The organism is Clostridium sp. Marseille-P3244, from assembly GCF_900120155.1.
Classification (GTDB): domain Bacteria; phylum Bacillota; class Clostridia; order Lachnospirales; family Lachnospiraceae; genus Mediterraneibacter.
Genome location: NZ_LT635549.1, coordinates 1,035,515 through 1,093,185 on the forward strand (window position 1 = coordinate 1,035,515; position 57,671 = coordinate 1,093,185).

Annotated in this window: 54 protein-coding genes and 1 pseudogene (2 of these 55 running past the window's edge); 54 read left to right on the forward strand and 1 reads right to left on the reverse strand. The window is 43.4% G+C overall.

The genetic code is table 11. The features are described 5' to 3' along the window. From BQ7367_RS06660 to BQ7367_RS06910, 51 genes and pseudogenes are all read left to right on the forward strand, one after another. Positions 1 to 423: the 3' portion of a CpsB/CapC family capsule biosynthesis tyrosine phosphatase gene (locus BQ7367_RS06660; RefSeq protein WP_072524732.1), read on the forward strand. 312 nt of this gene lie to the left of the window's left edge; 423 of the gene's 735 nt are visible here — the last part of the coding sequence; its start codon lies off the left edge, out of view; the stop codon is at positions 421 to 423. Then, on the forward strand, positions 420 to 1,196 hold the full coding sequence (locus BQ7367_RS06665; protein ID WP_072524733.1) for a YveK family protein: 777 nt from the start codon (positions 420 to 422) through the stop codon (positions 1,194 to 1,196). The genes BQ7367_RS06660 and BQ7367_RS06665 overlap by 4 nt, the downstream gene beginning before the upstream one ends. A gap of 12 nt (positions 1,197 to 1,208) precedes the next feature. Next, entirely contained in the window at positions 1,209 to 1,883 is a 675-nt protein-coding gene (locus BQ7367_RS06670; RefSeq protein WP_072524734.1) for a polysaccharide biosynthesis tyrosine autokinase, read from the forward strand. A gap of 24 nt (positions 1,884 to 1,907) precedes the next feature. Further along, complete coding sequence (locus BQ7367_RS06675; protein WP_083588895.1) at positions 1,908 to 3,383, forward strand: LCP family glycopolymer transferase; 1,476 nt, start codon at positions 1,908 to 1,910, stop codon at positions 3,381 to 3,383. A 156-nt stretch (positions 3,384 to 3,539) separates the two neighbouring features. Continuing rightward, positions 3,540 to 5,417 carry a polysaccharide biosynthesis protein gene (locus BQ7367_RS06680; RefSeq protein ID WP_072524735.1) on the forward strand — a complete coding sequence of 626 codons (1,878 nt, stop codon included), beginning with the start codon at positions 3,540 to 3,542 and terminating at the stop codon, positions 5,415 to 5,417. Positions 5,418 to 5,478: 61 nt separating this feature from the next. After that, entirely contained in the window at positions 5,479 to 6,564 is a 1,086-nt protein-coding gene (locus tag BQ7367_RS06685) for an NAD-dependent epimerase/dehydratase family protein (RefSeq protein ID WP_072524736.1), read from the forward strand. Between the two features lie 75 nt (positions 6,565 to 6,639). Beyond that, complete coding sequence (locus BQ7367_RS06690; protein ID WP_072524737.1) at positions 6,640 to 7,878, forward strand: nucleotide sugar dehydrogenase; 1,239 nt, start codon at positions 6,640 to 6,642, stop codon at positions 7,876 to 7,878. A 74-nt stretch (positions 7,879 to 7,952) separates the two neighbouring features. Continuing rightward, entirely contained in the window at positions 7,953 to 9,305 is a 1,353-nt protein-coding gene (locus tag BQ7367_RS06695) for a DegT/DnrJ/EryC1/StrS family aminotransferase (RefSeq protein WP_072524738.1), read from the forward strand. Further along, positions 9,302 to 9,556, forward strand: coding sequence for a hypothetical protein (locus BQ7367_RS14790; RefSeq protein WP_072524739.1), 255 nt, complete (start codon positions 9,302 to 9,304; stop codon positions 9,554 to 9,556). The genes BQ7367_RS06695 and BQ7367_RS14790 overlap by 4 nt, the downstream gene beginning before the upstream one ends. A gap of 15 nt (positions 9,557 to 9,571) precedes the next feature. Then, positions 9,572 to 9,784, forward strand: a complete 213-nt coding sequence (locus BQ7367_RS14795) for a DegT/DnrJ/EryC1/StrS family aminotransferase (RefSeq protein WP_268874781.1) — start codon at positions 9,572 to 9,574, stop codon at positions 9,782 to 9,784. 17 nt (positions 9,785 to 9,801) lie between these two features. Then, positions 9,802 to 10,500: a sugar transferase gene (locus tag BQ7367_RS06710; protein WP_072524740.1), complete on the forward strand. Its 699-nt coding sequence runs from the start codon at positions 9,802 to 9,804 to the stop codon at positions 10,498 to 10,500. A 95-nt stretch (positions 10,501 to 10,595) separates the two neighbouring features. Further along, positions 10,596 to 11,834, forward strand: coding sequence for a glycosyltransferase family 4 protein (locus BQ7367_RS06715; RefSeq protein ID WP_072524741.1), 1,239 nt, complete (start codon positions 10,596 to 10,598; stop codon positions 11,832 to 11,834). 34 nt (positions 11,835 to 11,868) lie between these two features. After that, positions 11,869 to 12,936, forward strand: coding sequence for a hypothetical protein (locus BQ7367_RS06720; protein ID WP_143142969.1), 1,068 nt, complete (start codon positions 11,869 to 11,871; stop codon positions 12,934 to 12,936). A 96-nt stretch (positions 12,937 to 13,032) separates the two neighbouring features. Next, positions 13,033 to 14,571 (forward strand): lipopolysaccharide biosynthesis protein, encoded by a 1,539-nt coding sequence (locus BQ7367_RS06725; RefSeq protein ID WP_072524743.1) that lies wholly within the window; start codon positions 13,033 to 13,035, stop codon positions 14,569 to 14,571. Between the two features lie 10 nt (positions 14,572 to 14,581). Further along, positions 14,582 to 15,802 carry a polysaccharide biosynthesis protein gene (locus BQ7367_RS06730; RefSeq protein WP_235837563.1) on the forward strand — a complete coding sequence of 407 codons (1,221 nt, stop codon included), beginning with the start codon at positions 14,582 to 14,584 and terminating at the stop codon, positions 15,800 to 15,802. Positions 15,803 to 15,840: 38 nt separating this feature from the next. Beyond that, positions 15,841 to 17,019 (forward strand): LegC family aminotransferase, encoded by a 1,179-nt coding sequence (locus BQ7367_RS06735; RefSeq protein ID WP_072524745.1) that lies wholly within the window; start codon positions 15,841 to 15,843, stop codon positions 17,017 to 17,019. Between the two features lie 136 nt (positions 17,020 to 17,155). Then, positions 17,156 to 18,577 carry an O-antigen polysaccharide polymerase Wzy gene (gene wzy, locus BQ7367_RS06740; protein WP_072524746.1) on the forward strand — a complete coding sequence of 474 codons (1,422 nt, stop codon included), beginning with the start codon at positions 17,156 to 17,158 and terminating at the stop codon, positions 18,575 to 18,577. A 100-nt stretch (positions 18,578 to 18,677) separates the two neighbouring features. Then, the gene (locus BQ7367_RS06745) at positions 18,678 to 19,895 is read left to right on the forward strand and encodes a glycosyltransferase family 4 protein (protein ID WP_072524747.1); all 1,218 of its coding nucleotides are present in this window, start codon (positions 18,678 to 18,680) and stop codon (positions 19,893 to 19,895) included. Positions 19,896 to 19,980: 85 nt separating this feature from the next. Then, positions 19,981 to 21,027 (forward strand): sugar phosphate nucleotidyltransferase, encoded by a 1,047-nt coding sequence (locus BQ7367_RS06750; protein WP_072526119.1) that lies wholly within the window; start codon positions 19,981 to 19,983, stop codon positions 21,025 to 21,027. 5 nt (positions 21,028 to 21,032) lie between these two features. Next, on the forward strand, positions 21,033 to 21,671 hold the full coding sequence (locus BQ7367_RS06755; protein WP_072524748.1) for an acetyltransferase: 639 nt from the start codon (positions 21,033 to 21,035) through the stop codon (positions 21,669 to 21,671). Further along, positions 21,672 to 22,664 carry an N-acetylneuraminate synthase gene (gene neuB / locus BQ7367_RS06760; RefSeq protein ID WP_072524749.1) on the forward strand — a complete coding sequence of 331 codons (993 nt, stop codon included), beginning with the start codon at positions 21,672 to 21,674 and terminating at the stop codon, positions 22,662 to 22,664. It begins immediately after the preceding gene. Next, a complete protein-coding gene (neuC, locus tag BQ7367_RS06765) occupies positions 22,661 to 23,812 on the forward strand; it encodes a UDP-N-acetylglucosamine 2-epimerase (protein ID WP_072524750.1) in 1,152 nt (383 codons plus the stop codon). Before neuB ends, neuC begins: the two co-directional genes overlap by 4 nt. 6 nt (positions 23,813 to 23,818) lie before the next feature. After that, on the forward strand, positions 23,819 to 24,589 hold the full coding sequence (locus tag BQ7367_RS06770) for an acylneuraminate cytidylyltransferase family protein (protein WP_072524751.1): 771 nt from the start codon (positions 23,819 to 23,821) through the stop codon (positions 24,587 to 24,589). Next, positions 24,586 to 25,554, forward strand: a complete 969-nt coding sequence (locus BQ7367_RS06775) for a Gfo/Idh/MocA family protein (RefSeq protein WP_072524752.1) — start codon at positions 24,586 to 24,588, stop codon at positions 25,552 to 25,554. The genes BQ7367_RS06770 and BQ7367_RS06775 overlap by 4 nt, the downstream gene beginning before the upstream one ends. A 1-nt stretch (position 25,555) precedes the next feature. Next, positions 25,556 to 26,494 carry a Gfo/Idh/MocA family protein gene (locus BQ7367_RS06780; RefSeq protein WP_072524753.1) on the forward strand — a complete coding sequence of 313 codons (939 nt, stop codon included), beginning with the start codon at positions 25,556 to 25,558 and terminating at the stop codon, positions 26,492 to 26,494. After that, positions 26,491 to 27,930 (forward strand): cytidylyltransferase domain-containing protein, encoded by a 1,440-nt coding sequence (locus BQ7367_RS14235; protein ID WP_083588897.1) that lies wholly within the window; start codon positions 26,491 to 26,493, stop codon positions 27,928 to 27,930. Before BQ7367_RS06780 ends, BQ7367_RS14235 begins: the two co-directional genes overlap by 4 nt. Before the next feature lie 73 nt (positions 27,931 to 28,003). Continuing rightward, positions 28,004 to 29,068, forward strand: coding sequence for a polysaccharide biosynthesis protein (locus BQ7367_RS06795; protein WP_072524754.1), 1,065 nt, complete (start codon positions 28,004 to 28,006; stop codon positions 29,066 to 29,068). Positions 29,069 to 29,129: 61 nt separating this feature from the next. Continuing rightward, the gene (gene wecB / locus BQ7367_RS06800; protein ID WP_072524755.1) at positions 29,130 to 30,305 is read left to right on the forward strand and encodes a non-hydrolyzing UDP-N-acetylglucosamine 2-epimerase; all 1,176 of its coding nucleotides are present in this window, start codon (positions 29,130 to 29,132) and stop codon (positions 30,303 to 30,305) included. 11 nt (positions 30,306 to 30,316) lie between these two features. Further along, the gene (locus tag BQ7367_RS06805) at positions 30,317 to 31,513 is read left to right on the forward strand and encodes a polysaccharide biosynthesis C-terminal domain-containing protein (protein ID WP_072524756.1); all 1,197 of its coding nucleotides are present in this window, start codon (positions 30,317 to 30,319) and stop codon (positions 31,511 to 31,513) included. A 94-nt stretch (positions 31,514 to 31,607) separates the two neighbouring features. Next, entirely contained in the window at positions 31,608 to 31,772 is a 165-nt protein-coding gene (locus tag BQ7367_RS14440) for a hypothetical protein (protein ID WP_159431632.1), read from the forward strand. Positions 31,773 to 31,809: 37 nt separating this feature from the next. Further along, positions 31,810 to 31,947: pseudogene (locus tag BQ7367_RS14330) on the forward strand (helix-turn-helix domain-containing protein); the annotation flags it as partial. A gap of 143 nt (positions 31,948 to 32,090) precedes the next feature. Further along, on the forward strand, positions 32,091 to 32,372 hold the full coding sequence (locus tag BQ7367_RS06815; protein ID WP_072524757.1) for a type II toxin-antitoxin system RelE/ParE family toxin: 282 nt from the start codon (positions 32,091 to 32,093) through the stop codon (positions 32,370 to 32,372). Between the two features lie 59 nt (positions 32,373 to 32,431). After that, positions 32,432 to 32,764 carry a HigA family addiction module antitoxin gene (locus tag BQ7367_RS06820; protein ID WP_072524758.1) on the forward strand — a complete coding sequence of 111 codons (333 nt, stop codon included), beginning with the start codon at positions 32,432 to 32,434 and terminating at the stop codon, positions 32,762 to 32,764. Positions 32,765 to 33,049: 285 nt separating this feature from the next. Continuing rightward, positions 33,050 to 33,655 (forward strand): type IV toxin-antitoxin system AbiEi family antitoxin domain-containing protein, encoded by a 606-nt coding sequence (locus BQ7367_RS06825; RefSeq protein WP_072524759.1) that lies wholly within the window; start codon positions 33,050 to 33,052, stop codon positions 33,653 to 33,655. Next, positions 33,648 to 34,550, forward strand: coding sequence for a nucleotidyl transferase AbiEii/AbiGii toxin family protein (locus tag BQ7367_RS06830; protein ID WP_072524760.1), 903 nt, complete (start codon positions 33,648 to 33,650; stop codon positions 34,548 to 34,550). The genes BQ7367_RS06825 and BQ7367_RS06830 overlap by 8 nt, the downstream gene beginning before the upstream one ends. Beyond that, complete coding sequence (locus BQ7367_RS06835) at positions 34,550 to 34,831, forward strand: DUF6429 family protein (RefSeq protein ID WP_072524761.1); 282 nt, start codon at positions 34,550 to 34,552, stop codon at positions 34,829 to 34,831. Before BQ7367_RS06830 ends, BQ7367_RS06835 begins: the two co-directional genes overlap by 1 nt. A 402-nt stretch (positions 34,832 to 35,233) precedes the next feature. Next, on the forward strand, positions 35,234 to 36,628 hold the full coding sequence (locus tag BQ7367_RS06840) for an ATP-binding protein (protein WP_072524762.1): 1,395 nt from the start codon (positions 35,234 to 35,236) through the stop codon (positions 36,626 to 36,628). Positions 36,629 to 36,769: 141 nt separating this feature from the next. Beyond that, entirely contained in the window at positions 36,770 to 37,666 is an 897-nt protein-coding gene (locus BQ7367_RS06845) for a MurR/RpiR family transcriptional regulator (protein WP_072524763.1), read from the forward strand. Between the two features lie 255 nt (positions 37,667 to 37,921). Next, positions 37,922 to 38,692 carry an ABC transporter ATP-binding protein gene (locus tag BQ7367_RS06850; protein ID WP_072524764.1) on the forward strand — a complete coding sequence of 257 codons (771 nt, stop codon included), beginning with the start codon at positions 37,922 to 37,924 and terminating at the stop codon, positions 38,690 to 38,692. Positions 38,693 to 38,705: 13 nt separating this feature from the next. After that, on the forward strand, positions 38,706 to 40,367 hold the full coding sequence (locus BQ7367_RS06855; RefSeq protein WP_072524765.1) for an ABC transporter permease subunit: 1,662 nt from the start codon (positions 38,706 to 38,708) through the stop codon (positions 40,365 to 40,367). A 25-nt stretch (positions 40,368 to 40,392) separates the two neighbouring features. Continuing rightward, complete coding sequence (locus tag BQ7367_RS06860) at positions 40,393 to 41,415, forward strand: extracellular solute-binding protein (protein WP_235837564.1); 1,023 nt, start codon at positions 40,393 to 40,395, stop codon at positions 41,413 to 41,415. A 69-nt stretch (positions 41,416 to 41,484) separates the two neighbouring features. Continuing rightward, positions 41,485 to 42,591, forward strand: coding sequence for a 2-aminoethylphosphonate--pyruvate transaminase (locus tag BQ7367_RS06865; protein WP_072524766.1), 1,107 nt, complete (start codon positions 41,485 to 41,487; stop codon positions 42,589 to 42,591). Beyond that, positions 42,578 to 43,351, forward strand: coding sequence for a phosphonoacetaldehyde hydrolase (gene phnX, locus BQ7367_RS06870; RefSeq protein WP_200786712.1), 774 nt, complete (start codon positions 42,578 to 42,580; stop codon positions 43,349 to 43,351). The genes BQ7367_RS06865 and phnX overlap by 14 nt, the downstream gene beginning before the upstream one ends. A 290-nt stretch (positions 43,352 to 43,641) precedes the next feature. After that, positions 43,642 to 44,556, forward strand: a complete 915-nt coding sequence (locus BQ7367_RS06875; protein ID WP_072524768.1) for a substrate-binding domain-containing protein — start codon at positions 43,642 to 43,644, stop codon at positions 44,554 to 44,556. 131 nt (positions 44,557 to 44,687) lie between these two features. Next, a complete protein-coding gene (pstC, locus tag BQ7367_RS06880) occupies positions 44,688 to 45,581 on the forward strand; it encodes a phosphate ABC transporter permease subunit PstC (protein WP_072524769.1) in 894 nt (297 codons plus the stop codon). Beyond that, positions 45,574 to 46,434 (forward strand): phosphate ABC transporter permease PstA, encoded by an 861-nt coding sequence (gene pstA / locus BQ7367_RS06885; RefSeq protein ID WP_072524770.1) that lies wholly within the window; start codon positions 45,574 to 45,576, stop codon positions 46,432 to 46,434. Before pstC ends, pstA begins: the two co-directional genes overlap by 8 nt. A gap of 96 nt (positions 46,435 to 46,530) precedes the next feature. Further along, positions 46,531 to 47,280 carry a phosphate ABC transporter ATP-binding protein PstB gene (gene pstB / locus BQ7367_RS06890; protein WP_072524771.1) on the forward strand — a complete coding sequence of 250 codons (750 nt, stop codon included), beginning with the start codon at positions 46,531 to 46,533 and terminating at the stop codon, positions 47,278 to 47,280. A 3-nt stretch (positions 47,281 to 47,283) separates the two neighbouring features. Then, complete coding sequence (phoU, locus tag BQ7367_RS06895; protein ID WP_072524772.1) at positions 47,284 to 47,952, forward strand: phosphate signaling complex protein PhoU; 669 nt, start codon at positions 47,284 to 47,286, stop codon at positions 47,950 to 47,952. Positions 47,953 to 48,051: 99 nt separating this feature from the next. Next, a complete protein-coding gene (locus BQ7367_RS06900) occupies positions 48,052 to 48,726 on the forward strand; it encodes a winged helix-turn-helix domain-containing protein (protein WP_072524773.1) in 675 nt (224 codons plus the stop codon). A 54-nt stretch (positions 48,727 to 48,780) separates the two neighbouring features. Then, a complete protein-coding gene (locus BQ7367_RS06905) occupies positions 48,781 to 50,181 on the forward strand; it encodes a sensor histidine kinase (protein ID WP_442855366.1) in 1,401 nt (466 codons plus the stop codon). A gap of 46 nt (positions 50,182 to 50,227) precedes the next feature. Further along, complete coding sequence (locus BQ7367_RS06910) at positions 50,228 to 50,746, forward strand: peptidylprolyl isomerase (RefSeq protein ID WP_072524774.1); 519 nt, start codon at positions 50,228 to 50,230, stop codon at positions 50,744 to 50,746. Between the two features lie 119 nt (positions 50,747 to 50,865). Here the strand turns inward: BQ7367_RS06910 and BQ7367_RS06915 are convergent, their stop codons facing one another. Further along, positions 50,866 to 51,372, reverse strand: a complete 507-nt coding sequence (locus BQ7367_RS06915; RefSeq protein ID WP_072524775.1) for a GNAT family N-acetyltransferase — start codon at positions 51,370 to 51,372, stop codon at positions 50,866 to 50,868. 192 nt (positions 51,373 to 51,564) lie between these two features. Between BQ7367_RS06915 and htpG the strand changes: the two genes are divergently transcribed. The 3 genes from htpG to BQ7367_RS06930 form a co-directional block, all read left to right on the forward strand. Beyond that, complete coding sequence (gene htpG / locus BQ7367_RS06920) at positions 51,565 to 53,637, forward strand: molecular chaperone HtpG (protein WP_072524776.1); 2,073 nt, start codon at positions 51,565 to 51,567, stop codon at positions 53,635 to 53,637. Positions 53,638 to 53,857: 220 nt separating this feature from the next. Then, positions 53,858 to 54,727, forward strand: coding sequence for a polysaccharide deacetylase family protein (locus BQ7367_RS06925; RefSeq protein ID WP_235837565.1), 870 nt, complete (start codon positions 53,858 to 53,860; stop codon positions 54,725 to 54,727). A 197-nt stretch (positions 54,728 to 54,924) separates the two neighbouring features. Next, positions 54,925 to 57,671, forward strand: the 5' portion of a protein-coding gene (locus tag BQ7367_RS06930; RefSeq protein WP_072524777.1) for a translation factor GTPase family protein. Its footprint extends 67 nt past the window's final position; only the first 2,747 of its 2,814 coding nucleotides appear in the window; its start codon is at positions 54,925 to 54,927; its stop codon lies beyond the right edge, outside the window.

Genomic DNA, 57,671 nt, shown 5'->3' on the forward strand with positions numbered 1-57,671 from the left:
ACTCAGTATATACTGGTGGAATTTTCCCCTATGGACACATTTGATCATATCTGCCAGGGAATCCAGCAGTTGCAGATGAAAGGATATGAAGTGATACTGGCCCATGTCGAGAGATACCGCTATGTGACCGAGAGTATCGAACATGCAGAACATCTGGCGGATATGGGTGTCAGAATACAGGTAAACGCGGACAGTATTACAGGGAAAAACGGCCGCAGGATCAAAAAATATATTAAAGAGCTTATGGAACGCCGGCTGGTGTTCTGCGTCGGGACGGATGCCCACAATGCGGGCAGCAGATCCCCGCATATGAAAAAAGCGGCAGAATATGTGAAAAAGAAATATGGCGAAGATTATATGAGGAGGATATTTTTCAGTAATGCCATGACAATGCTGAGGAAGAAGAGGAAAGAAGAGAAATGAATCAGGACAGATTAACCCATGAAATTGAAAATGAGGAAATGACGATTGATCTGGCAGAGTTGTTCAGTGTACTGTGGAGCAGGATACATCTGATCATTCTGGCAGGTCTTTTAGTAGCTCTGGCGGCTTTCGCGGGGACGAAGCTGCTGATCACGCCGAAGTATACATCATCTACCAGCATGTATATGTTGACCAGATCAGACAGCGGAGCCGGAGTGACGAGCAGCGATCTGCAGACAGGCACCCAGCTGACTCAGGATTATATGGAACTTGTACAGAGCCGTTCCGTGCTGGAACAGGTTATTTCTGTGCTGAACCTGGACATGTCGGTGGAAGAACTGTCAGAGTCCATTACCACGGAGAATAAGACCAACACCCGTATCCTGACGATCTATGTTGAAAACGAGGATCCGGAGCAGGCGCAGGAAATCGCTGACGCGGTCCGGGAATCTGTCAGCATTAAGATACAGGAAATCATGGAGATCGATGCTGTGAATACCATTGAGGAGGCAAATCTGCCCACAGCGCCATCTTCCCCGAATGTGATAAAAAATACGGCTATCGGAGGAATCCTTGGCATTCTTCTGGCCATCGCCATCATCGTGCTTATCTACATTTTCGATGATACGATTAAGACACCGGATGACGTGGAATATCATCTTGGGCTGAATGTCCTTACTTCTATTCCGATCCAGGAGGGCGAAAAAAGGACCAAATCCAGGAAAACGAAAAGGCGTGGTTCGCGCAGGGCAGAAAAGCGGGGCAAACGGTAGGAGGAAGAGAAGATGCAGGAAGTCGTATTAAAGAATATATATAAAGATTACCGAAGCAGTGAGGCATATAAGACGCTGCGTACCAATATTGAGTTCTCCGGCGCGGAAAACCGGACTATCGTCCTTACCAGCAGTACGCCGGACGAAGGGAAGAGTACCGTATCTCTGGGCCTGGCCATGGCCCTGTGCGAGAGCGGGAAAAAGGTGCTGTTTATAGACGCCGATCTCCGGAAATCGGTCCTTGTGGGAAGACACCGGGTGACGGAAGAGCTGAAAGGACTGAGCCATTATCTGTCCGGTCAGGCGGAGATGACAGAGATCGTCTGTAAGACACAGGAACCGAACCTGTTCGTGGTCTTCGCGGGAGTGGTGCCGCCCAATCCCTCCGAGCTGCTCGGGCAGGAGAGGTTTGAAACCCTGCTGAAACGGTCAAAAGATGCCTATGATTATATCATTATCGACGCGCCTCCGCTGGGGAGTGTAATCGACGCCGCGGTGATCGCGCGGGTGTGCGACGCCTCTGTCCTGGTGGTGGCAGCAAATACCGTGAGTTATAAGTTTGTGCGCACAGTAAAGGATCAGCTGGAGAAGACGGGGTGTCCGATCCTGGGCGTGGTTCTTAACAAAGTAGATATGAAGAAAAACAAATATTACGGGAAATATTACGGAAATTACGGGGAAAAATAGTCAGGATAAAGGAGACGGGATCCAATGAGTACACACGGACATTCCCGGCATGGAAAATCAGGGAATCATTCACACAGTCACAGAAAAAGTAAAACGAAAAATCTGGCCGGAAAGCTGATCGTTCTTGTCCAGCTTCTGATGACCGTGGTATTTATCGCGGTGGTCTGGAACAGTGGGATGGTGCCGGGTAAATATCTGGCAGCGCTGTCGGTGGTGTTGCTGGTTCTGTTCGGGATCCTGTTCGGCATGCAGTTCATTAAAAAGAAGATCTATATTCTGGGGATCGTGATCAGTGTACTCATCAGTATCGCGCTGGCCGCCGGCAGTTATTATATGCGGAAGGCAGACCGTATGCTGGCGGACGTGGGAGGAGCTACCTACAAGACAGACAACATGATCGTGGTAGTCCGCGAGGATGACAAGGCCGAAAATATTCTCGACGCGAAAAATTACAAATATGGGATCCAGACGACAGCAGATCAGGAAAATAACCAGAAGATGCTGGATGATATAGAAAAAGTGCTGGGGATGGCACCGGATCTGACAGAGTATGAGACCGTGCAGGAAGAGGCGCAGGCTCTTCTGGACGGAGAAGTCGGCGCGGCTATTTATAATGAAGCGTTTACCGGGCTCATCGAGGACTCTATCGAAGGCTACTCCGACCAGGTACGGATTCTTTACCAGTACGGGATCGATACCGTGATCGAACAGGATGAGGAAAAGTCGGTGGAGGAACCGTTTAATATCTATATCAGCGGTATCGACGTTTCCGGACCGATCACGACCAACAGCCGGAGTGATGTGAATATTATCATGACAGTGAATCCTAATACGCATAAGATCCTGCTGACGACTACGCCCAGAGATTATTATGTGACTCTCCCCGGCGTGTCGGGAGAATCCAGAGATAAACTGACCCATGCGGGGATTTATGGTGTAGACGTTTCCATGAGCACGCTGGAGAATCTGTATGGGATCGATATCACGTACTATGCGAGAGTGAATTTTACCTCACTTATCACGATCGTGGACGCGCTGGGCGGTGTGGATGTAAATTCAGAGTATGCCTTCTCCAGTGGAGGATATCAGTTCCAGCAGGGGATCAACCATCTGGACGGAGCGGCGGCCCTGGCATTTTCAAGAGAAAGATACAGCTTTGAGAGCGGGGACAATCAGAGGGGAAAGAATCAGGAAGCGGTCCTGACCGCGATCCTGCAGAAGGCCATGTCACCGGCACTTCTTACCAGGGCGAGCGAGATCATCACCAGTGTCAGCGACAGTGTGGAGACGAATATGACACGGACAGAGATGGCCGGATTTATCAACCAGCAGCTGGCGGACGGAACAGACTGGACGATCGAATCTGTTGCCGCGACCGGAAGCGGAGATCAGCAGGCCTGCTTCTCCTCGGGATCTCAGCTGTTGTATGTGATGTGGCCGGATGAAGCGTCCGTGGCGGAAATCAGCGCAAAGATGCAGCAGATACTGAATGGTGAGTAACAAGGAGGATATGTGAAATGCATGTGGATCAGACGATGGCGATTGTATGTACAGTGGCGGCGCTGCTGGCCGGAGTTATTATCTTTGCGAAAAGGAACTGGATACACAGCCATAATACAAAATAAGTAACGATTGAGGAAAAGGAATTCAGGGGAAATGGAAGAACGGCAGAAAAAGAAGAGCGACACTGTATGGCTCAGACGGGCATTTACATTGTTGTTCCTGGATGTTTTGTCTATATTTGTCTCATATCTGGCAGCGCTGGTGATGAGGTTTGACTTTATATTTTCACATATTCCAAGAGTTTATCTGATCGGATATATGTGGTCAATGCCTTTCTGGGCGGCTATAACTATAGTGGTATTCTACGGATTCCGTCTGTATCACAGCATCTGGAGGTTCGCCGGGTTTGACGAGGCGAAGAGAATCGTACAGGCATATATCCTTCTGCCGTTTCTCTATGCGGCAGGAGCACTGGTTATGGAGCTGCGGATGCCCAGATCCTACTATCTGATGGGATATATATTGAGCCTGGCAATGACTACGGGGTTGAGATTTTCCTACCGGCTGATCCGGTCATATCTCAGAAAAAATGACGCTGACAGGGATAAGACCAGAGAACGGGTGATGGTCATCGGCGCGGGGGAAGCAGGGCGTACCCTGCTCCGGGAAATGCAGAATAATACGCATCTGCATCCTGAGGTCTGTTGTATTATTGATGACAATCCCAATAAGAAAGGGCGGCTGCTGGAAGGAGTACCAATCGTAGGGGATCGGTACGATATCGAGGAAAAAGTGAAAGATTACGGGATCACCCGTATTATATATGCCATTCCAGCGACGACCGGAGAAAACAGGAAGGCGATTCTGAATATCTGTAAAAACACAGGATGTAAGCTGCAGACGGTCCCTGGTATCTATCAGATCCTGAATGAGGAAGTCAGTGTTACAAAGCTGAGAGATGTGGAGATCACGGATCTTCTGGGCCGCGCGCAGGTAAAGGTAAATAGCGCGGAGATCCTGCATACCTTAAAGGATAAGGTCATCATGGTGACCGGGGGCGGCGGATCTATCGGAAGCGAACTGTGCCGTCAGATCGCCAGGTCAAAGCCAAAGCAGCTGATCATATTTGATATATATGAAAACAATGCTTATTCGATTCAACAGGAGTTGAAACGGCGCCATCCGGATTTGGATGTGGAGACTCTGATCGGATCTGTCCGGAATACGCGGCGGATTGATACAGTGATTGAAAAATACCGTCCGGACATTATTTTCCATGCGGCAGCGCATAAGCATGTACCGCTGATGGAAGAAAGCCCCAACGAGGCAATCAAAAATAATGTGGAAGGAACCTATAAGACTGCTCAGGCAGCGGCAAAATGGGGCGTAAAGAAGTTTGTTCTGATCTCAACGGATAAGGCGGTCAATCCGACCAATATCATGGGAGCTTCCAAGCGTTTGTGCGAGATGATCGTGCAGATGATGAACCGCCAGTCTGAGACAGACTTTGTGGCAGTGCGTTTCGGAAACGTACTGGGGAGCAACGGAAGCGTGATCCCGCTCTTTAAGAAGCAGATCGAAGAGGGCGGACCGGTGACAGTGACCGATAAAAGGATCATCCGCTATTTTATGACGATAACAGAGGCAGTGTCTCTGGTGCTTCAGGCGTCTTATTACGCCCATGGCGGCGAGATCTTTGTGCTGGATATGGGAGAGCCTGTGAAGATTGATGACATGGCGAGGAACCTGATCCGTCTGTCGGGATATGTGCCGGATGAAGACATCAAGATCGTGTATACGGGATTACGTCCCGGGGAAAAATTATACGAGGAGCTTTTGATGGATGAAGAAGGAATGACCGAGACGGAAAATGAGCTGATCTTTATCGGCAAGCCAATAGAGATGGATGATGAGGACTTTAAAAAGAAGCTGGATCTATTAGACAGAGAAAGCAGGAATGAGTCGGATAAGATCAAGGAGATTGTAGCGGAAATCGTGCCGACGTATCATCCGGATATCGTCCGGAAGTAATGGAAAGATAATTTTTCATGAAGGCATGGAGATAGCAGACAAACATAGAGGTGGCTAAAATATGCAACATATCAGTTTGGAAAACAAGAAAATACTGATTACCGGGGCAGCAGGATTCATCGGTTCCTATCTGGCAAAAGAAATAATGGAAACAGTTTCTCCCGTTACGGTGATCGGCATCGATAATATGAACGACTACTATGATGTTTCGATCAAGGAGTATCGTTTGAAGGAAATCGAAAAAAAAGCAGCTGAACATCCAGAATCTTCCTGGATGTTTATCAAAGCGGATATTTCTGATAAGTCTGTGATTAGTGTTCTGTTCCAGATTTACAAACCAGAAATCGTGGTGAACATGGCAGCACAGGCAGGTGTACGTTACAGTATTACAAATCCAGATGTTTATGTCAGTTCTAATTTGAATGGATTCTATAACATTCTGGAGGCCTGCCGTCATTCCTATGATGGTGGGGCAAAAGGAGTGGAGCATCTGGTGTATGCTTCATCTTCCTCTGTGTATGGAGGGAATAAAAAGGTTCCCTTTTCTACAAATGATAAAGTAGATCATCCTGTCAGTCTTTACGCTGCCACCAAGAAAAGTAATGAATTACTGGCTCATGCTTACAGCAAACTCTATAATATTCCTTCCACGGGCCTCCGCTTTTTTACGGTCTATGGCCCTGCTGGCAGGCCGGATATGGCTTATTTTGGTTTCACCAACAAATTACTGAAAGGTGAGAAAATCCAGATTTTTAATTATGGAAACTGTAAACGTGATTTTACTTATGTAGAAGATATTGTGCATGGCGTGAAATTAGTGATGCAGGCTCCCCCAGAGAAGAAAGTAGGAGAAGATGGGCTTCCTGTTCCTCCATATGCTCTGTACAACATTGGAAATAGTAACCCCGAAAATCTGTTGGATTTTGTAGACATTCTTCAACAGGAATTGATCCGGGCGAAAGTGTTGCCGGAGGATTATGACTTTGAAGCGCGCAAGGAATTAGTTCCTATGCAGGCCGGAGATGTTCCAGTTACTTATGCGGATACTAGTCCACTTGAGAAAGATTTCGGCTATAAACCAGATACCAGACTGCGGGAAGGACTGCGACGTTTCGCAGAGTGGTATAAAGAGTTTTATCGAATATAAGTTATAGAAATTTTGGTGTAAAAATCAGTGGATGGCAAGAATATCGGGATTGGGCAATATGGAGGTAGTAGCGCTATGGACAGAAGGATTGCAGTCGCCGGAACGGGATATGTCGGTTTGTCGTTAGCGGTGCTGCTGGCACAGCACAACAAAGTGACCGCAGTTGACATTGTTACGGAGAAGGTGGAACTGCTTAATAATAAAAAGTCTCCCATACAGGATGATTATATTGAAAAATATCTGGCAGAGAAGAAGCTGAATTTAACTGCGACATTGGATGCAGAAGAGGCGTACAGGGATGCTGAATATGTGATTATTGCTGCTCCAACAAACTATGATGGCAAGAAAAATTATTTTGATACTTCAGCGGTAGAATCAGTAATCGATTTGGTGATGCGTTCAAATCCAGATGCAATTATGGTCATAAAGTCTACCATTCCTGTGGGGTATACAGAAAGTATCCGAAAAAAGACAGGAAGCAAAAATATCCTGTTTAGCCCAGAATTTCTTCGGGAATCTAAGGCTCTTTACGATAATTTATATCCCAGCAGGATTATTGTAGGAGTGGATCAGGGAGATTCACGCCTTGTAGAAGCGGCACGTGAATTTGCTGCGTTATTGCAGGAAGGAGCGATCAAAGAGAATATTGATACGCTTTTTATGGGCTTTACTGAGGCAGAGGCCGTGAAGTTGTTTGCCAACACATATCTGGCTCTTCGTGTCAGTTACTTTAATGAGCTGGATACCTATGCAGAAATGAAAGGGCTGGATACACGGCAGATCATCAATGGAGTATGTCTCGATCCAAGGATCGGCAGTCACTATAATAATCCTTCTTTTGGTTATGGAGGTTATTGTCTGCCGAAGGATACGAAACAGCTTTTGGCCAACTATGCCGACGTACCGGAAAATTTAATTCAGGCGATTGTGGAAAGCAATCGGACAAGAAAGGACTTTATCGCGGATCGGGTGTTGGAAATGGCTGGAGCTTATGAAGCTAATGACAGTTGGAATGCGGATAAAGAGAAAGAAGTAATCGTCGGCGTATACCGTCTTACCATGAAGAGCAACTCTGACAACTTCCGCCAAAGTAGTATCCAAGGTGTTATGAAACGTATCAAAGCAAAAGGCGCTACGGTGATTATTTATGAGCCGACACTAGAGGATGGAAGCACCTTTTTTGGCAGCAGAGTTGTTAATGATCTGAATAAATTTAAAAAACAGAGCAAAGCGATCATCGCAAACAGATATGATAACTGCTTGGAGGACGTGATTGAGAAAGTCTATACTCGGGATGTGTACCGGCGGGATTGATTTTGTAGATGAGAGTTAGATGTTTATTTCTGTGGGAAATCATATAGAGAGAATTAAAGAAAAAGGGAATAATTATGAAAAAGAGAACTATCAGTTTTAGTCCACCCGATATTTCTGAACTAGAGATTGCAGAAGTTGCAGAGGTACTCCGCTCCGGTTGGATAACAACCGGTCCGCGTACGAAGATGTTAGAGCGTCGCCTTGCTGCCTATATAGAGACTGGAAAGACCGATGTCGATTGCAGGACAAAAGATGCGGTTACCAAGTATAGCCAAAGGGTAGTGTGCTTAAATTCAGCAACGGCAGCAGAGGAACTAAATTTGCGCATCCTCGGTATTGGCCCGGGTGATGAAGTGATTGTTCCGGCATATTCCTACTCAGCCTCCGCATCTGCTGTTATCCATTGTGGGGCCACAGTGAAGTTTGTAGACATCCAGAAGGACGGGGATGTGAGGTCGCATTGCCCGGAGATGGATTACGATGCTATGGAGAAAGCTATTGGCCCGAAGACCAAGGCAATTATTACAGTTGATCTCGGCGGTATTGTTTGTGACTATGACCGAATATTTGAAATTGTGGAGAAAAAGAGAGCTCTATTTCAACCTCTGGATGACCACAGCAATCCTTTGGCAGATCTTGGATCCCGTATCCAGCATACACTAGGTCGTATAGCAATTGTGGCTGATTGTGCCCACAGTTTGGGCGCTTCCCGTATTGTTTCTTATACAGGAGCAGGACAAGTTGAAAGGAAGAGAAGATATTGTGGAGCTATTGCTGATATGAGCAGCTTCAGCTTTCATGCGGTAAAAAATTTTACGACTGCAGAAGGAGGTGCTTCAACATGGCTGCCATTGGAGGGAATTGAGAATGATGAAATCTATAAAATGTATCAGCTCCTGTCTCTCCATGGGCAGAATAAGGACGCATTGAGCAAGACGAAACTGGGGGCTTGGGATTATGACATCATTGGACCGTGGTATAAATACAATATGACGGACATTATGGCAGCGATTGGTCTTCGGCAGCTTGACAGGTATACTACTCTTCTTAACCGCCGTGCAGAAATAATGAAAGCGTATAATTCTATTTGTGAAGAATTAGGTATTAGTTATCTTATGCACCACATAAAGGGGATGGATTCTTCAAATCATCTTTATTTAATTCGCATACCGGGCATTAATATCGAGCAGCGCAATGAAATCATAGAAAAGATGGCAGAGAAAGGCGTGGCAACGAATGTTCATTATAAACCGATGCCTATGATGACGGCATATAAAGAACTCGGATGGGATATTAAAGACTTCCCTAACGCATATGATTATTATCAAAACTTGATCTCTCTTCCGTTCCATACATTGTTAAGTGATACTGATGTTGAATATGTATGTGAAGTGTTAAAAGAGATTGTTAGAGCGTATGAAACATGATGTTAAAGAAATTGGAAGACCTGCCGGAATTTATGCGGGTGGACGAAATTCGGCCGTACTGGGAAATACTGAATAGAAAAAAGGGGACAACTGTTACTGAAAAGAGTATTTTATTTATTCCAATGGTAGCTATATCAGTATGCGTAAAAATGGAGAGTGTGGGTCCGGCTTTCTATAGACAAGAACGGATTACGATTTGCGGGCATCTCTATCTCACAAGAATTCCGGGGGCTACTGATGAAGTTAAATGAGAAATCGTTGTTAAGCTGGCTGAGCGTGGTGAGAATACGAATGTACACTATAAGCCACTTCCGATGATGACTGAATATAAAGAGATGGGATGGGATATTAAAGATTTCCCGAATGCCTATGACTACTATGTGAACTTTATTATGCTACCGTTACATACGAAGCTTACGGATGAAGATGTAGATTACATCATCACCAATTTTAGGGAAGTGGTCAGCAAATATATTTGAGGAAGGACACCGCAAGAATGAGACTTCGGAAATGGGAGGACTTGCCTGCATTCATGCAATGCGAAGAAGTCAGAGAATATTATGACATCCTTGCTAAGAAAAAAGGCGTTCTTGGCCTGAAGAGAGGATTTGACGTGGTTGTGGCCACAATCATGTTGGCGATTCTGGCAATCCCGATGCTGATCATAGCCATTATGATTAAGCTGGATTCTCCTGGCCCGGTATTTTACCGTCAGGAGAGAGTGACTTCATATGGAAAGAAATTCCGGATCCATAAATTCAGAACTATGGTGAACAATGCGGATAAGATTGGATCTGTCGTTACCGTGGATGGTGATGCGAGAATTACTAAGGTAGGCAGTAAACTCCGAAACCTGCGCATCGATGAGATTCCGCAGCTCATTGATGTTCTGACTGGTGATATGAGCTTTGTGGGCACAAGACCGGAAGCAATAAAATATGTGAAGAAATACAGTAAAGAAATGTGTGCTACGTTGCTGCTTCCGGCAGGTATCACATCGGAAGCAAGTATCCGGTATAAGGATGAAGCCGCACTCTTGGATGCTGCGGATAATGTGGATAGGGTGTATGTGAAAGAGGTGCTTCCGGGAAAGATGAAGTATAACCTTCAGAGTATTCGTAAATTTGGCTTTTGGAGTGAAATTACAACAATGATAAGGACAGTCTTTGCTGTTCTTGGGAAAAAATATAACTGATAGTAACTATAAGGCGGTTCTGATTTTAATCCTGTTCCGCCAGGTGGTTCCTTTATTTGAAAAGTAAATAGGAAAAAGAACAAGAGGAAGATATAATGCATGTACTTTTTTTAGCTGCGTACTATCCGCCTGAAAAAACTGCTGATACACATCTTGAGCAGGATTTGATTGAAGGTATGGTAAAAAGAGGATGGAAAGTTGATATATTATGTCCGACACCTACAAGAGGATGTTCAAAAGAAGATATTGAAGTTTATAAAAAAATCAAAGAGGAAAAACAATTTGATGGAAATGTAATTGTTCATCGCTTTTGGGCTCCTCAAGAGAGGACTAAGGCGGTAGCAAGAGCATTACGATATTTGTGGTGTTGTATAAGGCAAATACACATTGGAAAAAGAATAGATAACGTAGATGTTATATATTGCAACAGTACGCCCCCTATTCAGGGGCTTACAGCAAAAGCAATTAAAAAAAAGGTTGGAAGTTCTTTCGTTTATTCTCTTCAGGATTTATTTCCGGATTCATTAGTGACAGCGGGAATAGCAACAAAAGATTCTATTTCATATCGAATAGGTTTAAAAATAGAGAAAAAAACATATGAAGCATGTAACGCTATAATAACACTTTCGGAAAGCTTTAGAAAACTATTATTAGGGAAAGGTGTAGCACCTAAACAAATAGATGTTGTTTATAATTGGATAAATACTGAAGACGTATATCCGATAAAAAAGGAAGATAATAAACTGTTTGATGAATTGGGGATAAAAAGAGATAAATTTACTATCCTTTATGCAGGAAATTTTGGGAAATCTCAAAATATTGATTATTTAGTAGATGCTGCAAAAGCAGTTATTGATATTGACATATATCAGTTTGTGTTATTTGGAGCAGGATCAGAGTTTGACAGAATCAAACAAAGAGTTGCAACTGAGAATATTTCGAATTGTTCAGTATTTCCCTTGATGCCTTTAAATAGGGTAGGAGAAGTTTATAGCATGGGTGATATTGACATAGTTTGTAATGCTCTTGGTATAAGTATGGTTGGTATGCCTAGCAAGACGTGGACAATAATGTCTACGGGAACCCCGGTAGTAGCGATAGTTGACTCTAATAGCGAATTAGCAGATATAATCAAACAGTCTAACTCTGGTTGGATTTGTGATCCATCAAATACTTCCGATTTTGTGAATGTATTAAAACATATTACTAACCAACCGAGTGAATTGGTGCGGTATGGGATTGGCGCAAGAATCTTGGCAGTGAATAGATTTGGTAAGCAACAAGCCGTCAATGCTTATTTAGATATCATTTCATCTGCATCATCGAAGCATTGATGAATGGGTAATATAGAGAGGCAGGATAGTGATTGTGGAATTTACCGAAGTTATTAGAATATTCACTGACGGAATAGATAATATTTTAGCAACAGACATAAAAGAAATTGAAAAAGCGAATTATAAACTTCGGACCCTCAAGATGATTTTGTTCTATATCATAACTGCTTTGTTTTCTAAGAAGAAAGATCTTACAAATCAGATATACTTTATAGGCAGACCTGATAAAGAACATGTTTTTAGTCAGAATTATTCGGGATCAAAAATATATAGGCAAAGATGTATAAATAATTTTAAGGATATTAGAAACAAAACAACGACTATTTCAGTGTTCAAAAGAAATGAAAGGCTTAAGCTGATTTTTCAATCTATAAATATTGGGAGGAAACTAATTAAACAATCAATTATTAAGAAAGAATACCTTTCCTACTGGGTAGATTTTTATATAATGTGGAGGTTTTTAGAAGCTGAGCGTCCTGATCTAGTCATTCATAGATTTCACTATGATGAAAAGGCTACATGGATTGGAGAATTAAAAAAGGGACTCAAATATGACGTATATATTTACCAACATGGAGTTGTAACTGGGGAGTTAAATCTTCCGCACAGAATTTTAGCGGATCGATTTTTTTGCTTTGATCAATATTCTATGAACTATTTTAAAAAAGAAGTTTTAGATGATGATATTCAAGAAGTTACGGTTTATGATTTTCCGGACACTATTGAGTTTACCGTTACTTCAGAGGTTACAAAATATAAACATATAATCGGTATTGCTGAACAGTGTGATGAAAAGTGGACAACTAATTTAGTTAGAGGAATAATAGAAAAAAACAATGATTGCATGGTGTATATAATGTTGCACCCACAGTCACGCGCTGATTATAGCTGTTTTGATAAATATTCAAATATTAAGGCAACAACAAAGAAGATTGAGAATTTGGATATTATAGTGACATATAATTCAACATTAATAATTGATTATTATCGTCATAACAATAGTTATACAATCTTTTTTATGTCGGAAAAGGATAGAGAAATGTATCAAGATTATCCATTTATATATACGAAAAATATTGATGATATTGTACATTATGTTTAACCTCTGGAGTTAAGAAGTGGATTTTAGAATCAAATGGGTTGTCCGTGTGAACAGAGCGGAATGATTTATTTGGGATCAATGAGGATGCAGAAACTAATGGGAAGTAGAAGTCTTAACTCATCAAGAAATGCAGTAAGTGGTATCATAAAAGTTATCGTTAAAATAGCTTTACCTTTTATTATTCGTACTTCATTGCTGTATTATTTAGGAAAAGAATATTTAGGATTAAACAGCCTGTTTTCTTCTATTCTGTCTGTACTGAATCTTGCGGAATTAGGGTTTTCAAGTGCGGTGGTATATAGACTGTATAAACCATTCGCTGATAATGACAAAAGGACAGTTGGCGCTTATTTAGGTTATTTAAAGAAAATCTATCGAATAATAGGCTGTATAGTGTTTGGCGCTGGTATAATTTTGACACCGTTTTTGCCAAAACTAATAAATGGTTCATATCCAAGTGATGTCAACCTATATTTTTTGTACTTTTTATATTTGCTCAATACAAGTGTTAGTTATTTCTTTTCGGGCTATAAGCGCACTTTAATAATTGCGGCTCAAAGAATGGATTATATTAATATAATCGAAACTGGATTGCTTTGCCTACAATATATAGCTCAAATTGCCACTATAGTTGCTTTTAGGAATTATGTTGCCTATATAATTGTTATGCCTGTTGCAACTGTGATGGTTAATATTGCAGTTTCCTTATTATGTCAAAAGGAATATCCTGAATACTTCACCAAAGGCCTTTTGACTGTTGAGCAAAAAAAGGAAATGGCTTCAGATGTAAAATGGGTATCCGTTTATCGTATTAGTGAGGTAACACGAAATTCTTTTGATAGTATTGTTATTTCGAGTATAATAGGCCTTACGGCAGTTGGTATATATAACAATTATTATTATATATTTAGCGCGCTGTATAGCTTTATGGTAATAATTAATGAAAGTTTACAGGCAAGTATCGGGAATAGTATAGCTAAAGAAACAAGAGAAAAAAATGAGGACGATATTTATAAGTTTTCGCTTTTTTCTTTGTGGATAATTCTTTTTTGTTGTACCGGCTTAATTTGTTTTTACCAACCGGTAATGACCCTTTGGATGGGGGCGGATATGTTACTACCTGACAAGGATATGATCTTATTTGTGGTGTACTTTTATGTACTTAACATGAATAACATCAGAAATCTATATTTTAATGGAAACGGATTGTGGAAGTCGGGTGCCAAATCATATATTATAGAATCTTTATTTAATCTTTTGCTTAATATAGTTTTGGGCAGATTATTTGGAATAACTGGTGTCATTATAGCGACAATTTTAACAATGTTTTTCTGCAGTTTTATTTGGAGAAGCCAAATTCTGTTTCATAGATATTTTCAAAAAAGTCCGAAGTGTTTTTATATAATGCATGGAAAAATGATCTTAATATCTTCGATAGTCTTGGCAACCTGCTTATATCTTTGTGAACTGATTGGAAATGATGGAATACTCTCATTTGTTGGAAGAGCTATTATTTGTTTGATTATTCCAAACATCATTATGCTGATTTATTTAAGAAATAATAAATATTTCAAAGAAGGAATAAGTCAAATAAGTGCTGTGTTCCATATGATTAAAAGAAAGCATAATCCTTAAATTATAAGATATGGAGGGAAAAATGTTTAACTTAGACCGTTTTATAGAAAACAATGTGATAATGCGCTCACAGTCGATGTTTAAAACAGACATTGTGAAAAATTGGGACGCACTTTCACAAAAGATTAAAGGTAAAACTGTTCTTGTTATTGGTGGTGCGGGTTCAATAGGTTCGTCCTTTGTCAAGGCTGTTCTTCCTTTTCAGCCGGCATCTCTGGTAGTAGTTGATTATAATGAGAATGCTTTAGCAGAACTCACTCGTGATCTACGCGCTACTAAAGGAATGTATGTTCCTGAAGACTACATTACGTATCCTATGGACTTCGCATCTCCTGTGTTTGAGAAAATGTTTCGTAAGCGTGGAGGCTTTCATATTGTAGGAAATTTCTCAGCTCACAAGCATGTAAGGTCAGAGAAAGATATCTATTCAGTAGAAGCGCTGATTCAAAATAATGTACTACATGCTAAGTTACTTCTAGATCTACTTGTTGAATATCCCCCAGAAGAATACTTCTGCGTGTCAACAGATAAAGCTGCTAATCCTGTTAATATTATGGGGGCAAGTAAGCGTATCATGGAGGATGTTATCTTCAGTTACTCAGATTGCTTCCCTGTAAAAACAGCAAGATTTGCTAACGTGGCATTTTCGAACGGATCACTTCCAGCGGGCTTTCTTACCAGGATACAAAAACTACAGCCCCTTTCTGCTCCAAGTGATGTACGTCGTTACTTTGTGAGTCCGGAAGAGTCTGGCCAGATTTGTCTCTTGGCGTGCATTTTGGGTGAAAATCGATCAATTTTCTTTCCGAAGCTTGCAGAGGCACAGATGATGACATTTGACGGGATTGCCAGGTCTTTACTTGTGGAGCATGGTTATCAAGTTCTGGAATGTAATTCTGATGCAGAGGCAATAGATAAGGCAGAAGACTTGAAGAATGGCAGCAATTTATATCCTGTTCATTTCTCAATATCTGATACTTCAGGAGAAAAGGCATTTGAAGAGTTTGTTACGGATACTGAAACTGCTGATTGTAATCAGTTTCAATCTTTAGGCGTGATTACTGGAAAAGCAATTCCTGATAAGAGAAGAGTCGACAGATTGTTTGCCGATTTAAGTGCAGCCTTTGTTAAGGAGGAAGCAACCAAGGAAGAGATAGTAACAATTTTGAAAACGTATTTACCAAATTTTGAGCATATTGAAACTGGAAAGTCTTTGGATAGTAAGATGTAATACTGCTGATAGGTGAGCTGAAAGAGAAGGTATATGAAATGAACAAGTTTATTCCTCTGTCTATTCCTAACTTTGAAGGGAATGAAAGAAAGTACGTAGATGACGCTATTGATCAGGGATGGGTTTCTACCGGGGGTGCGTATATAATCGAATTGGAGAAGAGATTAGCAACATATTTGCACACAGATAATGTTGCGGCATGTCAGTCTGGTACATCTGCTCTTCATCTATCGCTGGTAGAAGCGGGTGTTGTTCCTGGCGATATAGTACTTGTTCCACCGGTAACATTTATCGCTGCAGTCAACCCTGTAAAGTATCAATTTGCTGAACCTGTGTTTATTGATTGTGATGACAGCCTTTGTATGGATCCAATCAAACTACGGCGTTTTTGTGATGAACAGTGCAAGTTTAAAGATGGACAACTGGTCCATGATGGAAAGATAGTTAAAGCGTTAGTGGTCGTTCATGTTTTTGGTAATATGGCCGATATGGAATCTATTATGGATACTGCCGATAAATATAACATCAAGGTTATTGAAGATGCCACTGAGGCACTCGGTACAAGATATACTGAAGGTAGATATGCCGGGAAATATGCCGGAACAATTGGTGATTTCGGTGCATTTTCATTTAATGGCAATAAGATTATTACAACCGGTGGAGGAGGAGCAGTTACAGCTAATAAAAAAGAAGTTGTAGAGCATATCAGATTCCTGTCAACTCAGGCCAAAACGGATCCGCATTATTATATACACGATGAGATTGGCTATAATTATCGTATGACAAATCTTCAAGCTGCTCTTGGTGTGGCTCAAATGGAAGAGTTGCCAGAGTTCGTAGAACGTAAGCACCGAAATTATGATCTGTATTGTGAATTGTTTAGAAATTTTGAACTAGCATATCTTCTGGGATACAGAAAAGGAACTTATTCAAATCAATGGTTCTATTCTTTAGTAATTGATCGTTCTAAAGTTAAAGCAACGATGCGTGCCATAATTACAAAGCTGCAGACAGAGTATGGGATAGAGACAAGAGCGATATGGGGCCTTATTAATGAACAATTACCATATGTTAAAGAAGAGTGTTTTGAGCTAGAGTGTGGACCATATTATTCGGAGAGAGTCCTAAATATACCTTCAAGTACTCAGCTTAAAGAAGATGATATATACTATGCTGCTGAAAAAATTATGGCAGTTCTTAAGGAACTAGAGGAATGATTGATAGTAAAAACCAATTAATCAATGTTATAAATACTAGAGCAAGATAGTATGAGTTGTGCTTGGTGTATTCATGCAATCCATTTTCTTGTAAGAATCCAATGGTGGCTTTTGCAAAAAAGAAAGGGGATAATAGATGAATAATACTATAAACGTTAGATTTACAGCTACAAGAATTTCACCACTGGGATTTTTTATTCTCATTGGTTTATTTGTGACAATTATAGAATATAGCATTGGCATCTTTAGTGAGGATGAAGCACTTACAAACCTGTATGTGATCCAGTTGAGTATAATATTTATAGTGTCATATGCAGAAAGTGTTAGGAGATTAGGTTGGTTGCATTTATTCTCATTACTGCATTTTAGTACCTTTGTATTTATGATAAGTGCAATGATCTTAAGTCTTTTTAATAGTGGGTATTTAATCAGGGAATTTGTAAGTCCTTCCCGCATAACATTTTCTGAGGTAACAGTGCAACATGTTGCTTTAATTTTCTCTGCCTATATAGCAACATGCAACTTAGTGTTTTTTTCAATCTACAAGAATAATCGTTCGGAAATTGATCTGGATCAAATTTGCATAAACAAAGACGGCTATTTGAGTGTTGGACGTACATTGCTAATTATTGGATTGCCATTTTCACTGTACGTAAATTTATATTATCTACTTAACGTTAATAGGGCTGCCGAATATTTAGCAGGAAATAGAGGTGCAATTGGATTGCCATTATGGGCAAGACTGCTTGACACATTGACAATAGTTGGTTTTTTATTAATTGTCGCAAGCAAGCCGCCATACAAAAAATTTGTCTTATACACCATATTGTATTCGATTCCTATGATACCTTTGTTATTATATGGTGAACGTGGCCAACCTCTCATGGTTGTACTGTTTTTCTTTTGGTACCGATATAGATTTTATAACAAAAAAGTAAAATTCGTTTATTTGGTAGTTATTGGGGTTTCTACTATTTTAGTTGCCTATTTTATACAGGAAGTCAGACAAGGAATCATGTTTAGCGGAGGTAATGTTTTTAAATTACTCATTAGCTTCTTCGGAGGAAGTTCAACGACCGTAAAGCTTACATCTTATTATGTTGAATATGCCGATAAACTACCACATAATTATCCATTCTTCCTAGATCAGGCCATATCAGGTTTATTTGGTTTGTTCGGAGAATCATATACCGGGCAAAGTCTTCATACATTAGCAGGAAGGTCTGCGTTAGGGCATCAGCTGACATACTATGTTAATCCGAATTATTATCTTGCCGGAGCTTCCATGGGAACGGCCTGGGTGACTGAATGTTATGAATTTGGATTAATTGGAGTAATGATAGGCGGTGCAGTTCTGGCAAAGTTTTGTCAATTATTAGACACTCGAATTATTTATAGTAGATATTGGTCAGTTTTTATATTTGAGTTTTTTTCTATTATAATATTGAGCCCACGAGGAAGTCTTTTGCCAAGTATTTATTTGCTTCTAAAATACACTATAGTCGTTTTTATTGCGATGGGAGCTTATGATTTGGTAAAGAGTAGGAAAAGACGATAAGAAGTAGTTGTAAAGAGCTAAATGTTATGAGTTTAGCAAATAATTATACCCATACAGCTACTAAGATACAGATAAAAATAATCAAGGAGTAGATGACGAAATGTTGAAAGTAGATGTGATATCATCAATGTCTTTGACATCCGGTATAGGGCCAGTACAAACTATAAAACGCATTATTAATAGCAAGGATTTCTTTAATGAACGCGGCTATGATTTGGGGGTCTTCACTGCTGATAAATTAAATGCCACACTGGAACAAAGCTTTAAGTCAAAAAATACTGTTTTGTTACGTTTAGCCAAGAAAGCCGCAAAATACTTTTCTAGACATACCAAATTCTATGCAAAGAATAGAATAAATAATTTGAATAATGGTTCTAAAAGAATTCTTGATTATTATGATACGCTGGATCGTACTCCGGATATCATAGTTTTTCATGGGTGGCAGGACTGTTATGAGTATCTGATGAATCATAGAAAAGATGGTGTGAAGATTTGTTTGTTTATTCACTCAGATGGTTCACCAGACGGAAATAAAATGATTTTGTCTTACTATCCTAAATTAAAGGGAACAGATGTTGAGAAGGAAATGGACAGGCAGTTGGAATATACATTACAGAATGTAGATGCCATGGCTTGTATTACTAAGATTGAAGAAAAAAATCTATTATCACAATATCCGTTCCTCCAAGGGAAGACAGTTCCTGTTATCAATGGTATATCTGATTTGACTGAGAATCAATTGAAAGAGACAAACAGGATACGATCAGAATGTGCTCAGAAAAAGTATCGATTCATTAGCGTAGGGTCGATGAATGGAAGAAAAGGACACTTGGAAGTTATAGAAGCCTTACATCAAACGAGGCCTAAATTATTAAAAGATATTCAAGTCCTTTTTGTAGGTGATGGACAAGAAAAATCGAGATTAATGTCATTGGTTGAAAAATATGGTTTAACAGATTGTGTAAAATTTGTAGGTGCTGTTCCAAACAATGATGTGTATAAATATCAAGCACAATCAAACATCAGTATTCTAATATCAAAATTGGAGGGACTTCCATTAGCATTGCTTGAAGGATTGCGTAGTGGAACAGCGTTGATTTCAACAAATGTTTCAGGAATTCCTGAAGTGGTGCACAACGGCGAAAATGGCATACTTATTAACTATTCGCAGAAAGAACTGAACGAAGTGTTCAATAATCTTGACAAATACGATTGGGATTCCATGGGAAAAGTTTCCAGAAAGATGTTTGAAGATTATTATAATTTTCCTAGAATGCGTGAAGATTATATAAGGATGCTACAGAAGGCTTTTGGATAATACTATTTATAGCTGGCTATAAAGGCCATAAGATCATATATGCCTTTTATGAGGCTATATGTTGAAAGACATAGAGGGTTTGATTATGGATAATATAGAACAATTTATTGGGAGCAAATCTCTCTCAGTATCCGAAGCTATGCAGCAGATTGACAAAAATGGTTCGGGTATTTTATTCCTTGTAGATGATGAAAAAAAACTTCTTGGGTGCGTAACAGACGGAGATGTACGTCGATTTCTTCTTGGTGGCGGTAGGATGGATGGCCGTGCTCTTGATGCAGCCAACATGCATCCTAGATACGCAAAGACAGTAGAGGAGGCACGAACTCTTTATCACAAAAAGAATTTTATTGTAATACCAATTCTGAACGATGAAGGCATTGTTGTTGATTTGTATAACGGAGAATCAGGTGTTCAAAAAAAACCAAGGAATCCTTTGAATATTCCTGTTGTCATTAACGCAGGAGGAAAAGGAACACGCTTGGATCCGCTTACGAGAGTACTGCCAAAACCATTGATTCCTGTAGGAGAACTTCCAATCATTGAATTGATCATGCAAGAATATCAGAGTTATGCCTGTGATGAGTTTCATATTATTGTTAATTATAAGAAGGAACTGATGAAGGCTTATTTTAATGATAGTGAGAGAAACTATAATATCACCTGGTATGATGAAGAACAGCCACTTGGTACTGGTGGAGGCCTCAGTCTTTTGAAGGGAAAGTTTAATTCCACCTTTTTCTTTGCAAACTGCGATGCACTTCTCACTGCGAATTATGAATCGATGGTGAAGTTTCATAAGGAAAGTGGAAACGTCATAACAATGATCTGCGCTTATAAAAATCTAAATATTCCTTACGGCGTTGTGGAGACGGGGGAGAAGGGCGTTATCGAATCCATGAAAGAAAAACCGCTGGTGTCTTTCCTGACCAACACGGGGATATATATAGTTGAACCTGAAGTTGTAGATGATATGGTTGAAGGGGAATCAATTGGTTTCCCGGATGTAGTTGAAAGACAAAAACAAAAGGGAAGAAAAGTTGCAGCTTTTCCTGTATCTGAAAATGACTGGATGGATATGGGGCAGATTAGCGAACTTGAAAAGATGAGAATTAAACTGTACGGAGAGTAAATTTGATGGAGACAGGAAAAAGGCTGTTGCTGATTGGCGGTGGCGGGCATTGTAAATCGGTTCTGGACTGCGCTTTATCAATGGCTTGTTTTGATGAAATTGGAATAGTTGATCGCGACTTATTAGTATCAGCTTTAGGAATCCACGTGGTCGGAAGTGATGATGACCTTCCAAGATTGAAAAATGAGGGGTGGACAGATGCGTTTGTTTCTGTTGGCAGCATTGGGGATACAAATCTCAGACGTAGATTATATCAAATAATAAAAGATCTGGATTTTGTTATCCCAACTATTATTGATCCTTCAGCTGTTGTTGGTAGAAAAACTGAAATAGGCGAAGGTGTGTTTATTGGCAAACAGGCAGTAATAAATGCGGGATCATCTATAGGTGTTTGTGCCATTATTAATACCGGAGCAATCATTGAGCATGACTGCAGGATTGGGGCATTTTCGCATATAAGTCCAGGTGGAATACTTTGCGGACAAGTTATTGTAGGAGATGATTCTCATATTGGCGCCGGAACAGTTGTCCGTCAAAGTATATCGATAGGTGACAATACTTTGATTGGCGCAGGGAGCGTTGTGATTAAGGATGTTCCGAATAATTCAAAAGCATATGGCAATCCTTGTAAGGTGGTAGTGTAGATGGGTGTGTATATAATAGCCGAAGCGGGTGTAAATCATAATGGAAGTTTTGAATTGGCGTGCAAATTGGTTGATGCTGCAAAAACTGCAGGTGTAGATTGTATTAAATTTCAGACTTTTAAGTCGAAGAATCTAGTATCTCGGAATGCTCAAAAAGCCGATTACCAGAAGAAAACTACAGGAGAGGGTTCTCAAATTGATATGCTAAAAAAAATTGAGTTGTCTTTTGATGAATTTTTAGCATTAAGAGAATACTGTAATGAGGTTGGAATTTGTTTTTTATCTACGCCATTTGATTTTGAGAGTATTGATTTCTTAAATTCCATTGATATGCCGTTCTGGAAAATCCCATCTGGGGAGATTACAAATTATCCTTATTTGGTTGCTCTGGCGAGGACAGGGAAACCTGTGGTTATGTCCACAGGCATGTGTGACATAAAAGAAATTAGAGCTGCAATAAATGTTCTGAACGCAAATGGAACAAAAGAAATAAAACTTCTTCATTGCAATACAGAATATCCAACACCATTTGAGGATGTGAATCTGCGAGCTATGCAGACCATGAGAGAGACATTTAACCTGGAAGTCGGATATTCCGATCATACAAAAGGAATGGAAGTACCTGTTGCTGCGGTTGCATTGGGGGCTACCATAATCGAGAAACACTTTACACTTGACAAAAATATGGAAGGGCCAGATCATAAGGCAAGTCTTGAACCAAACGAATTGGCTGCTATGGTATCCAGTATCAGGAATATAGAGCAGGCACTTGGTAGCGGGGACAAAACCCCGTCGCCATCAGAGAAAAAAAATATTCCTATAGCAAGAAAAAGCATCGTAGCAAAAAAATATATCAAAGCAGGTGAAGAACTAAGTGAGGATAATATTACGGTAAAAAGGCCAGGGTGTGGAATCAGTCCAATGAGATGGCTGGATGTTCTCGGAACAAAAGCAATTCGGGATTTTGAAGAGGATGAATTGATAGAGTTATGAAAAAGATAGCCGTAATAACAGCCACAAGAGCGGAGTACGGGTTATTGGCACCTGTTATTAGAGAACTCCGTAAATATGAGAATACAGATTTTAGAATTGATCTGATTGTAACGGGGACACATTTAAGTGAGAACTACGGAATGACAATCAATGATATTCATGAGCGGATTGACCACAAAATTCCAATCTTGTTGAAGTCAGATACAGAGATAGATATCTCTGAGAATCAGGCGGATACCCTTGTGAAATTTACACATCTGTTTTGTAAGGAGAAATATACAGCAATCCTTATACTTGGAGATCGATACGAAATACTTTCTGTAGCGATTGCTGCCGGTAATACAAGAACTCCAATTTTTCACCTCTGCGGAGGAGATACTACTGAAGGTGCATTGGATGAATGGATTCGTCATTCTATTACAAAAATCAGTTATCTGCATTTTGTTACAAATAAAGAAAGCCAGAAGCGTGTTATCCAGCTTGGAGAGGATCCGAATCGTGTGTTTAACTATGGTTCTACCAGCATAGACAATGTTTTGACTGTTGCAGATATGAGTAAGCTTGAAGTTTTGAAAAGTGTCGGGCTTGAAGATTGTTCTTACGCAGTTTGTACTTATCACCCTGTAACGATGGAAGGCGGTAGTGTTGATAAACAGATAGCGCATTTCTTAGGTGCAATCAAGTCTTTCCCTGAGATTAAGTTCATAGTTACGAAATCAAATGCAGATCAAGGTGGAGCAAGAATAAATGAATTGCTGGACAAAGCAAATGAAGAGATTGATAATATACATGTCTTTTCTTCGCTAGGCGTTAGACGGTATCTATCTTTGATGAGATATGCAGAGTTTGTACTTGGAAATTCTTCTAGCGGCATCATCGAAACTCCGGCATTTCATATTCCTACAGTAAATATTGGTGATAGGCAAAGAGGAAGATTGCAGTCAGAAAGCATTATAAATTGTGGAACTGATAAGGATTCAATTATAAATGCAATTTTAGTTGCTTTATCTGATAAACATCGAGCTGTTTGCAAGGAAGTAATAAGTCCTTACGGTGACGGAAATGCTGCGCAGCAAATAGCAAAAAAAACAATTGAAAAAGTAATAAATGGGAGGATAGATCTCAAGAAGAAGTTCTATGATCTTTAAATTAATATGGGTAATCTGGCAATCATCCCTGCAAGAAGCGGATCAAAAGGGATAAAAGACAAGAATATAAAAGAGTTACACGGAAAGCCGTTAATGGCCTACACAATAGAAGCAGCAATAAATTCGGGGTGCTTCGATGAGATAATGGTATCAACTGATTCCGATAAATACGCTGAAATCGCGAAAAAGTTTGGAGCAAAGGTTCCGTTTTTGAGAAGTAATACAACAGCGACAGATACAGCCAGTACATGGGATATGGTCGAAGAGGTTCTGGGAGAATACCGAAATATAGGTTTACAATTTGATTCTTTTTGCATATTGCAACCAACATCCCCATTGCGGGTAGCCTGTGATATACAGGAAGCATATAGAATATTTGAAAAGAAGGCTAATTTTGCTGTAGTCTCAGTTTGTGAGGCTGAGCATTCGCCTTTGTGGTGTGGACACCTACCAGAAAATCATGAATTCTTAGACTTTATTGATATAGAAAATATAAAACAGCGTCAAGCTGGTGAGAAGTATTATCGGTTAAATGGAGCGATTTATATTGTAGACACAGAACATTTTTATAAAGATCGCTTTTTATATCAAAAAGGGAGTTTTGCATATATTATGCCACAGAGTAGAAGTATCGATATTGACACGGAAATTGATTTTAAACTCGCTGAAATAATTTCGGGGGGGGGACTGGCAACTAATTTATTTAAAGCGTTTTTGCGAAATGTTCAATTGCACAATTCAAGACGTATCTCCGAAAAGGAGGTGTGCATAGCATGAAGATTGTTGTAATTGGACTGGGATCCATGGGAAAAAGAAGGATTCGTTTAATAGAAGAAATATACCCAGAATATGAAATTTTTGGTATTGATGGAAGAGAGGACAGGCGGCAGGAAACTTCGAAGCTGTTTAATATTAAATGTTTTAATTCTACCGAGGAAATAGAAGAAAAAATAGATTGCGTATTTATCTGTACTTCGCCCCTCTCACATGCATCGATTATTGCAGATTGCTTGAATAAAGGGTGGCATGTATTTACAGAACTGAATCTCGTGCCTGATAAGTATAAGGAAAACATGGCGCTTGCGAAGGAGAAAAGATGTACCCTGTTCTTATCGTCTTCTTTCTTTTATCGTGAAGAGATTAAATATATACGTTCTAAAATTGAAGCAGAGAAGAAATGGATCTATATTTATCATATTGGACAGTATCTACCAGATTGGCATCCTTGGGAGAACTATAAGGATTTCTTTATAGGTGATAAAAGAACAAATGGCTGTAGAGAAATCATGGCAATCGAATTGCCGTGGCTGACAAGAACTTTTGGAGATATTGAGTCAGTGAATGTCTTAGCAGACAAGGTAACAGAATTGAATATTGGCTTTGAAGATAACTACATGATTCAGTTTCAACACAAAAATGGCAATAAGGGAACGCTAATCGTAGATGTTGTCTCTCCGGTTGCTGTAAGAAAATTGGAAGTGTATGCGGAGCGGTCCTATCTATGTTGGAATGGAACTCCAGATAGCATTCAAGAATTTAATTTAGAAACGGGTAAATTAGAAAAGGTTGTCTTAACCGAAGAGGCAGAGCATAAAGAAGGGTATAGTGCCTTCATAGTTGAGAACATGTATAAAAATGAAATACGTGAGTTCTTTGATGTTGTACTTAATGGGAGGAAACCCCAGTATGGATTTGAGCAAGATATGGAAATTCTCGAACTGATCGATAGTGTGGGGGCGTGAGATGAATAAATTAAAAGTATGCTTTATTGGCATAGGCTCAATTGCGAGGCGGCATATTAGGAATTTAGAAGCCATCTGTACAGAGCGAGGCATTGGATTACAGATTGACGCTGTTAGAAGAGATGGAAAATGTTCTTCAATTAAATTAATTAATAATATTTACTCCAAAGTGGAACAAGTGCCAGATGATTACGATGTGATTTTTATTACAAATCCGACAGATCAACATCTAGAATCATTGAAAATATACCATACGAAGGGAAGAAATTTTTTTATAGAGAAACCTGTTGTATCGTTAAGACAGTTAGAAGATGCAGAATCTTTCATAACGAGAGATAACGTAATCTACTATGTTGCGGCACCACTTCGTTATAATGCTGTAATCCAATGGATAAAGAAAAATGTAGACACTTCTAATGTCATTTCTGTACGTAGTATTTCTTCCAGCTATCTGCCGGCTTGGAGACCAGGGCAAGACTATAGAGAATCATACAGTGCACATAAAGATATGGGTGGTGGTGTCAGCATTGATTTAATTCATGAATGGGATTATCTTACTTATCTTTTTGGGTGGCCAGAGAAAGTACAAAGTCTGATAGGAAAGAAATCGAATTTAGAAATAGATAGTGATGACTATGCGATTTATATTGCAGAGTTTAATGACAAAATAGCAGAGCTTCATCTAGATTACTTTGGCAGGAAGACGATTCGAGAGATTTTACTGTTGACTAAAGAAGAAAGTATAGTTGGAGATATTGCAAATAATAAGCTCCATTTTTTAGCCAGCGGGGAAGAAATTGATTTTCATGAGGAGCGAGATGACTATCAGAGAAGAGAGTTAATCCATTTCATAGATATGATTTCGGGTATGTGCGAAGTAGAGGATGGGTTCCATCATGGGGTTGATATACTAAAGTTAACACAGGGGATTATACAATGAAAATATTAGTTGATAACTTAGAAAACCTTTTATTACGCCAATTATATAATTACTGGCTGGAAATAGATGAAAATGCTATTTTACGCCACATTCCAGAAGCATTAGATTTGATCGAGAAGAATTATTCGGGGATGCCAAATCGAAGATTATGCGATGGAAAAGAGGTTATATTCTCTCCATATATGAGTGTTCAGTGGATGAATTTCCTTTACAGACTTTCACACGTTCTTTTTTTAAATGGAGAGGACACATCGGCAGATCAAGTTTATTATTTGAATAAAATCATGCACGGCAATGATTGGTTTTATGCGATTGAGCTTCCTGTGCATTTTCACTGCGAACATCCTTTATGTAGTGTGCTTGGAAGAGCTCAGTATGGTGATTATTTCTTTATCTATCAAGGAACAACAGTGGGCGGTAATCGTAAGAAAGGTCAATTATATTATCCTAAAATTGGCGAGAACGTTTTATTATATGCAAATGCTACTGTTTTAGGTGATACTCATATTGGAAACAATGTTATTATTGCCGCTGATACTTTTTTAATAAACGAAATTGTTCCGGATAATTGTATTGTTTTTGGAAAGTCGCCTGATATTAGAATAAAGGTTAAATCGGAAAAAGAAATTAAGGAATATACCCAGCATATTTGGGGGGAGATGGTGATGATGAATATTCTTTTTACAATATGTGGAAGAGCTGGATCTAAAGGATTTAGAAATAAAAATCTAAAAAAAATGAATTCAGTCCCACTTGCGTTTTATACTCTTGCTGCTGTCAAAGGGTATGCCGATAAGCATTCGGAAAATATTATTAGAGTTGCGGTAAATACAGATAGCGAGCCATTAAAGGAACTATTTCAAGCACAAACACAAGTTGAAATAGAATTTGTAGATCGCAAGGAAGAACTTGCAGGTGATGTTGTTCCCAAAGTGGCAGTTATACAAGATACTTATCGTCAGATGAAATCAACAAATCCTGATGTAGTTGTTGATTTAGACATAACATCCCCATATAGAAGAATTTGTGACATTGAAAATATTGTTTCGGGATTCGTATCTGGTGATTATGATATAATCTTTAGCGTGGTTGAATCTAGACGTAGCCCATATTTTAATATGGTAGAAAGGAAACCGAATGGATATTACAAAAAGATATGTAAATCCAATTTTACCGCTAGGCAGCAAGCCCCAAAATGTTATGAATTAAATGCGAGTATTTACGCATATAATCCTTCCTTCTTGGATAGAAGTATTGAAAAGACAATTTTGGATTATAATTGTGGCGTTTCAATAATGCCTGATTATTTGGTGTTAGATATTGATTCAGAAGAAGATTTTGAAATGATGCAATATTTACATGAAGTCTATTGTAAGAGAGATGCAGGATTGAATGAAGTATATCTTATTGCAAAAAAAATATTGCGCTCCATATGAATGATATGATTCATGTGTGGGCTAACTTTAAAAAGTTAGAACATTGAAGAGAAATGGAAAGAGAGGTAAAATTATGCAAATAAATGATGCTTTTAAAGGAAGAACACTGGTAATCACAGGGGGAACAGGTTCATTCGGGTCAACAGTGCTGAAGCATTTCTTGACTACAGATATTGGAGAAATCCGTATCATATCTCGTGATGAGAAGAAACAAGATTGGATGCGGCATACTCTACAAGCTTCTTATCCCGATTATTGTGGAAAAGTTCAATTCTATGTTGGCGATGTTCGTAATATAGATTCAGTTCGTGATGTGATGTTTGGAGCTGATTACGTATTCCATGCCGCGGCGTTGAAAGAGGTTCCTTCTTGTGAATTTTTTCCAATGGAGGCAGTGAGAACAAACATCATTGGTACTGATAATGTGATTACTGCTGCAGTTGAAGCCAAAGTCCGGCGAGTTGTATTCCTTTCAACCGATAAAGCGGCTTATCCGATAAATACAATGGGCATGACTAAAGCTGTAGGCGAAAAGGTGGTCCAGGCCAGAGCACAAAAGGCATATGACAGATCAGGTACAGTTCTTGCTTGTACCCGCTACGGTAATGTTATGTGTTCTCGTGGATCAGTTATTCCTCTCTTTATTGATCAGATTAAGAGAAAAGCACCAATTACTATAACAGATCCTAATATGACACGCTTCCTGATGAATCTGGATGAGGCAGTGGATCTGGTTGCCTTCGCGTTTGAGAATGCGGAACCTGGGGATCTGTTTGTTCAGAAAGCAGATGCATCGACTATTGGAGATTTGGCTGATGGTGTAATGAAAGTGTTCGGAGAAACTGAAAAGAAAATTATTGGATCTCGTCATGGTGAGAAGCTCTATGAGACTTTGGTAACCTGTGAGGAGATGCTGAGAAGCGTGGATATGGGACATTACTATCGTATTGCCCCTGATGCGCGAGGCCTAAATTACGATAAGTTTTATGTTCAGGGCACAGTCCACACTGAAGGCGATGAGGCTTACACGAGCTATAACACAAATCGTCTCGATGTTGATGGTGTGGTAAAAAAAATCATGGGTACAGACTACGTGAAAGAAGAGTTGGAAGGACGTCCTCATGCTGTTGAAGCTTGACAGAAATCTTATAATAGAGAATACATACCCCTTATAGGTGGGTGGGAAGAAGGAAAAAACTATGCAATATCCAAATTGGAAAAAGAATGGAAAGATTAAGTTAATGATAATTGTTGGCACACGCCCGGAGATCATCAGACTTGCCGCAGTTATAAAGAAGTGTAGGAAATATTTCGATACGATTCTGGTTCATACCGGCCAGAATTATGATTATAGTCTGAATGGGGTGTTCTTTAAGGATCTTGGTCTTGCGGATCCAGAATTGTATCTGGATGCTGTCGGAGCCAATCTTGGAGAAACGATGGGTAACATCATTGCAGCGTCTTATAAAGCCATGGTAGAGCTTAAGCCGGAGGCTGTGCTTGTTCTGGGCGATACAAATTCCTGTCTTTCTGTAATAGGAGCTAAGCGTCTTCATATTCCTATTTTCCACATGGAAGCAGGAAATAGGTGTAAAGATGAATGCCTTCCGGAAGAAACAAATCGAAGAATAGTAGATATAATTTCCGATGTAAATCTGGCATATTCTGAACATGCAAGACGGTATCTCGCTGACTGTGGACTTCCGAAGGAAAGAACCTATGTCACCGGATCTCCGATGGCTGAAGTGTTGACGGAGAATCTGGATGCAATAAAAGTTTCTGATGTGCATCAGAGATTAGGTTTGAAAAAAGGAAAGTACATTCTTTTATCGGCTCATAGAGAAGAGAATATTGATACAGAAAAGAACTTTACCAGTCTCTTTACTGCGATCAATAAGATGGCAGAAAAATATGATATGCCTATTCTGTACTCATGCCATCCTAGATCAAGGAAGAGGTTGGAGGCTTCAGGGTTTAAATTAGATCCGAGAGTAATACAGCATGAGCCGCTGGGATTCCATGACTATAACTGTCTGCAGATGAATGCATTTGCGGTTGTATCTGATTCCGGCACACTTCCGGAGGAGAGTAGCTTTTTTACTTCAATAGGAAATCCAATCGCGGCTGTTTGCATTAGGACATCTACAGAGCGTCCGGAGGCCTTAGATAAGGCATGTTTTATCCTGTCTGGTATAGATACCAAAGGTTTACTTCAGGCAGTCGATACAGCGGTTGAAATGGTTAAAGATGAAAAGAATGGCGGTGCCATTCCGGTGCAGGATTATACAGATACCAATGTGTCAGATAAGGTTGTTAAGATTATTCAATCATACGTTGGTGTTGTGAATAAGATGGTTTGGAGAAAGGACGTATAGGGAGGTGTGTAATGAATATACTTGTGACGGGTGCCAAGGGCATGGTGGGTACTGCTCTTGTAAATAATCTTAAGAATATTAGGGATGGAAAGAATCAGACCAGACCGGAAATTAAGATTGATGAGATATATGAATATGATCTGAATTCAACTAGAGAAGAGTTAGAAAAGTATTGCGAGAAAGCAGACTTTGTTTTTAATCTTGCAGGCGTAAATAGACCGGAGGACCCGGAAGATTTCATGAAGGGAAATTTCGGATTCGCGAGCGATTTGTTGAATACGCTTAAGGCTAATGGAAATAAAGTAACTATCATGTTGAGCTCTTCTATACAGGCGACACTTTCAGGTCGTTTTGGAGATTCTGAATATGGTCGTAGTAAGAAAGCTGGTGAGGATCTGTTCTTTGATTATGCAGAAGAGACTGGTGCTAAGGTGGCAGTTTACCGTTTTCCTAATTTAATGGGGCATTCTAGACCAAAGTATAATTCGGCAGTATCTACTTTCTGTTGGGCGGTAGCAAATGATGAATCTTTTACGGTCAATGATCGTAGTACAGAACTGGAGCTTCTGTATATTGATGATCTTGTAGAGGGGATGTTTGATCTTCTGGAAGGGAAGGAGCAGCATTGTGAGTTTGATGGGGTGGAGACCGTAATTAAGGAAGATGGAAAATATTGCTGCGTTCCTGTGACTCATAAGGTGACTTTGGGAGAAATTGTAGATCTTCTGGAACAGTTCAAGGCTCAACCGAGCACATTGATGATGCCGAAGATGCCGGAAGGATCCTTTGCAAAGAAATTGTATAGCCTCTATTTAACATACCTTCCCAAAGAAAAATTCAAGTATGCAATGAAGATGAGCATAGATGATCGCGGTTCATTTACAGAATTAGTACATATGGAAGATTGCGGACAGGTATCCATTAATATCAGCAAGCCTGGCATTACAAAGGGCCAGCATTGGCATAATTCCAAGTGGGAACTTTTTATAGTAGTGGCTGGGCATGGGCTTATCCAGGAAAGAAATATAAATACTGGAGAAATAGTAGAATTTGAAGTTTCAGGGGATAAGATCGAAGCTGTACATATGATTCCAGGTTGGACGCACAACATTATCAATTTGTCTGATACGGAAAATCTGGTAACTGTAATGACTTGTAATGAAATCTTTAATCCGGATAGACCCGACACCTATTACGAGCCGGTTTGATATGCCTCTTGTGTGATTGAGACCGTTTCAAGTTTTGTGTAAACTCAAAAAAACTGATATAAGATATGTTATTAGTTACTCTAGGCAGAGCCATTTGGCGCTTACGGAACACAAGATTCAAAAAGCGCAGGAGCAGGTAAGTAAAACAAAGAAGCAGTACGATGCGGCTTTGGCTGCGCTGAGCGATCTGTTGGATAAAAAGGAAGCCATCCAGAGAAATGAGCTGGTAAAAGCCATAATGAAGAGCGACAGGACATAAATGACGCCGGATTCCGGAAAGAATATGAATCTTTACAACCGGAATTAATCAGGCTGATATCAGTAAATTGGAGAATGGTACAAGAAATCCATCTTTAAGATTATTAAAAAAACTGGCAGATGGAAAGGGAATGCAGTTACAGATATCATTTGTGCCTAAACGGGCAGCAAAATAGATTGCGCTGATCCTGTCCAGCTGGTTTTTGTGAAGTTATTATCTCATGGAGTGAGGAAACTAGCACGGTACTAGTGATTTACTGCGTACAATCAGATAATATACCCGATTGACATATACATGTAAATCGGGTATAATTTAATTATGATAAAGAGCTTTGCAGATAAAGAAACAGAGAAGATTTATCACCAGATCTTTTCTAAAAAGCTTCCACAGTCGATACAACGAGTCGCATTACGAAAACTGATCATGATAGATAATGCAGGATGTTTGGAGGATCTGCGTGTGCCGCCGGGGAATCGTCTGGAGCCTTTACAGGGTGAACGGGCGGGACAATACAGCATTAGAATCAATGACCAGTATCGGGTGTGTTTCAATGTTGAAGGAAATGATTACTTTAACGTTGAAATCGTTGATTACCATTAAAGGAAGTCAGACATACTGTTAAGAAATACCTTATAGTTTGAGCAGAGAGGAGGTTTCCGATGACTGATTATATTAATGTTCCTACAATAGGTGAGATTTTACAGGAAGAATTTATGGAGCCGATGAGCATTTCGGCGTATAAGCTGGCGAAGGAAATCCATGTTCCGGTGTCAAGGATTCAGGATATTTTGCATAATCGCAGAAAGATTACTGCGGATACATCCTTGCGGCTGGCTAAGTTTTTTGGGGTTTCTGATAAGTACTTTTTGGATATGCAAAATGATATTGATATTAGGAAGCTGAAGGTGAGTCTGGCAGATGATATCGCTAAAATCAGAGATTGCGAGGTCGTATATTCTTCGGCTGCAGAGCCGCCTGATTATGTAAGATAGAGCCTCAGGATTTTTTATCAGGGGGCTGTCAGGAAATAGATAGTCTTAAACAGGGGCAGGGTACACGGTAAATCCCCAGTACCGTGTACCTTGAGGATTGGGAAATCCGCAGGAATATTTGGCGCTTACTTTGCTTAAAAAAATGGAACGTAATTGATATTCAAATTACTTTTGACGCACAGATTTGGAATAATGTCCGCATATAGTTATTTCGATTTTCAAAACTGTATGGTATAATAATTGCGTACATTATTTATTTTTTGCGTGCGGAAAGTTGGTGTCTGCTTGAGTAAAAAAGAAATTTTAAAAACGGTAATTGAAAATAACGGCGGCATTGCAAAAACTTCAGATTTTGCCGCTAACGGGATAAATAAATACGAGGTAGCGGCTTTTTGTAAAGAAGGAGTCATTGAAAGAATTCGCAGAGGATTTTATCAGCTCCCCCAAAGTAAAAGTATTACAGAAGAGCAGCTTATACGGGAGCTTCTTCCACAGGGAATTATTTGTGTGGAGTCCGCTTTGTTTCACTACGGATATAGTGATTTTTCCCCCCGTGAATGGTCGATTGCTGTGCCGAGAACAGCATCCCGTGTAGTAAAGAACATAGAAGAATTTCCGATGAAAGCTTACTATATTCAAAAGGAATTTTTAGATATAGGTAAGTCCACAAGCAATTTTAACGGTGTAATATTGCCTGTATATGACCGTGAACGAACAATATGCGATTGTTTTAAGTACCGCACAAAACTTGACAACGAAATTTTTAATAAGGCTGTCAATGTCTATGCTGCTGATGAAAAAAAGAACCTTGCAAATTTGTCTAAATACGCAAAGGAAATGAAGCTTTATACAAAGGTTATGAATGTAATGGAGGTACTGCTTAATGGCTGATATTGCTGCATCTGTGCTTGCACGACTGAAAAATAAGGCAGCCGAAAGTGGAAGAAGTTATCAGCTTTGTCTGCAGCTCTTTTGCCAAGAGGAATTTCTGCGCCGTTTGGAAAAATCCAAATATGCAGAGAATCTTGTGTTGAAAGGCGGCTTGTTTATCTACTCTCTTACTGACTTTGACAGCCGAGTGACGGTTGATGTGGACTTTTTGCTCCGCCAAATGCCAAATACGCCGGAACAGTTAAAAACCATGTTGGAGGAAATTATTGCAACACCTGCCGGAAATGACTTTATCACTTTTGAGATTAAAGATGTTGCTCCTATTGCTGTTGCCAAAAAGTATGCAGGAATCGGCGCATCGGTGGTCGCCCGCATTAAAAACACCAAAACACCGTTCAGTATTGATTTCGGTGTGGGGGATATCATCGTACCGAAACAGGAAAAACGAAAAATCCCGACACAGCTTTCCGACTTTGACGCTCCAACGGTAAATACATACTCCCTTGAAACGACTATTGCCGAGAAGATTGACGCAATCCTCAGCCTGATGGAATTTTCAAGCCGAATGAAGGATTATTACGATATTTACTATCTTGCCAATAAATTTGATTTTGACGGCATAACGCTGGCGGAAGCTATGAAAAAGACCTTTGATAATCGTGGGCATAGCTTTACTGTTGAACAATTTGAGCAGGTAATGAGATTTGACGATGACGCCGCAATGCAAAAGAAATGGAAAGCCTTTGTCCGTAAAATTGATACTAAAACGGATGATTACAGCACCGTACTGAAAACAATAAAAGCATTTCTTACAGAATCGTTTGTGGCTGTGGTGGCTGAAAAAGAATTTGCTAAAAAGTGGTCTGGACAAGACAAGGTATGGAGGGAGAACTAATGGCAGGAAATATAAAAGCAGAAGAAGCAATGAAGGAATTAACGCTAATACTGTTATACCTCTCCAGATTTGCGCAGGGAGAGAAGTTTCACGAAGCAACCGATTTTTATGCGTGGAAAGGCTATGATTTCGATATACTGAACGAGCTGGATGATGCGGACTATATCCGTCAGGGGAAACATCCATCCCGTTCCAAGTCGGTATATATTACGGAAAGCGGCATGGAACTGGCAAAAAAGCTTTTATCCAAGTACGGCATAAACGATTGGAAACAGGGGTAAAAATCGAAACAATCGTGTGATGAATCCGATCCGCCTTTGCAGGCACTGCACGAAAGCATTTGCCGCAAGCCGGATCTGTTCCGCCATCGGAACACGGGTTTTGCGAGTATCTGCCATAACCTATCCTCCATAATTGCAGTAAAATAGTCTAAATATCTATCGACTACAATTATTATAGATAAAACTCGGAGATCAGAAAATCTGCGGGAATATTTGATGCTTACGAAATGACAGGCGGGTGCAGGAGTTTGGACTCTTGCACCTGTTTTGTTTTTTTAATCTTATGATAAATTAGTCAATCATAATTTACCTAAACATACTTGACTAAATTTGATTTTATATTATACTGTATTTAGTTATATTATAAATAATGTATGTTGCTGAGATAGGAGGATGTAATCCATGTTTATCGGCAGAGAGCATGAACTTGCGACGCTGAATAAGTTATACGCATCGGACAAGCTTGAATTTGTAGTAATATATGGCCGCCGCCGTGTCGGTAAAACGGCGCTGATCAGCCAGTTTATTGATGACAAGAACGCCATCTATTTTATGGGCGTTGAGAGTAACGCCAAGCAGAATCTTGAAAATTTCAGCAAGAGCATTATGAGCTATCATACCGGCATGGATGCCGAAACCTCCTTCCTGTCCTTTCAGGCGGCTTTGGAATATGTGTTCAAGCTCTCTGAAAAAGAACGGATCATTCTTGCAATCGACGAATACCCTTATGTCGCCCGTTCGTCGAAAAGTCTCGCTTCCACCATTCAGTTTTTGATAGATCAATACAAGGACTCATCCAGACTGATGCTGATCCTTTGCGGTTCGTCGATGTCCTATATGGAAGATCATGTCCTCGCCTACAAAGCGCCTCTTTACGGCAGACGGACAGCGCAGATGAAAATTCTTCCCTTTAACTTTGAAGAGACTTGCCATTATTTCAAAAATTTCACCGATGAAGAGAAAGCCTATGTGTACGGAATCGTAGGTGGAACACCGCAGTATCTGCTTCAGATGAACGACAAACTGAGCATAGAAGACAATATTAAAAACACATTTTTGAATCCAAATTCCGCACTGTTTGAAGAGCCTGAGAATCTGCTTAAGCAGGAGGTGCGGGAACCGGCGCTCTATAATGCGATCATCACGGCGATTGCCACTGGCGCTTCCCGTATGTCGGAGATTTCCGGAAAGGTCGGGGAAAACACAAATATTTGTTCCGTTTATATAAAAAATCTGATTTCCCTCGGTATTATCAAAAAAGAAACGCCATACGGTGAAAAAGCGTCCCGGAAAGCAATTTACACAATTGCGGACAATATGTTCCGCTTTTGGTATCGTTTTGTGCCGGAAAACAATTCGATCATTGCCCGTGGTGCTGCCGGCTTGGCATACAAACGCATCGAGCCGTATCTGTCCGACTATATGGGCAAGGTGTTTGAGGAGATTTGCAGGCAATATCTCTGGAATCTGCTGCTCTTTGGCAAATGTCCGGTGGAGTTTTCTTCTCTCGGCCGCTGGTGGGGCAACGATCCCAAAGAAAAGAGCCGGGCGGAAATCGATATTCTTGCGGAACAGGATAAAAACACAGCTCTTTTCGGTGAGTGCAAATGGACGAATGAGAAAGTCGGTCTTGGTGTTTTAGAAACACTTGTAAAGCGAAGCGAACTCTTTTCCTATCAAAATGTTCACTACTATCTCTTTGCGAAAACAGGTTTTACCAAGGGCTGCACCGATCAGGCAAATGAGATGGGGAACGTGACGCTGGTAAGTTATACGGATATTGTGAGCAAGCTGTAAGGAAAGACTGCCCCATCTTTACAAACATTTAACACTCCCTGCCATACCCGTCTCTTTCCTTCTCTGATATAATAATCTTTGTGTTTCAAAGAGCGGAAGGAAAGGAAGTTTTGTAGACAATCTACAAACCGGCGCAGGAATATGGATAATGAGAATCAGGTAAATAAACAGATCAAAGCAGGCTATGCGGATCTGAGAAGATCCGAGAAACTGGCCGCGGATTATATTCTTGAACATACAGATCAGGTCCCGGAGCTGTCGATCGACCGGCTGGCCGGGAATGCGGGAGTCAGTCAGCCGACGGTGCTCCGGATGCTGAAGTCTCTGGGATTTTCCGGATACAGAGACTTCCGATACCAGCTGGTGGCGGAACTGGCCAAGGCAGAAACAAAGCAGCCCCGGGACCGGGATGACCAACTTATGTACGGATATACACTGAATCCAAACGGGAGGCTCGAAGACATTCCGGCGAACATGGCATCAACTGCTTCTCTGATGATCGAAGAAACATTGAAGAACCTACCTGGGAAGATCTATAAAAAGGCGATAGAGACGCTGAAAAATGCCAGGATGATCGACATTTACAGCGTGGAGAACTCGGAAGTCACAGCGGCGGATCTTCTGACAAAGCTCCTTTATCTGGGGCTCCCCTGCCGGCATTTCAGCGATTGTTATCTCCAGCGGATCTCGGCAGGAAGCCTGGGAGAAGGGGATGTGGCGGTGGGGATCTCCTATTCTGGAGAGTCGAAAGACACCGTGGATGCAATGCGCACGGCGAAGAGAGCCGGAGCAGTTACAATTGTGATCACCAATTTCCGGGACTCCACCATTGGAAAATACGCGGATATCCTGATCTGCACCAGCCAGGATCAATATTTTTACGGTGATGCCATCTTCTCCAGGATGACCCAGCTTTTGATCGTGGATATGCTCTATATGGGGATCATAGCTTCTGACTATGATCATTATGCCTCCCGTCTCAAAAAATGCGAGAAGGTAGTGAGAGAGAAAGCGTACGAAGATATAAAGAAACCGTAGATTTTCTACAATTTTAAATAAGTTAAGCCTCTGTAAAGTTTACATTCCCTTTACAGAGGCTTTATTTTTCCTTGATAGAAAACGGTCAAAGATTCCGGGTATAATTGCTCTGCGGATTTTGAGAACGCACTGCAAAAGACAGATACATATTCCACACAGGATTCAATGTGCGGTATCTAAAATGAAGCATATGGTCAACTGCAGAGATGCAGATTTACATGCTGGCGCAAGATCAAAAAGGAGTGAAGGTATAACATGCTTGAGCTGAAGAATGTGAAGAAAAGTTATGACGGGACAGTCGTGCTGAAAGATATCAATCTTAATATTGAAGACGGGGAGATCGTTTCGATCCTCGGGCCCTCGGGATGCGGCAAGACGACGCTGCTGAACATGATCCTGGGAATTGTGGACGCGGACGGCGGCCGGATCATTTTCAACGGGGAAGATATTACAGATGTACCTATGGAAAAAAGAGGGTTTAATATCGTGTTTCAGGATTACGCTCTGTTCCCGAATCTGAATGTGTATCAGAACATTACATACGGTCTGAGGAACAAACCGGAAATCTCTTCAAAGGAAGAAGTGGAAGAGCTGATCAGTCTTCTGGGCCTTGAAGAACATTTAAACAAGCGGATCGGACAGCTTTCCGGCGGGCAGAAGCAGAGAGTGGCTCTGGCAAGAACCATGGTGATGAAGCCGAAGATCTTGTTGCTGGATGAGCCTTTGAGCGCTCTGGATGGAGTGATCAAGGAATCCATCAAAGACCGGATCAAGACCATCGCTCAGGAGTATAATCTGACGACCATCATTGTGACCCACGATCCGGAGGAAGCGCTGACGCTTTCAGACCGGGTTATGATCATCAATGAAGGAGTGATCGCTCAGTACGGAAAACCGGAAGAGATCATCCAGAGGCCGGAAAACGGGTTTGTCAGGAAATTTATCTTAAATCAGCTTGAGATCAAGAGGAACAATATCTACACGCTGTTTGCGGGACAGCTCCGGGAACAGGCACAGGTGTGCTGAAGGGGTGGAAGTCATGAGAAAGAACAGAGAGATCAAGCTTATTTTTACGCTGCTGGCCGTATTTTTCCTGGGCTTCCTGGCGGTGCCCATGATCAGCGTGCTGGTGAGATCTTTTACCGGGGACGGGAGCAGCGTTTCGCTCAGCCACTATGTGGAAGTGCTTACCGGGAGGGGATTTTTGCAGGCTCTGGGGAACAGTCTTCTGATCTCTGTCTGCAGTGCTCTGATCACCACGGTCCTGGCATTTATCCTGGCGTATACAATTCATTATACAAATCTGGGGAAACGATATAAATGGTTCATCAGCAAGGCGGCGATCCTGCCCATGCTGCTTCCCACCATTACCTATGGGTTCGCGATCATTTATTCGTTTGGAAAGCAGGGACTTCTGACCCGGCTCTTCGGACGGCAGCTTTTTGACATTTACGGATTCAACGGACTTTTACTGGGATATGTGGTGTATACGCTGCCTGTAGCGTTCACGTTGATTAACAATGCTATGGGCTATATCGACAAGCGGTTTATGATTGTATCCAGGCTGATGGGAGATTCTCCTTTCCAGACGTTTCGGATGACCATCGCCATCCCGCTGATGGGAACTCTGGCGACGGCGTTTATCCAGACCTTCTTCCTCTGTTTCACAGACTTCGGGATCCCGGCTTCCGTGGGAGGACAGTTTGAAGTGATCGCCAGTGTGCTGTATACAGAGATGCTGGGAAGCGTGCCGAATTTCGGAAACGGCGCGGTTGTGGCTCTGGTCATGATCATCCCGTCGGTGGTCAGCATTACAGTGCTGCATATTCTGGAGAAATACAATGTGCGCTATAACCGGATCTCACCCATCGAGCTGAAGAAGGGTGTGAAGAGGGATGCGGCTTTCGGGATGCTGAGCGGGGTGATCCTGATCTGCACATTGAGCATGTTTCTGGTCATGTTTATCGTGCCCTTTATCGAGGAATGGCCTTACCGGATGAATTTTACGCTGGAACATGTGCAGGCGGTGTTTGAGGACAGCCAGCTGTTCGGCGTGTATATCAATTCGCTGATGGTGGCAGCGCTGACAGCGTTGGCCGGGACACTTTTATCCTACGGAGGAGCGCTGGTGACGGCCAGGAGCACGGTCAGCGGGAAACTGAAGAAGGTGATCGACAGCATCGCTCTGGTGACAAACACGATCCCCGGCATGGTCATCGGTCTTGCCTATCTGTTCGTATTTACCGGGACGCCGCTGCAGAATACATTTCCGCTCATCATCATGTGCAACATCGTGCATTTCTTTTCCACGCCGTACCTGATGATGAAGAATTCACTGTCCAAGATGAACGCGTCCTGGGAGACTACAGCCATGCTCATGGGCGATAACTGGCTTAAGACCATTGCCAGGGTGGTGACGCCCAACGCGCTGTCCACTTTGCTGGAAGTGTTCAGCTACTATTTTGTGAATGCCATGGTAACGGTGAGCGCTGTGATCTTTATCGCCGGCGCCCGGACGATGGTCATCACCACCAAGATCAAGGAATTACAGTATTTCAATGAATTTAATGAGATCTTTGTCCTGTCGCTTCTGATCTTATTTACCAATCTGATCGCCAGGACACTGTTTCAGAAACTGGCCGCGAAGAGCAGAAAGAACACTGCGAAGGTGTATCGGTTTTCAGCGAAAAAAGCGGCGTAAAAGAAGAAAGGAGACAAGGAAAATTATGAAAAAGGTGAGAAAAATGAATTTCAAGAGGGCGGCAGCATTTACACTGGCAGCAGCAGTAACGGTCACAGGTTTTGGTCTGACCGGCTGCGGAGGGGGATCTTCCGACGACCAGATCATCATCTATTCCAACGCAGATGAAGAGGCGATCACGGCCATGGAGAACGCGCTGGACAACAACGGATATGAAGGGAAATATATGTTCCAGACATTTGGAACGTCCGAGCTGGGCGGCAAGCTGCTGGCAGAAGGCAAGGACATTGAGGCGGATATGGTCACCATGAGTACTTTCTATGTAGAGAGCGCTCAGGAGCAGAATACGATGTTCATGGATCTGGATTTTGATGTGGATACGATCGATGAGTTCGAGGCATACTGCGCGCCGATCACTTCTCAGGAAGGAACCATCATCGTGAACACGGAGATGATGGAAGAAAATGATCTGCCCATGCCGGAGTCACTGGAAGACCTGGCAGATCCGGTATACAAGGGATTCATTTCTGTGACGGATATTTCCGCTTCCTCCACAGCATGGCTGCTGGTGCAGGCTCTGATCTCCGAGTACGGGGAAGATGGAGCGAAGGAAGTACTGACAGGGATCTATGAGAATGTAGGGGATCATCTGGAGGATTCCGGATCTGCTCCGCTTAAGAAGGTGCGCGCCGGTGAGGTTGCCATCGGGTTCGGACTGAGGCAGCAGGCAGTGGCTGACAAGGAAGAAGGGCTTCCCATCGACTATATCGATCCGGCAGAGGGCAATTTCAGCCTGACAGAGTCTGTAGCCATCATTGACAAGGGCGATGACACCAATCCGCTGGCCATGGAGATGGCACAGTGCATCATCGAGAACGGAAGAGAGGAGCTTCAGTCCTACTATCCGAATGCTCTGTACAACGGTGAGACGACAGATGCAGCGAACAAGTCCGAGAATCCCAAGGTATTCCCGGAGAAACTGACTGTTGACCTTCTGGAGCAGCATCAGGCTCTGTCCGAGGAGTGCAAGGAAGCGGCAGGACTGTAAAAGACCGGAAGATTTTAAGAGGAAAGATTTTCAGAGAAAAGAGAAACAGACAGGAAAAGAGGATGAATCATGAGATCATATAAACTTCTGACACCGGGGCCGCTGACCACTACGGAGACGGTGAAGAAAGAGATGATGTTCGACCACTGTACATGGGACGACGACTACAAACAGATCACCCAGGAGATCCGGAAAGGCCTCCTGGAACTGGCCCATGTGACTCCGGACGAGTACACGGCGGTCCTGATGCAGGGCAGCGGGACATTCGGGGTGGAATCTGTGCTGACCAGCGTCATCGGGACGGCGGATGAGCTTCTGATCTGCGCCAACGGGGCATACGGAGAGCGGATGGTGGATATTGCGGACCATGCGGGGATTACCAGGCACGTGTACAGCGAACATTATGATCAGGTGCCCAATGCGCACAGGATCGGGGAAATGCTGGACGCGGATCCTGCCATCACCCATGTGGCGATGGTCCACAGTGAGACAACTTCCGGCATCCTCAATGATATTGAAGCAGTGGGCAGGGTTGTGAAGGAAAAAGGAAGAGTGTTTATCGTGGATGCCATGAGCAGCTTCGGCGGTGTGGACATCCCGGTAAAGGACTGGGGCATTGATTTTCTTGTGAGCAGCGCAAACAAATGCATCCAGGGCGTTCCCGGATTCTCCTTCGTCATCGCCAGAAAGGATCTGCTTGAGGCCAGCAAGGGGAAGGCAAGGAGCCTGTCACTGGACCTGTATGATCAGTGGAAGACCATGGAGGCCGACGGGAAATGGCGGTTTACTTCCCCCACCCACGTGGTGCTGGCGTTTGCCCGGGCCATGAAGGAACTTGCCATGGAAGGCGGCATTGAGGCCAGGAACCGCCGCTATACGGAAAATAACCGGCTGCTTATCGAGAAGATGGGGGAGATGGGGATCCGCCCGTATATTGACAGCACCCATCAGGGGCCGATCATTACGACGTTTTTCTATCCCGAGGACCGGCATTTTACATTCGCTCAGATGTATGAGTACATCAAGGAGAGGGGATATGCGATTTATCCGGGCAAGGTGACGGAGGCTGATACGTTCCGTATCGGAAATATCGGGGAGATCTACAGCGAAGACATTGAGAAGGTATGCGGGATCATGAAAGAATTTCTGGAGGAGTACAATCATGAAGAAAATTAAAGCGGTGATCTTTGACTGGGCCGGGACAACGGTAGACTTTGGATGTATGGCTCCCGTTCAGGCATTTCTGGAGGTGTTCAGACAGTACGGTGTCGAGCCCACCATGGAGGAAGTGCGGGAACCTATGGGGATGCTGAAGATCGATCATATCCGCACCATGCTGAAAATGCCCAGGATCAGGGAATGCTGGGAAAAGCAGCACGGGACTGAGCCGGGAGAAGAGGAGGCACAGCAGCTCTACAGCATTTTCGAGGAAAAGCTTCTGAGTATTCTTTCCTTCTATTCCGATCCGAAGCCGGGGGTTGTAGAGGCTGTGGCCAAACTCAGGAGGAGCGGTCTGAAGATCGGATCCACGACCGGATATACAGATAAGATGATGGAAATCGTCGTTCCTGCCGCGGCCGGGAAGGGATACGCGCCGGATGTCTGGTTCAGTCCGGACTCCACCGGGCAGAAAGGGCGGCCGTACCCGTACATGATCTTCCGTAATATGGAAGCCCTTGGGATCAAAAAAGTAAACAGGGTGCTGAAAGTCGGAGATACGGTCTCTGATATCAAAGAAGGAAGAAACGCCGGAGTCTGGTCTGCGGGGATCGTAGTGGGAAGTTCTGAGATGGGACTGACTCTGGAAGAGTACGAGGCTCTGTCTCCGGAAGAGAGAGCGGAAAAATGTGATGAGACAGCCCAGAAATTTCTTGACGCCGGAGCTGACAAAGTATTTTATACGATCGAGGATCTGACAGAATATCTCCTCGGATAAGCAGAAAATAAGACGAAAAAGGCCCGGACCGGAAAGAAAAGAATCGGTGCCGATTTTACATGAAGGACGCCATATCAGCGGGAAAATGCCGAAAAAGCCCGCAGATACGGCGTTTTTTATTTTACATAGATTTAACATACTGATGATTTTACATTTTACATTGCTTCTATATGATGGATAGCGTCGACGGACGAAAGACGTCGCCGGGATGTGGCGGAAAGTAAAAACAGTAAACATACATCCTGATACATAGAAAGATAGTCTGAAACCAAAAAGGAGATTATGAGACAATGAAAATGAAAAAGTTTATCGCAGTATTGGCAACTGTAAGTATGGTAGCAGCATTGGCAGTCGGATGTGGCGGCGGAAACGATGATACATCAGCAGAAGGCGACGCGGCGTCAACAGAAGAAGGCGGATCAGGCGAGTGGGACAGCACACAGACGATCTCTGTAGTATCCCGTGAGGAAGGATCCGGTACAAGAGGAGCTTTCACAGAGCTGTTCGGAGTGGTAGATGAAGATGACAATGATATGACGACACTGGACGCTCAGGTTACAAATAACACATCTGTCATGATGACCACAGTTTCCGAGAATGAATATGCTATCGGTTACATCTCACTGGGATCTCTTGACGAGTCTCTTGTAAAAGCGCTCAAGATCGACGGAGCAGAGGCTACAGCTGAGAACATCGAAAACGGTTCTTATAAAGTGTCCAGACCGTTCAACGTAGCAGTAAAGAAAGGTGCTGACAACCCGGTAGCAACAGATTTCATGAGCTTCATCATGAGCACAGAAGGACAGGAAGTTGTATCCGCAGAAGGTTATATCCCGGTAGCTGATGTTACGGCTTATTCAGGAAGTGCTCCGGAAGGAAGCTGCGTGGTAGGAGGATCTTCTTCTGTATCACCGCTGATGGAGAAACTGATCGAGGCTTATGCAGAGGTGAACCCGAACGCTGATATTGAACTGCAGACAACAGACTCTACAACAGGTATGACATCTGCGATCGAAGGAAGCTATGATATTGGTATGGCATCCAGAGAGCTGAAAGAGGAAGAGGCTGCAGAGCTTGACGGAACCGTGATCGCAACAGACGGTATCGCAGTAATCGTAAACCTGAACAACCCGACAGAAGATATGACAGTTGACCAGGTGAAATCCATCTATGTGGGCGATGTCACCACATGGGACGCAATCTAAGGTCTGAGGTTCAGGGATAAACGATAATTACAGATAGAGACAGATAGAGCTTGAATTGAAAGGCTTTCCGCTTTAAGTTCATGAGCCGGGCAGATGTAAGGTATGTCTTCCCGGCTCATTTGGAGGGAAAAATGAAATCAAAAGCATGGACTGAGAAATTCATGCAGGGAGTATTTTTTGTCGCCGCGTGCGCGTCGGTGCTGGCGGTGATCCTCATTTGTGTATTCCTGTTCGCAAATGGGATCCCTGCAATGAGAGAGATAGGATTTGTAAAATTTATCACAGGAGAGATCTGGCGTCCGGGCAGTGACCAGTTCGGGATCCTCCCGATGATCGTGGGAAGTCTCTATGTGACTGCGGGAGCGATCATTTTCGGAGTGCCGATCGGAATCCTGACTTCTGTATTCATGGCAATGTACTGCCCGAAACGGATCTATAAGCCGCTGAAGGCGGCTACCGAGCTTCTTGCCGGGATACCTTCGGTCATATACGGCTTTTTCGGGATCGTGGTGGTAGTTCCGATCATCCGGGATTTTGGACAGACACTCCGGTCCGCGGGGATCGTAAAGACCGCGGGAGACGGAAACAGTATCCTGACCGCGTCTCTGATCCTGGGTATGATGATCCTGCCCACCATCATCGGGACAACAGAGAGCGCCATGCGCGCCGTTCCTGCCCATTATTATGAAGGCTCACTGGCCCTTGGCGCGACGAAGGAGAGAAGTATCTTCCGGGTCATCATTCCGGCAGCAAAATCCGGTGTGATCGCGGGGATCGTGCTTGGGATCGGCCGTGCCATCGGCGAGACCATGGCGGTTATTATGATCGTCGGAAATCAGGCCCGTCTTACCGGAAGCATCCTCCAGGGGATCCGTACCCTCACCGGTAATATCGTAATTGAGATGGGATATGCCACCGGTCTCCACCGGGAAGCGCTGATCGCGACAGGTGTGGTACTGTTTGTATTTATCCTGATCATAAATTTCAGCGTAGCATTATTGAAGAGGGGGGCAGATCATGAGTAATAAGACAACAATCGGCGACAAGTTCAGGACATATCTGAAACATCCGGGTTCATTTATCGTGATGCTGCTCGTGATGCTGGCGGCGATCATCACATTCGCGGTGCTGATTTTCCTGATCGCGTATATTTTGGTCAACGGGCTGCCTCATATCAAGCCATCGCTCTTCTCCTGGGAATATACCTCTGAGAACGCATCGGTGGTGCCCGCGTTGATCAATACAATCATTATGACATTTTTATCCCTGCTGATCGCGGTGCCCTTCGGGATCTTTTCGGCGATCTTCCTTGTGGAATACGCGGGGAGGGGAAATAAATTTGTAGAGGTTATCCGTCTGACGACAGAGACACTCTCCGGTATCCCGTCTATCGTGTACGGACTTTTCGGAATGCTGTTCTTCGTCAATGCCCTGGGGTGGGGATTCTCCCTTCTGGCAGGTGCGTTTACACTGGCGATCATGATCTTACCGCTGATCATGAGGACAACAGAAGAGGCCTTAAAAGCGGTTCCGGACTCCTACCGGGAAGGCAGTTTCGGACTGGGCGCCGGCAAGCTGCGGACCGTGTTCCGTATCGTACTTCCGTCAGCCATTCCCGGCGTCCTGGCAGGCGTGATCCTGGCGATCGGCCGTATCGTCGGAGAGACTGCCGCTCTGATGTACACATCAGGAACCGTGGCTCAGATCCCGGATAGCATCATGGGATCCGGACGTACACTGGCACTGCATATGTATAACCTGTCCAGCGAGGGACTTTACATGGACCAGGCGTATGCGACTGCGGTCATCCTTCTAGTTCTGGTAGTAGGGATCAACGCGCTGTCAAGCGTGATCGCAAGAAAACTTACAAAAGCATAAATGTGACGAAACTGTGAAAGGGGACACCGTAAAGTTGAATTGGGGACGTAGTCAAATTCAATTTTACTACGTCCCGGAATAGAAGAGGTAGAAGAAATGTCAAAGATTAGTATCAAGAATCTTGATTTATATTATGGGGATTTTAAAGCCCTCAAGGATGTAAATCTCGAGATCGAAGCGAATAAGATCACTGCGTTTATCGGGCCATCCGGCTGTGGTAAATCGACTCTTTTAAAGTCTATCAACCGCATGAACGACCTGGTAGAGGGATGCCGCATTGAAGGGGAGATCCTCCTGGACGGGCAGAATATTTTTAAAGGTATGGATGTGAATATGCTTAGGAAACGTGTGGGTATGGTATTCCAGAAACCCAATCCGTTCCCGATGAGCATTTATGACAATATCGCGTTCGGACCGCGAACCCACGGAGTCCATTCTAAGGCGAAGCTGGATGACATTGTGGAGAAGTCCCTGCGGAACGCCGCCATCTGGGATGAATGCAAAGACCGTCTGAAAACCAGTGCTCTGGGTATGTCAGGCGGGCAGCAACAGAGACTCTGTATTGCCAGAGCACTGGCAGTGGAGCCGGAAGTCCTGCTCATGGATGAGCCGACTTCAGCGCTGGATCCCATCTCCACGTCTAAGATCGAAGACCTTGCGATGGAGTTGAAAAAAGACTATACTATTGTCATGGTAACTCATAATATGCAGCAGGCAGTGCGTGTTTCGGACAATACAGCCTTCTTCCTGCTGGGAGAAGTTGTAGAATACAATGACACGGAAAAATTATTCTCAATACCGGCAGATAAAAGAACAGAAGACTATATCACAGGGAGGTTTGGTTAAATTATGCGGAACAGATTTGATATGCAGCTTCATCTTCTGGATGAGCAGCTTACACATATGGGAGAACTCTGTGAGACGGCCATCGCGAAAGCGACACAGGCCCTCAAGGAAGGCAGTATTGAGCAGGCAAAGATCGTCATCCGGGAAGATGAGGAGATCGATCAGTGCGAGAAAGATATTGAGAGACTGTGCTTAAAGCTTCTTCTCCAGCAGCAGCCGGTGGCAAAAGATCTGAGAAGGATTTCGGCGGCTCTTAAGATGATCACGGACATGGAGCGTATCGGTGATCAGACGGCTGATATCGCGGAGATCATTATTTCCTCTAAAGGGGTGGCAGCTACGGATGAGATCCATGTGATCGGAACCATGGCTTCGGAGGTCAGCAAAATGGTGCGTAACAGTGTGACCGCCTATGTAAACCGGGATCTGGAGCTTGCCCGTGACGTGATGAAGGCAGACGATGCCATTGATCAGTATTTTGATGAAGTCCGGGATGAGATGATCGAGTTTATTAAGGAAGAGAAAGGCAAGAATGGAAGCAGGATTTTTGATCTGATCATGGTTACAAAATATCTTGAGCGTATCGGTGACCATGCTACAAATATTGCGGAGTGGGTAGAGTTTTCTATTACAGGTGTGCATAAAGACAGCGCGATCGTGCACGAGGATTAGCGAGAGGTTCAGCAGTGTCCGCGGGACTGTGCGGCAGAAACAACGGAGTCCCGGTACCGGGCCGGCTGAAGGAGAATAGAGTAAGGAGAATCAAATAAGATGATCTATTGTGTGGAAGACGACGACAACATTCGAGAACTTGTGATATATACACTGGAGACCACCGGGCTTAAGGCCAGGGGATTTGCGGACGGCGCTGCTTTTATGGAGGCGCTCGCATTTGACACGCCGGAACTGATCCTGCTGGATATCATGCTCCCTGGTGACGATGGTCTTGAATTGCTCAAAAAGTTGAAATCATCTTCTAAGACAAAGGATATCCCGGTAATCATGGTAACGGCCAAGGGCTCGGAATATGACAAAGTCGTAGGTCTGGATTCCGGGGCGGATGACTATGTGACCAAGCCGTTCGGGATGATGGAGCTGGTCTCCAGGATCAAGGCTGTCTTAAGGCGCAGCGGCAAGGCGGAAGACAGGATGGATATGGAGACAGCAGGCGTTCATGTAAATGTGAAAAAACATGAGGTTACTGTAGACGGAAAAGAGATCACACTTACGCTGAAAGAGTTTGAGCTGCTGGAGAAACTGATGCGTAATCAGGGGATCGTCCTTACAAGAGATCAGCTCCTGACAGAGATATGGGGCTATGATTTTGACGGTGAGACCAGAACGGTGGATGTTCATATCAGAACACTGCGGCAGAAACTGGGAGCAAAAGGTGATATCATCCAGACGGTCCGGGGCGTAGGGTACCGCATGGGCGGAGCAGCCTGATAAGTCCGGAGCCGGAAACAGGAAAGAAAAGAAACGAGTACAGGATATTCGGGCATGAAAAAGACAGAGTTGAAAAAACCCAAAAGTATGAAATGGAAGATACAGAAGAGCATGATGGCTATCCTTGCGGTGACATTTGTGCTCTTCTATGTCATTTTGTCACTTCTCCTCTACAGCCGCAATCTGTCTGTTCTGCAGACGGAGCTGAAGCAGGAAGCAAGATATATCCAGACGGCTATCAATATATCCGGAGCAGAATATTTAAAGCAGATGGACGAAGTGGATATAGAGACAAGAGTGACACAGATCGCAGAAGACGGAGAGGTACTGTACGATTCCAGGCGGGACACAGACAGTCTGGAAAATCATAGTGGACGAAGAGAGGTTATAAGTGCCCTGGAGAATGGATCGGGAGAGGATATACGGAGGTCTGTCACAGTGGGACAGGATATGTATTATTATGCTCTTTTGCTGAATGACGGTACGGTCCTGCGGGTGGCCAGGTCCATGGACAATCTGGTCAGTACTGCAGTTGCCCTGCTCCCGGTGATGGGTTCTCTGGCGATTCTGTTAGTCCTGCTGGCCATGCTCCTTGCGGCATGGCAGACAAGACGGCTGATCAAACCCATCAATGCGCTGGATCTGGAACATCCCCTGGAGAATGAGGTGTATGAGGAACTGAATCCTCTGCTGACGGCTATGGACAGACAGAATAAAGAAAAAGAAGCTGTAGCAAATATGAGGAAAGAATTTTCCGCCAATGTATCTCATGAACTGAAGACGCCACTTACTTCTATTTCCGGATATGCGGAGATCATGAAGAACGGGATGGTCCGTCCGTCAGATATCCCGGTGTTTTCTGAGCGTATCTATAAAGAGGCCCGGAGGCTGATCACTTTAGTGGAAGATATTATTAAACTGTCCAAACTGGATGAAGAGTCGGTGGAAGTAGAGAAAGAAAACGTCGACCTGTTCGATCTGACCCGGGAGATTATCAGCAGGCTTTCACCGCAGGCCGCTCAGAAGAATATTTATATGGAACTGACCGGGGAACCGGTGACATATTTCGGTATCCGCCAGATCCTTGATGAAATGATCTATAATGTATGTGAAAACGCAGTGAAATACAACAATGACTACGGACGGGTTTCCGTCTGGGTCGGAAATACGCTGGAAGGCCCCAAGGTGAGCGTGTCTGACACAGGGATCGGAATTCCCAAAGAACATCATGAACGTATTTTTGAGCGCTTTTACAGGGTCGACAAGAGCCACTCAAAAGAGAGAGGCGGAACAGGTCTGGGATTGTCTATCGTAAAACACGGAGCTTTGCTCCACGGAGCAAAGGTCAGTGTGGACAGTGCTCCGGGACGCGGGACCAAGATTGGGATTCAGTTTCCTAAGAATTCTTCCTCTTCGGATAATACTGAGAAAGAGTTAAAAGAAATTGACGGATAAGTGGAAATCCGCTACAATAACAACTGTGTTTAAGGAGGACATAGATATGGCAAATCCAGTGGTAACATTTGAAATGGAAAACGGGGATATTATGAAAGCGGAGCTCTATCCGGAGATTGCCCCGAACACAGTAAGGAACTTTATTTCTCTGGTCAATAAAGGATTTTATGACGGGCTGATCTTTCACCGGGTCATCCGGGGGTTTATGATCCAGGGCGGGTGTCCAGACGGAACTGGCATGGGAGGCCCGGGATATACGATTAAAGGGGAGTTCGCTCAGAACGGTTTTGTGAACGACCTTGCCCACGATCCGGGCGTGCTTTCCATGGCCCGCGCCATGCATCCTGATTCTGCGGGAAGCCAGTTTTTCATCATGCATGAAAAATCGCCTCATCTGGACGGAGCATACGCTGCGTTCGGCAGGATTACAGAAGGTATGGATGTGGTAAACCGGATTGCGGAGACGCCTACAGATTATGGCGATCGTCCGCTTGAGCCACAGGTGATGAAAAAAGTTACGGTTGAGCTGTTCGGCGAAGAGTATCCTGAGCCGGAGACAGTATAAAAAGATAAAAAAGGACAGACCCCAGTTTGCGGGCTCTGTCTTTTTTTAATGGGGGCCGTGTACCTTTTAAAAAGTGCCTGTCCCCTTTTAAAAGGTACACGGCCCCGTTCACAGAATTTTCACAAAACCTGATACTCCATAATGTAATCATCCATGATAAATCCTCCTCCGATATCTGCTTCCTGAGTGTCAATGGTCTGAAACCCCAGATGGCGGTAAATACCGAGAGAATTGTTGTTATGTTTATTGCAGGTGAGCCAGACTGCGGAATATCCCCGCTCCCGGCAGAGATCTGTCAGGAAATCAAATACACGGGTGGCCAGATGACGCCCCCGGTGGTCCTTCCTTATGTACAGTTTGCTCAGGAACAGTCTGCCGTCTTCACCCGGATGGATCCCGGTGTAGCCGCAGAACTCCCCGCTGTCAAAGATCTGGTAGTATTCATACCCGTCGTCCAGCTGTTTTTTTAAGGCAGGATAGGACTGAAATTTTTCCACCATGTAGTCCACCTGATCTTTCCCGATAATGGGAGTGAAGTGTTCATTCCAGATGATACGGGCCAGATCAGCGATCTGACGGATCTGTTCATCCGTATCAGCTTTTTTTATCATCAATACTGTATCCATAGTAATACTTTACCTCCTGTCAGAAGTGAAAATCTGTTTTTGAAAACAACAAGATAAGTATATCATGTTTTTGCTGTCGGAGAAAGAACGGAAAACAGGTTGTTAGCACTCTGATAAAAAGAGTGCTAATTTTCTATTGACTTTTAAATCCTGCTGTACTAGAATATTTTTTAAGCGAAAGGAGTGTTCTATATGGCAGTAAAAAAAGGGAACTTATCTATTGACAGTGAGAATATATTTCCGATTATAAAGAAATGGGTATATTCTGATCATGATATTTTTGTGCGTGAATTGATTTCCAACGGGTGCGATGCGATCACAAAGCTGAAAAAGCTGGATATAATGGGAGAATATGAGCTTCCGGACGGATATAAACCGAAGATCGAAGTGATCGTCAACCCGGAAGAAAAGACGATGAAATTTATCGACAACGGACTTGGCATGACTGCGGAGGAAGTAGAGGAGTATATTACGCAGATTGCTTTTTCCGGAGCAACTCAGTTCCTTGAGAAATACAAAGACAAGACGACTGAGGATGATATGATCGGCCACTTCGGGCTGGGATTCTATTCAGCGTTTATGGTGGCGGATGAAGTTCAGATCGACACCCTCTCCTACAAAGAGGGGGCGATTCCGGTGCACTGGGCCAGCCAGGGCGGAACAGAGTATGAGATGCAGGATGGCAGCAAGACAACGGTTGGAACAGAGATCACGCTGTTCCTGAATGAGGACAGTCTTGCGTTCGCCAATGAATACCGGGCAAGGGAAGTGCTGGAGAAATACTGTTCTTTCATGCCTGTAGAGATCTTCCTTTCCAGGGCGAATGCAGAGCCGGAGTATGAAACGATCGATGAAGGGGAACTGCTGGATACAGATAAAGTGGTGGAACACATCACCGAAGAGCCGAAAGAAGGAGAAGAGGGAGAGCCGAAGAAGAAAGCTAAGATTGTGAAACGTCCGGTTTCCATCAGCGATACTCATCCGCTGTGGGGAAAGAATCCAAGCGAGTGCACCAGGGAAGAGTATATTGAATTTTACCGCAAGGTATTTATGGATTATAAGGAGCCTCTGTTCTGGATCCATCTGAACATGGACTATCCGTTTAACCTGAAAGGGATCCTGTATTTCCCGAAGATCAATACCGAATATGAGTCGATCGAGGGGACCATCAAGCTGTACAACAATCAGGTATTTATCGCGGACAATATCAAAGAAGTGATCCCGGAGTTCCTGATGGTATTAAAGGGTGTCATCGACTGCCCGGACCTGCCCCTGAACGTATCAAGAAGCGCCCTTCAGAATGATGGATTTGTCAATAAAGTGGCGGATTATATATCCAAGAAAGTGGCGGACAAACTGACGGGGATGTTCAAGACAGACCGGGAGAATTATGAAAAATACTGGGATGATATCAGTCCGTTTATCAAGTTCGGCTGCCTGAAAGATGAGAAATTCGGCGAGAAGATGAAAGATTCCATGATTTACAAAAATCTGGACCATAAATACCTGACGCTGGAAGATCTTCTGAAGGAGAGCGGAAACGAAGCGGAAGAAACCTCAGAAAAAGATGGAGACACTGAGGCGGAAAATGCAGATACAACGCCGGAAAACACAGAGGAAAAAGAAGAGCAGACGTCCGGCGAAGAAGAAAAGGAAAAGACCCGTATCTATTATGTGACGGATGAAGTCCAGCAGAGCCAGTATGTGAATATGTTTAAGGCGCAGGGACAGGACGCGGTTATCCTGACACATAATATTGACTCTGCTTTTGTGACCTATCTGGAGCAGAAACATCCTGACATCCAGTTCCTGCGCATTGACGCAGATGTCCATGAGTCTCTGAAGGATGAAGTCGCGGAGGAAGAGAAAGAGTCTTTCCAGAAGACGACGGACAGCCTTGTGGCTATCTTCCGTAAAGAACTGGGGAATGACAAGCTTGATGTGAAGGTAGAGAAGCTTAAGGACGACAATGTAGCTGCCATGGCAGTCCTGTCCGAACAGAACAGAAGGATGGAAGAGATGATGAAGATGTACGGCATGAGCGGTATGGATCCTTCCATGTTCGGCAGTCAGGCGACTTTGGTGCTCAATGCAAATCATCCGCTTGTACAATTCCTGGTGGAGCATAAGCGGAGCAAAAATGTGCCGATCATCTGTAAACAGCTGTATGACCTGGCGATGCTGGCACATAAACCTCTGAGTCCGGAGGAGATGACTGCGTTTGTGCAGCGGAGCAATGAGATCATGATGCTTTTAACAAAATGATAATGCCATGAATCCTGGCGCAGGGCGGCGGAAACGCGGCCCTGCGTTTTGCGTATTCCATAGATCGATTACCGGTTCAATGTTTTTCAAATCATTAGTGATCAAAAATTAACAATAATTAATGAAATAATAGCAATTCCTTAAAGAGTACTCTATATAATTTAAGACAGGGGTTGTGAAGATATAAATTTTAAACAAAAGATAATGGGAGTTCTTTGGAATGCGAAAGAGGAAAAGAAAATATAACATAAACGGTATCATACTGTGTGCGCTGGTATTTTTTGCGATCGGCTCCACCATTTTCTGTATGGCGGCAGAAAGTAAGGAGGCTGAAGGAAAACAGGCCGCTGCAGAGAGGGCAAAAGCGGAAAAAGAAGCAAAAACCGCTGCAGAGGCAGAGCAGGCAGTAAAACGGATGAAAGAGTTTTCAGTGCAGCCGGGTGTACCGGTGGGGACAGAGGAACCGACAGAGGGAGAGAAGATCGTATATCTCACATTTGACGACGGACCGTCTGAAAATACGCGGAAGATCCTGGATATACTGGAAGAATATGACGCAAAGGCGACATTTTTTATCACAGGTTCCAATGAGGCATACCGCCCTCTGATTAAAAAGGCCTATGACGCAGGGCATACGATCGGACTGCATACCTATACTCATGACTATGCGGAAGTATATTCTTCTGAGGAAGCCTATTTCAGCGATCTGGAACAGATTGGAAAGGTGGCCAGGGAGCAGATCGGATATGTCCCGTGTTTTATCCGATTTCCGGGAGGGTCCTCGAATGAGGTCTCGCAGAAATACAGCCAGGGACTTATGTCGAAACTTGCTGCTGATGTCCAGGAAAAAGGATATCAGTATTATGACTGGAATATAGACAGCGGCGATGGGGCGGGATGCAAAAAAGATGAGATCGTGGCACGATCGGCCACTGACAGATACAGCCATGCAGTAATACTTTTTCATGATTCTGCTGCAAAGGATGAGACGGTAGAGGCACTGCCGGAGGTGATGGAATATTATAAGGGACAGGGATATGAATTCCGTGCCATTGACAGGGAGAGTTTTGTGCCCCATCATAATATTTAATCTGATCGGTATTGGTGAGCAGGCAGCGGAGCTCCGGATATATACAGCATCAGGAAGAACAAAGGACGCAGATACAGATTAAAGTAAGTAACTGTTCAGACCGTGCCAATCGCGGAAAATAATGCTTTATCGACTTATACCTCTTTCTGTGCTATGATTATGAAGGCATAAACATAGCACAGAAAGGGGTATTTTCTATGGGAAATACGTCTGAGAATAAAGAAAACAAGGCAGCCGGGCAGCGGCAGAGACGACTCAACGTCGGCATCCTCGCCCATGTAGATGCGGGAAAGACCACTCTTTCCGAGGGAATGCTCTATCTGAGCGGCAGACTGAGAAACATGGGGCGTGTGGATCACGGGAATGCATTTCTTGATACATATGAACTGGAGCGGGAGCGGGGGATCACCATTTTTTCCAAACAGGCTGTGATTTCCTGGAACGATACAGAAATCACCCTTCTTGATACTCCGGGGCACGTAGATTTTTCGGCGGAGATGGAGCGGGTCCTTCAGGTGCTGGACTGTGCAGTGCTTGTGATCAGCGCGGCAGACGGAGTGCAGAGCCATACAGTCACATTGTGGCGCCTGCTGAAGCGCTATGGAGTTCCGGTCTTTCTTTTTGTAAATAAAATGGACCGGGAAGACGCAGATCAGGAGCGGATCTTGGCGGAGCTTAAGGAAAGACTCAGTGAGAACTGTGTGGACATGAGCGGGCTTATCTGCCGTGCGGCAGAAGATGGGGAAGGCCCGTCTGTCAGAGCGGAGAGTTCCGGAACGGCCGGGACAGAGCAGGAGCTGCCTGCAGAGACCCGAAAGGAACATCTGGAAAATCTTGCGGCCTGTGATGAACGGATGATGGAGGAATATTTCGAGAACGGGACCATCAGCCGGGAAGCCGTAAGAGGAGCAGTTGCCGCAAGAAACGTTTTCCCCTGCTGGTTTGGATCAGCTCTGAAGGCCAGGGGGATTACCGGACTTCTGGACGGCCTGACAGAGTATGTGCCGGTTCCTTTGTATCCGGCAGAGTTCGGGGCCAAAGTGTACAAGATTTCCAGAGACGGACAGGGGGAAAGACTGACCTGGCTGAAAGTGACGGGAGGACGTCTGCGTGTAAAAGAGACTCTGCCCGGGATCGAGGGAAAAGTAAATCAGATCAGGATCTATTCGGGAGAGAAATACCAGATGTTTCCCGAGGTGGAGGCAGGAAGAGTCTGCGTGGTCACCGGTCTGGAAGGAACCAGTCCGGGACAGGGGATTGGCGTGGAGAAGGCATCCGGGATTCCTGTTCTGGAGCCGGTCCTTACTTATTGTGTAGAATTGCCGCAAGGCTGTGATGCTCATGTGATGCTGCAGAATCTTCGCCAGCTGGAAGAAGAGGAGCCAGAACTTCATGTGGAGTGGGAAGAGGAGCTGGCTGAGATCCATATCCAGCTTATGGGCGAAGTACAGACGGAAGTACTGCAGCGCCTTGTAAAAGAGCGTTTTGGAGTTCTCATCGAGTTTGGCGAGGGGAATATCGTATATAAGGAAACCATAGAAGCTCCGACTGAGGGAGCAGGACATTTTGAACCACTCCGCCACTATGCGGAAGTCCATCTTCTTCTGGAACCGGGCGAACGCGGCTCCGGCATGCAGTTCGCTGCGGACTGCAGAGAAGACGTATTGGATCGGAACTGGCAGAGGCTGATCCTTACCCATCTGGAAGAGCGGGACCATAAAGGCGCGCTGACCGGGTCCACGGTGACGGATTTGAAGATCACGTTGCTGAGTGGACGGGCTCATCAAAAGCATACCGAAGGCGGCGATTTCCGTCAGGCGGCGTACCGCGCGGTGCGGCAGGGACTGCGTAAAGCGAAAGGAGTCCTGCTGGAGCCATATTACGAATTCCGGATGGAACTGCCACTGGAGTCCGTGGGGCGGGCCATGACAGATGTTCAGAAGATGTGCGGACAATTCCGTGGGCCGGAGACCGAGAACGGGCTGGCTGTACTGACCGGTCAGGCGCCGGTGTCTGAGATGCGGGGATATCAGAAAGAATTTGCGGCGTATACCGGCGGTTTTGGCAGAATGTTCTGTACTTTGAAAGGATATGATGTATGTCATAATCCGGAGGAAGTCATTGCCAGGATCAACTATGATGCGGACGCGGATGTGGAAAATACTGCAGATTCTGTATTCTGCGCGCATGGAGCGGGTTTTATCGTACCGTGGTATGAAGCGGATGAATATATGCATGTGGAAAGCGGAAGGAAAGAAGAGATGTCCGGAACGGGAGAGAAGGAGTATTTACAATTCCGGCCTGCCAGAAAGACGATCCAACTTACACAGGAGGAACTGGATGCGATCTATGTGCGCACCCCGGATCCGGTAAAACAAAAAATACAAAACAGTCCGGTAACTGTATACGCGAAAACAGAGAGCAAGACGGAGGCGGACAGAGACGGAAAATGGAAGTCAGACGAGAGGCAAAAAGAGAAGAAAAAGGAAGAGTTTCTGCTGGTAGACGGATACAATATCATTTTTGCCTGGGAAGAACTGCGCAGACTGTCAGAGATCGACATAGCAGCGGCGAGGGGAAAACTGGCGGACATTCTTTGTAATTATCAGGGCTGTAAAAAGTGTGCGGTGATCCTTGTATTTGATGCATATAAAGTAGAGGGCGGGACAGGAGAGACGATAAAATATCACAATATTTATATTGTATATACGAAAGAAGCAGAAACCGCGGATCAGTATATCGAAAAGACAGTCCGGAAAATATCCAGACATAAAGACGTTACCGTTGCCACTTCCGACGCGTTGGAGCAGATCATTATCCTTGGACATGGGGCCAGGCGGATGTCCGCGGCGGGGCTGAAAGACGAAGTAGAAACGGCCCTGAAGGAACTGAGAGGAGAGTATCTTGGCCGGGGGAACAATCTTAAGAATTATCTTTTTGACTA

Bases quoted from the DNA above. Each gene is read 5' to 3' on its own strand.
- BQ7367_RS06665 (WP_072524733.1), top strand. From the start codon at position 420: ATGAATCAGGACAGATTAACCCATGAAATTGAAAATGAGGAAATGACG.
- BQ7367_RS06670 (WP_072524734.1), top strand. From the start codon at position 1,209: ATGCAGGAAGTCGTATTAAAGAATATATATAAAGATTACCGAAGCAGT.
- BQ7367_RS06675 (WP_083588895.1), top strand. From the start codon at position 1,908: ATGAGTACACACGGACATTCCCGGCATGGAAAATCAGGGAATCATTCA.
- BQ7367_RS06680 (WP_072524735.1), top strand. From the start codon at position 3,540: ATGGAAGAACGGCAGAAAAAGAAGAGCGACACTGTATGGCTCAGACGG.
- BQ7367_RS06685 (WP_072524736.1), top strand. From the start codon at position 5,479: ATGCAACATATCAGTTTGGAAAACAAGAAAATACTGATTACCGGGGCA.
- BQ7367_RS06690 (WP_072524737.1), top strand. From the start codon at position 6,640: ATGGACAGAAGGATTGCAGTCGCCGGAACGGGATATGTCGGTTTGTCG.
- BQ7367_RS06695 (WP_072524738.1), top strand. From the start codon at position 7,953: ATGAAAAAGAGAACTATCAGTTTTAGTCCACCCGATATTTCTGAACTA.
- BQ7367_RS14790 (WP_072524739.1), top strand. From the start codon at position 9,302: ATGATGTTAAAGAAATTGGAAGACCTGCCGGAATTTATGCGGGTGGAC.
- BQ7367_RS06710 (WP_072524740.1), top strand. From the start codon at position 9,802: ATGAGACTTCGGAAATGGGAGGACTTGCCTGCATTCATGCAATGCGAA.
- BQ7367_RS06715 (WP_072524741.1), top strand. From the start codon at position 10,596: ATGCATGTACTTTTTTTAGCTGCGTACTATCCGCCTGAAAAAACTGCT.
- BQ7367_RS06725 (WP_072524743.1), top strand. From the start codon at position 13,033: ATGGGAAGTAGAAGTCTTAACTCATCAAGAAATGCAGTAAGTGGTATC.
- BQ7367_RS06730 (WP_235837563.1), top strand. From the start codon at position 14,582: ATGGAGGGAAAAATGTTTAACTTAGACCGTTTTATAGAAAACAATGTG.
- BQ7367_RS06735 (WP_072524745.1), top strand. From the start codon at position 15,841: ATGAACAAGTTTATTCCTCTGTCTATTCCTAACTTTGAAGGGAATGAA.
- wzy (WP_072524746.1), top strand. From the start codon at position 17,156: ATGAATAATACTATAAACGTTAGATTTACAGCTACAAGAATTTCACCA.
- BQ7367_RS06745 (WP_072524747.1), top strand. From the start codon at position 18,678: ATGTTGAAAGTAGATGTGATATCATCAATGTCTTTGACATCCGGTATA.
- BQ7367_RS06750 (WP_072526119.1), top strand. From the start codon at position 19,981: ATGGATAATATAGAACAATTTATTGGGAGCAAATCTCTCTCAGTATCC.
- BQ7367_RS06755 (WP_072524748.1), top strand. From the start codon at position 21,033: ATGGAGACAGGAAAAAGGCTGTTGCTGATTGGCGGTGGCGGGCATTGT.
- neuB (WP_072524749.1), top strand. From the start codon at position 21,672: ATGGGTGTGTATATAATAGCCGAAGCGGGTGTAAATCATAATGGAAGT.
- neuC (WP_072524750.1), top strand. From the start codon at position 22,661: ATGAAAAAGATAGCCGTAATAACAGCCACAAGAGCGGAGTACGGGTTA.
- BQ7367_RS06770 (WP_072524751.1), top strand. From the start codon at position 23,819: ATGGGTAATCTGGCAATCATCCCTGCAAGAAGCGGATCAAAAGGGATA.
- BQ7367_RS06775 (WP_072524752.1), top strand. From the start codon at position 24,586: ATGAAGATTGTTGTAATTGGACTGGGATCCATGGGAAAAAGAAGGATT.
- BQ7367_RS06780 (WP_072524753.1), top strand. From the start codon at position 25,556: ATGAATAAATTAAAAGTATGCTTTATTGGCATAGGCTCAATTGCGAGG.
- BQ7367_RS14235 (WP_083588897.1), top strand. From the start codon at position 26,491: ATGAAAATATTAGTTGATAACTTAGAAAACCTTTTATTACGCCAATTA.
- BQ7367_RS06795 (WP_072524754.1), top strand. From the start codon at position 28,004: ATGCAAATAAATGATGCTTTTAAAGGAAGAACACTGGTAATCACAGGG.
- wecB (WP_072524755.1), top strand. From the start codon at position 29,130: ATGCAATATCCAAATTGGAAAAAGAATGGAAAGATTAAGTTAATGATA.
- BQ7367_RS06805 (WP_072524756.1), top strand. From the start codon at position 30,317: ATGAATATACTTGTGACGGGTGCCAAGGGCATGGTGGGTACTGCTCTT.
- BQ7367_RS06815 (WP_072524757.1), top strand. From the start codon at position 32,091: ATGATAAAGAGCTTTGCAGATAAAGAAACAGAGAAGATTTATCACCAG.
- BQ7367_RS06820 (WP_072524758.1), top strand. From the start codon at position 32,432: ATGACTGATTATATTAATGTTCCTACAATAGGTGAGATTTTACAGGAA.
- BQ7367_RS06830 (WP_072524760.1), top strand. From the start codon at position 33,648: ATGGCTGATATTGCTGCATCTGTGCTTGCACGACTGAAAAATAAGGCA.
- BQ7367_RS06835 (WP_072524761.1), top strand. From the start codon at position 34,550: ATGGCAGGAAATATAAAAGCAGAAGAAGCAATGAAGGAATTAACGCTA.
- BQ7367_RS06840 (WP_072524762.1), top strand. From the start codon at position 35,234: ATGTTTATCGGCAGAGAGCATGAACTTGCGACGCTGAATAAGTTATAC.
- BQ7367_RS06845 (WP_072524763.1), top strand. From the start codon at position 36,770: ATGGATAATGAGAATCAGGTAAATAAACAGATCAAAGCAGGCTATGCG.
- BQ7367_RS06850 (WP_072524764.1), top strand. From the start codon at position 37,922: ATGCTTGAGCTGAAGAATGTGAAGAAAAGTTATGACGGGACAGTCGTG.
- BQ7367_RS06855 (WP_072524765.1), top strand. From the start codon at position 38,706: ATGAGAAAGAACAGAGAGATCAAGCTTATTTTTACGCTGCTGGCCGTA.
- BQ7367_RS06860 (WP_235837564.1), top strand. From the start codon at position 40,393: ATGAAAAAGGTGAGAAAAATGAATTTCAAGAGGGCGGCAGCATTTACA.
- BQ7367_RS06865 (WP_072524766.1), top strand. From the start codon at position 41,485: ATGAGATCATATAAACTTCTGACACCGGGGCCGCTGACCACTACGGAG.
- phnX (WP_200786712.1), top strand. From the start codon at position 42,578: ATGAAGAAAATTAAAGCGGTGATCTTTGACTGGGCCGGGACAACGGTA.
- BQ7367_RS06875 (WP_072524768.1), top strand. From the start codon at position 43,642: ATGAAAATGAAAAAGTTTATCGCAGTATTGGCAACTGTAAGTATGGTA.
- pstC (WP_072524769.1), top strand. From the start codon at position 44,688: ATGAAATCAAAAGCATGGACTGAGAAATTCATGCAGGGAGTATTTTTT.
- pstA (WP_072524770.1), top strand. From the start codon at position 45,574: ATGAGTAATAAGACAACAATCGGCGACAAGTTCAGGACATATCTGAAA.
- pstB (WP_072524771.1), top strand. From the start codon at position 46,531: ATGTCAAAGATTAGTATCAAGAATCTTGATTTATATTATGGGGATTTT.
- phoU (WP_072524772.1), top strand. From the start codon at position 47,284: ATGCGGAACAGATTTGATATGCAGCTTCATCTTCTGGATGAGCAGCTT.
- BQ7367_RS06900 (WP_072524773.1), top strand. From the start codon at position 48,052: ATGATCTATTGTGTGGAAGACGACGACAACATTCGAGAACTTGTGATA.
- BQ7367_RS06905 (WP_442855366.1), top strand. From the start codon at position 48,781: ATGAAAAAGACAGAGTTGAAAAAACCCAAAAGTATGAAATGGAAGATA.
- BQ7367_RS06910 (WP_072524774.1), top strand. From the start codon at position 50,228: ATGGCAAATCCAGTGGTAACATTTGAAATGGAAAACGGGGATATTATG.
- BQ7367_RS06915 (WP_072524775.1), bottom strand. From the start codon at position 51,372: ATGGATACAGTATTGATGATAAAAAAAGCTGATACGGATGAACAGATC.
- htpG (WP_072524776.1), top strand. From the start codon at position 51,565: ATGGCAGTAAAAAAAGGGAACTTATCTATTGACAGTGAGAATATATTT.
- BQ7367_RS06925 (WP_235837565.1), top strand. From the start codon at position 53,858: ATGCGAAAGAGGAAAAGAAAATATAACATAAACGGTATCATACTGTGT.